Below are 42,361 nucleotides of genomic sequence, written 5' to 3' on the forward strand. Positions count from 1 at the left end.
ATCGAACGCATGACATATTGCGCGCTGTCTTCCACCCCGCTCGCAGCGACAGGCACGATCTGGACGCCTCGGCTGCGCAGCACCTGCGTCGCATCCAGCGTGGCGCCGATCGCATCCTCGTGCGGCGGGGCATCGGTCACGAGCAGCACGGCCTTTGCTGCGTCCGGGCGCCACTGCAGGCGGCCTGCTTCTGCCACAGCGCGGTCCATCGCCTCGGGCGCATCGCCGCCGCCATTGGCATCCTGCCGCGCAAGCAGCGTGCGGATCGATCCGATGTTTTCGGTCAGCGGTGTGGACTGGACCACATAGTCATCGCCCTGATCGCGGTAGAGCACCACGCCGATGCGCAGATCGAGCTGGCCAGCATTGCGCTTGAGCCGCGCGACAATCGTGTCGAGCTCGGCCTGGATATACTCCATCTCGTCGCCCATGCTGCCGGTGGTGTCGATCACCAAGGCCAGATCCATCGCGCGCGGCGCAGCGGCAAGGCCAGGTAGCGTGACGTTGACCAGCCGGCCGGCGGACAGCGCGAAGGGCTTGCGCGCAAAGCCGGCGCTGCCGTTGACGCTTACCGTGGTCTGCTGCGGGATGCGGTCCGCGCGCGGATAGAACGAGGCCGTCCCGTCCGCTGCCGTGACAAGGCGGAGCGGCGCGCCGGGGCGGCCGACCTCGGTTGTTGCAAACGGCACTGGCCGTCCCCGCGCATCGACCACGCGGATCACGACCCGGCTGCGCGTATCGTAGAATGGCAGCGACTGACCGCTCGCTTGCAGGAAGCGTCCGGCATAGGCGGCATACTGCACAGGGTTGAGCAAATCATCCACGTCACCGGCAGTGAGCAGGCCCGATTGCGGCTGGACGGAACTGCGCGGCATGGCAGGCGGCTCGGTCACCACTGGCGGCGGGGCGACCGGTTCGGTCAACGTCGTCTCGGTCTTGCCGCTGACGACTCCGGCGACATTCCATTCCGATTTCTTAGTGACCGCGCGGACTGCCGCAGGAGACGGCGCATCTTCCGCGGCGATATCTGGCAAGGGAACCGAATGCGAAGCACCGGACGCTTCCGGCGCCTTCTCGCTGCAAGCGGCAAGCGCCAGCAAGCTGCCCCCCAGGATGAACGTGGAAACGCTGCGAGCAACGACACGACGACGCATGGGCAGACCTCCCTATGGGGTCCGTTAAATCTCTACTTATTTACTTTGGATTGCAAGGCGGATTTTGCACGCGCCGCCGACCATCACGTCCGAAGCGGTTGCTGCAGCAGCTCACATGACCCGAAAAGTACTTTCATCTCTATGCCTTGCAATGCCTACTGCCCCGCCGGTGCGGTCCCATCAGCGGGGAAGCGGAACAGGTAGTACGGCGCCTTTTCGCGCATGTGCGCCTTCGATTGCATCATCACGTCGGGGATGTCGCTGTCAGCCACGTAGATCATGTTGTTCGGGCCGAAGCTCAGTCCATCGGGCCAGCGCATCCTCGGATGGCCGGCGAGTGCAGTGAGCTTCCGGTCCGGCCCGAGCTTCCACACGATCCCATCCTCGATGCCCGTAAGGTAGATGCTGCCTTCGTTATCGATGGTGAGGCCATCGGCCTGCGGGCGCTCGGCATAAGGCTCGACACGGGCGGCGAGTTCTGACGGCGAGAGGCTCTCGTTATTGAGGTCCGCCACCCGCACGCGCGAAAGCATCCTGCCGGACATCGGCCCGATATAGAGCCAAGTCCCCTGCCGATCGACCGCGATGGGATCGAAGCCCGGGTGGAACCAGAACAGGCTGCTGCCGAGTGGCTGCATCAACCGCCCCTGCGCCCGCACGGCATAAGGTCCGGGCATGATCGCGGGGTGGCGATCGAGCACGCGGCGCGCCTTGCCCGTCTCGCTATCCAGCACGATCAGGCCCGGATGCCCGCTGAACACGCCGATATCGGCAATATAGATCATCCGCCCCGCCGCATCGATCTGCATGTCCTGTACATAGGAGCCAATGCCGGCGACCGAGCGCGGGAGCCAGATCTGCTTGATCGGCTTGTTGGTGCCCAGATCGACCGCCACCAACCGCGCGCCGAACAGGCCATGTTCGCCGTGGTCGATGCTCCAGAGACGGTTCCGGCTGTCGATGCGAATGTTGAACACCGCACCGTAGGAAGGCTTGCTGCGGTCTCCGCGTTGCATCTCCAGGTTCGGATAAGGAACGGGCCTGCCGTTCACCAGTTCGAGCACTTTGATCGCGGGGTGCCCCTCGGCGTGGTAGGTGAAGAACACGCGGCCCGTGGCCGAGACGGCGATGTTGCCGGGCGGTTCGGGCAGGGTTGCGATAAGTTCAGCCTTCAGGCGCGGCTTGGGATCGCCGATGCGCGGGAACGGCTGACCGGTGCCGCCATAATTCGCAAAGAACCAAGCGACGAATGCGGCGAGCAGAACGCCGACCACGACAGCGATGCGAAGGAGGTTTCGAACCATCGGGCGGTCATCCGGTTTGCAGGAGAACGATTCTTACGATATGAACGTTGTTATGCTTATTCGTTCAGTTATGCAAGGAGCGCTCAGCCCGGTCCGCGCGGCGCGCCGCGAGCGGTTGCTTGATGCCGCAGAAACACTGTTTGTCTGGCAAGGCTTCCGCGCCACCTCCATCGAGGGCATCGCCGAAGCGGCAGGCATGTCGAAAGTGACGCTCTACGGCTATTTCCGCGACAAGGAGGCGGTGTTCATCGCGGTGGCAGAACGGATCGCGGACACAATGGCAAGCGCGGTCGAGGCCGCGCTGGAGGGCGAAACCCCCTTCCCCGCACCATTGGCCGCCGCGCTGATTGCCAAGCACCGCATCGTGCTGGACCGCGTGCAGCGCTCCGCCTTCGCCAGTGAACTGTTCGAAGCTAAGGCGGCGCATGTCACGCGCCGCTTCAAGGCTCTTGATGAGGCCATCCTGCGCGGGCTGGCACAGGCCTTGGTACGCGAGGGGACGCCCCACGCCGACGCGGAGGAATCCGCGCAGCTGTTGTTCTGCGCCGCAAACGGCATCGCCAATCGCGCCGCCGATGCCGATGTGCTCGCCGCACGGATCGAGCGGCTGGTGCACGCGGTCGTGGCCACCTAGCCCCCTTCTATCCCGCCGCGATTTGGCGTAAGCGCCCGCGATGACCGCGACCCCGCCCCGCACTTTCCAAGTCAAGAGCTTCGGCTGCCAGATGAACGTCTATGACGGCGAGCGCATGGCCGAGCTGCTCGCCGCCGAAGGCATGCGCGCGGCAGACGAAGGCGCTGCGGCCGATCTCGTCGTGCTCAACACCTGCCACATCCGCGAGAAGGCGACCGAGAAGGTCTACTCGGACATCGGCCGCATCGTGAAGGACGGGCGCGCGCAAGGGACGGTGCCGTTGATCGCGGTCGCCGGCTGCGTGGCGCAGGCGGAGGGCGAGGAAATCATGGCGCGGGCCCCTTCGGTGCGCGTCGTCGTCGGCCCGCAGGCCTATCACCGCCTGCCCGCGATGGTCGCCGAAGCCGCTGCCGGTGGACGCGCGACAGAAACCGACATGCCGGCGGAAGCCAAATTCGCCGCGCTCCCCAAACGCCGCAAGGTGGGGGCATCCGCCTTCCTCACCGTGCAGGAAGGTTGCGACAAGTTCTGCACCTATTGCGTGGTGCCCTACACACGCGGAGCGGAGCTTTCGCGCCCTTATGCCGATCTCGTAAGCGAGGCCCGCGCTCTGGTTGAAGGCGGCGCGCGCGAGATCACGCTGCTGGGGCAGAACGTGAATGCGTGGGCGGGCGAGGACGAACGCGGTCGCCGCGTCGGCTTGGCGGGGCTCGCCGAGGAACTCGCGAAGATCGAGGAACTGGCGCGCATCCGCTACACGACCAGCCACCCCACCGACATGGACGATGCGCTGATCGAAGCGCATGGCAGCAATGCCAAACTCATGCCGTTCCTCCACCTGCCGGTGCAATCGGGCAGCGACCGTGTGCTGAAAGCCATGAACCGCAGCCACACCGCCGCGAGCTATCTGCGCATTCTGGAACGCGTGCGCGCCGCGCGGCCGGACATCGCGCTCTCGGGCGATTTCATCGTCGGCTTTCCGGGCGAGACCGAGGCCGAGTTCGAGGAAACGCTGCAGATCATCGCCGAAGCCCGCTATGCGCAGGCCTTCAGCTTCAAGTATTCGCCCCGCCCCGGCACGCCGGCCGCCACGATGGACGGCCAGATCGCGCCGGAGGTCATGGACGAACGCCTGCAGCGCCTGATTGCGGCGCTCCAGCGTGATAGCCTTGCGTTCAACAAGGCCAGCGTCGGCAAGCGCTGCGAAGTGCTGGTCGAGCGCAAGGGCCGCCATGCCGGGCAGTGGCTCGGCAAATCGCCCTGGCTGCAATCGGTGCACTTCACCGGAGACGTGGCGATGGGTGATCTCGTCGAGGTGGACCTTGTCGAGGCCGGCCCCAACTCTCTCGGCGGCCAGTTGGTGGCGCGCGCCGCCGCCTGAGCAGCGGCGCGGCCTCACAGATCAACCGTGGTGGTGGCGATGCCAAGCCCGGGCGCGTGCGACGCGGGCACGGTGGAGCTGGCGCTGATCGCGGTGCAGTTCGCGGCGGTCATGGCGAAGCTCGCGGCGGTCTTCGCGCACTTCATGGCGCTCACGCACCACTTCGCGGTGAATGGCATGGGGCCCGGCGTGGCCGACAGCTGGGCCGATCTGCGCCTGAGCCAGAGCCGGAGTCAGCGCGAGGAACGCGGCAGCGAGCAGGAACTTGCGCATGGGATTCTCCTTCAAACGGGATCGCTTGCCTGCGACCACGGGTAAACAATGCCTTGTGCAGCCTGAACCGGCAGAGAACAGCGCCGTAAGGCAGGTGTTATCTTGGTCGCAATTTGTCGCAAGGATCGCCCCGACCGCCACAAGGCGGTGCAAATCATGCAATTTCCACCCCGCCTGTCTTGCGCCTGTCGCATGGGTGCCTAATCTGGGGGCAGCTATCCTGAAAGGAGCGCATGGCCCGCAAGTTTTCCCGCTCGCATGAAGAAGGTCCCCGCAGCGAATGGCAGGGCACCTTCCGCAACGATCCGCATAAAGGCGATGCCGCCCGCAGCGACCAGCGGCGACGCGCCCGGATAGAGATCGCCTTCGAAGAGCAGACCGTGCTCGGCGCACTGTTTGGCCAGTTCGACCAGAATCTGGTGCAGATCGAAAACCGCATGGGCGTGTATATTTCGGCGCGCGGCAACAAGGCGGTGATCGAGGGACCGGACGATGCAGTGGCCCGCGCGCGCGATGTGCTGAAAGGCATGCACCAGCGCCTGCTGGCCGGGCACGAAGTCGATGCCGGCGCGGTCGAATCGCTCATCATGATGTCGAACGAGCCGACGCTGGAGGGCATCCTCTCCGGCGCTCCGGACGGCGCGCCGCCGATCATGATCCGCACGCGCAAGAAAACCATTGTCCCGCGCTCGGCCAAGCAGATCGAATACATGCGGGCATTGGTGCGTGATGACGTGATCTTCGCGCTCGGCCCGGCCGGCACGGGCAAAACCTACCTCGCCGTGGCGCAAGCCGTCGCGCAGCTCATCAGCGGCAGCGTACAGCGTCTGATCCTCTCGCGCCCGGCAGTGGAAGCGGGCGAGCGGCTCGGCTTCCTTCCCGGCGACATGAAGGAGAAGGTCGATCCCTATCTCCGCCCGCTCTACGATGCGCTGTATGATTGCATGCCGCCCGAGCAGGTCGAACGGAGGCTGGCCTCGGGCGAGATCGAGATCGCCCCGATTGCCTTCATGCGCGGGCGCACGCTGGCGGATGCGTTCGTCATCCTCGACGAGGCGCAGAACACCACGCCGATGCAGATGAAGATGTTCCTCACCCGTTTCGGCCAGAACAGCCGCATGGTGATCTGCGGCGATCCCAAGCAGACCGACCTGCCCGGCGGAACGGCTGCGAGCGGACTGAACGACGCGGTAAACCGGCTCTCGGGTGTCGAGGGCATCGGCATGGTGAAGTTTGGCGTGGCAGACGTGGTGCGCCACCCGATCGTCGGCCGGATCGTCGAGGCTTACGAGGGCAAGGACGGGTGAGCACAAAGCCTGCCCACGCGCCAATATCCTTCGACAAGCTCAGGATGAGCGGAGTCTAGTTTGTACAAATTGCAAAAAGAACCGCTCGTGCTGAGCTTGTCGAAGCACCTCACGCAGTGCCCGCCACGATGAGCGCGCCCACCCTCGAGCTCGATATCGATCCTGTCTGGCCTTCCTCCACAGACTGGGAAGATCTCGCCGCGCGCGCGGCGGAGGCAGCCGGTGCCGTTGCGCCCGAACTCGCGCACGAACACCTGCTCGTCAGCCTTGTCATGGCCGATGACGAGGAAGTCCACGCGCTCAACAAGCAGTGGCGCGCCAAGGACAAGCCGACCAATGTGCTGTCCTTCCCGATGCTGTCCCGCGAGGAAGTGCTGGCCGCCGCCGCCGCGCCTGATGCGCCGGGTATGCTGGGCGATCTGATCCTCGCTCACGGTGTCTGCACGCGCGAGGCGGCGGAAAAGGGCATCGCGGTAGAGGCCCATGCTTCCCATCTCATCGTCCATGGACTGCTCCATCTCGCCGGCTACGATCACGAGACCGGCGAGGATGACGCTGCGGAAATGGAGGCTCTGGAGACAAAGGCGCTTGCGCTGATAGGCCTCGCAGACCCATATGCGGCGCATTAGCAGCGCAGGAGTTGGGACAAGTGCCTGAAGTGGGCGGGTCTGGCGGCGAGAGCCGATCGGGCGACGGGGACAGTAGCGGCGCGCTGTGGCGCGCGCTCAAGGGGTTCTTTCGGGGGCCGGATAACGACCAGTCGCTGCGTGCGCAGATCGAGGAAGCGATCGAAGAGCACGAAGGCGACGCAGGCGGCAGCAACGGCGCAGACGGCGATCTCCTGCCGCTTGAGCGCCAGATGCTCAAGAACCTGCTCCATTTCAGCGAGAACGACGCTGACGACGTGGCCATTCCGCGCGGCGAGATTGTGGCGATCCCGGCTGCCGCGACCTTCGAGGAAGTGGTGAGCGCCTTTGCCGAGCATGGCCACAGCCGCCTGCCGGTCTATGGCGACTCGCTCGATGAAGTCGTCGGCATGCTTCACGTGAAGGACCTGTTTCCGATCGTCGCGGGCATGGCGCTGTCCGGCAAGGGGCCGCCGAAGGACTGGACCGGCCTGATGCGCCAGCCGCTGTTCGTGCCGCAGGCGCGCGGCGCATTGGATGTGCTGGTCGACATGCGCTCCAGCCGTACGCATCTGGCTATCGTGATCGATGAATATTCGGGCACCGACGGCATCATCACCATCGAGGACCTCGTCGAGGAGATCGTCGGCGAGATCGAGGACGAGCACGACGACGCGCCGCAGGACCTGATGCGCCAGATCGACGAACTGACCTGGGAAGCGGACGCCCGCGTCGAGCTTGACGATGTGGGTGAACGCATCGATCCCCGGCTTGCGCTGGTGGACGAGGACGTGGATACTCTGGGCGGGCTCGCGGTCGTGCTGGCGGGGGAAGTCCCGCCAGTAGGCCGCGTGCTGGAACATGACAGCGGGTGGCGGATCGAGGTGACGGCAGGGGATGAGCGCAGGCTCACCCGGCTGCGGCTCCACGCACCCGTGCCCGAGAGTGCCGAGGAAGACTGAGTTTCAATGATTCGCCGCCTGCCCCCGCTGCGCTCGCTCGAAGCGTTCATCCGCGTCGTGCGGACAGGCTCGGCCAAGACGGCGGCGGCGGAACTGGCGCTGAGCCCGTCCGCCCTCTCGCGCCGATTGGGCGCGCTGGAGGAATTCATCGGCAAGCCGGTGTTCGAGCGCAAGCACCAGTTGCTCAAGCTGACCGAGGAAGGCCAGCAACTCTACGATGCCGTCGCGCCCTTGATCGACGAGATGGCCGACCGCATCGACCGCCTTATCGATACCGGTCAGGTCCTGCGCCTGCGGCTCGGGGTGCTGCCCTTGTTCGGCAGCCAGCGCCTGTTCCCGCGCCTTGGCGAACTGAGGAAGCTGCACCCGCAGCTGCACATCGACATCGACAGCTCGACTGCCGCCGAGACCAAGCTGGGCGACACGATCGACGCGGCAATCATCCTGTCTGAAGGCCCGGACGGCACGCTCCATTCGGTGCGGCTGGATCACAACCGCGTCTATGCCATCGCCACGCCCGAAATTGTGGCGGAAGTCGGCCCACGGCCGGACCTTGCGAAGCTCAACAAGCAGACCTTCCTCGTTCACAACGACCTGCCGATGAGCTTCGAGGCGTGGAAGCGCACGCTCCATCTGGAAGCGCTCCAGCCCGCCGCCATCGACCATTTCGATTCCGGCCAGCTGATTCTCGAGGCCGCCGCGCAGGGCCTTGGCATCGCGATCATGCACGATGACCACTACAAGCGCAGCCACGATCCGCGCGTGGCCCGGCTCTACGACATCGAAGTCGACAGCCCCTATTCCTACTGGTTCGTATGCCGCCCCCGCGCGCTGCAATCGCGCCCGGTGCGGCTGTTCCACGACTGGATGATCAAGGCAGGGCTGTAGCGCCCGTCAAAGCACGACGCGGTACTGCACGAAGCCCGAGCGCTCGGCGACCTTGTCGTAGAGCTTCATCGCGTCGGTGTTGGTTTCGTGTGTCAGCCAATAGAGCCGTGAGGCGCCCGCCGCTTCGGCCTCGCTACGGACGTGGGCAATAAGGGCCCGGCCAACGCCGACGCCGCGCACGTCAGGTTCGGCGAAAAGATCCTGCAGGTAGCAGTACGGGCCATCGGTCCAGGTCGAGCGGTGGAAGATCCAATGGACCAGCCCGACGGCGCGGTCGCCCTGCCAGGCCAGCATCGCGTGCATCGGCTCGGCGGGGTCGTGGAGCCGCGCCCAGGTGATATCTGTCACCCGGGCGGGAATCTCCGCTTTGTAGAAGCGCTGGTAGCCTTGCCAGAGGTGCTCCCAAGCGGCGCGATCAGCCGCGCCGGGGACCCTGAGTTCCAGCGCCATGCCGTCAGCCCGCGACGATCGCAGCCTTGTGGATCACACCCGGCTTTGCCGGCGGCTCGCCCTTGGGCAGCGCGTCGACGTGTTCCATGCCGCTCTCGACTTCGCCCCACACGGTGTACTGCTTGTCGAGGAAGCGCGCATCGTCGAAGCAGATGAAGAACTGGCTGTTGGCCGAGTGCGGATAGCTGGTGCGGGCCATCGAGCAGACGCCGCGCACGTGGGGGGCATCGTTGAATTCGGCCTTGAGGTCGGGCTTCGAGGAGCCGCCCATGCCGGTGCCCTGCGGACAGCCACCCTGAGCCATGAAGCCCGGGATCACGCGGTGGAACTTCACGCCGTCGTAGAAACCTTCGCCGACCAGTTCCTTGATGCGTTCCACATGGCCCGGCGCGAGGTCGGGCCGCAGGTTGATCACAACATCACCGCCATCGAGCGTGAGAACCAGTTTTTCGTTCGCCATGGTCATCAAATCCCTTCTGTGTGGCGCCAGCCTATAATCTCTTGCCCGCTAATGTATACCTCTAGAGGTTGCTTTTGCGCGCCCCTTGCGTATCGCCTCACGCCATGGCGCGCGATGAAGACCTGCACGACTCCGCCCTGTCGGATGGCGGCTCCGTGATGACGGAGACGGCGAGCGTGCACGAGCAGCCCGAGCCCCCGCACGTTGAATTGGCGCGCAACGCCGAGAGCCTCGACGACGAGGACAACACGCTGCGCCCCTCGTTCATCCGCCGCGTGACCGAAGCGCTCGACGCGGACGATCAGGAGACCGTCTACAACCTCGTCGAACCGCTCCACCCGGCCGACGTGGCCGACTTGTTCGAGCTGATCGGACCGGACTACCGCGTCGATCTTGCCCGCGCGATCAACGACCTGCTCGGCTCCGAAGTCATTGCCGAGCTCAACGACTATGTCCGCGACGATCTCGTCGAGGAGCTCGATCCCGATGAAGTCGCCGAACTCGCCGGCGACATGGAAACCGACGACGCCGTCGCGCTGATCCAGGACCTCGACGAGGAGGACCAGCAGGCCGTCCTCGCCGAGATGGAGCCGGAAGACCGCGCCGCCATCGAAAGCGCGCTGGCCTATCCGGAGGACTCCGCCGGCCGCATCATGAGCCGCGACGTGATCGCGGTGCCGGAACACATGACGGTCGGCGATCTCATCGACTACATGCGCGAGGAGCAGGACCTCGCGACCGAGTTCTGGGAAGTGTTCATCGTCGATCCCAAGCATCGGCCGATCGGCACCTGCGCGCTCTCGTGGATCCTGCGGACCCCGCGTTCCATCGCGCTGACCGATGTGATGAAGCGGGACCAGACGCTGATCCCGGTGACGATGGATCAGGAAGAAGTCGCGCTGCGCTTCCAGAAGTACGCGCTGATTTCCGCCGCCGTGGTCGACGAAAGCGGCCGGCTCGTTGGCCAGATCACCGTCGACGACGTGGTCCACATCATTCAGGAAGAGGCGAGCGAGGACATCCTGCGCCTGTCCGGTGCGGGCGACGGCGACATCAACGAGCCGATCCACCTGACCGTGCGCACGCGGCTTTCGTGGCTGGTGGTGAACCTTGGCACCGCGATCATCGCCTCCTCGGTGGTCGGCATGTTCCAAGGCGCGATTGCCAGGCTGGCGCTGCTCGCGGTGCTGATGCCGATCGTTTCGGGCATGGGCGGCAATGCGGGGACGCAGACGCTGGCAGTGGTTGTGCGCGCCATCGCGACCAACCAGCTGACCAGTTCCAATACCATCCGCATGATCCTGCGCGAGTTTCGCATCGCGCTCGCCAATGGGCTCTCGCTCGGCGTGCTGATCGGCACCGGCACTGCGCTGCTGTTCCAGAACCCGCTGCTGGGCGGCGTGATCGGCGCGGCGATGGTGATCAACAACCTCGTGGCGGGGCTGGCCGGGATCATGGTTCCCGTCACGCTCGACCGGCTGAAAGTCGATCCGGCGGTATCCTCCGCCGTCTTCGTGACCATGGCGACCGACGTGATGGGCTTCTTCTCCTTCCTCGGCCTCGCCGTGCTCAGCGGGCTGGCCTGACAGACCCCTATGCCTCTCCACATGACCAAGGTCGCCTACGGGGCGACATCGTTCGAAGACCTCCACAGCTGGTTCAAGACGCGCGGCGACAAGGCGCGGCTGACGACGCGGTATCTGCCCAAACGCCATGAAGAGATGATCGGCGGCTCGCTCTACTGGATCTTCAAGCACCAGTTGGTGGCGCGCAGCGAGATCCTCGGCTTCGAGGAAGCTGAAGGCGGGCGGACCCATATCGTGATCTCGACCAAGCTGATCGACGTCCACCCCAAGCCCAAGCGCGCGCATCAGGGCTGGCGGTATCTGGAGGCCGATGATGCCCCCGCCGATCTGGCGGATGGCGAGAGCGCCGAGGTGCTGCCGCCGAGCCTTGCGGGCGAACTGGCGAAGCTGGGGCTGGCCTGACGATCTGGTGGCGCAGGCCTCAAGAGGCTGCAAGTTGACACGGTTGACACGGTCCTGAGCGAAAACTCCAAGGCCCGGGCGCGCCCGGTTGGGACACCCGGCAAGGGCCCGAAGCGGCGCATTTGTGGGGATTCGGAATGCCATCCCCAGCTTATGCCGAAACGGAGCGGCTGTAGGACAGCGCTTAATAAATAACAGACGCGTCTGTTATTTATTGCAGAGCAACGGACGCGCTTGATCTCCGCCTTCGCGGGGATGACGAAAATGTCCGGGGCTGAAAAGCCCAAAGCCCGGACCTCTCCATTTGGTTATCGATAATAAGTCTGATAAATCAGGTTTCGAACTCTGGCCCGCGCTCGCGCGCAATCGACAAAGGACCTGCCCGATGACCTTCGACCGCCGCACCGCAATGGGGATCGGGGCTGCAAGCCTTGCCGCGCTGGCCGTGCCCGGCCTTGCAGCGCCTGCGGGTTCGCGGTTTCAGGTGAAGGGGAATGACTTCCTGCTGGATGGCAAGCCGTTCCAGATCCTTGCCGGCGAGATGCACTACCCGCGCATTCCGCGCGCGCTGTGGCGCGACCGGCTGCGCAAGATGCGCGCGCTCGGGTTCAACACGCTGAGCGCCTATGTGTTCTGGAACATCCACGAGCAGGCGCCCGGCACTTTTGATTTCAGCGATAACCTCGATGTCGCCGCGTGGGTGCGCATGGCGCAGGAGGAAGGGCTGTTCGTGCTGCTGCGCCCGGGCCCCTATGTCTGCGCGGAATGGGATGGCGGCGGCCTGCCGGCGTGGCTGCTTGCTGACAGCACTGCGCCGGTGCGCAGCTTCGATCCCCGGTTCATGAAGCCATCGGCCCGCTGGCTGAAACGGCTTGGCGCGGAACTGGCGGCGCTCGAGATCGACCGCGGTGGGCCGATCATCATGACGCAGATCGAAAACGAATACGGGGCTTTTGGCAGCGATCAGAAGTATCTCGCCGCGCTGCGCGATGCGACCCGCGCCGCCGGTTTTACGGGCCAGCTCTACACGGTCGACGGCGCATCGGTGCTTGAGAAGAGCGTGATACCGGGCATTCCTTCGGGCATCAACTTCGGCACGTTTACCGCCAATGAGGCCGAACGCGCGTTCAAGGAGCGCGCCGACAAGGGCTTTACCGGCCCCGATTTCTGCTCCGAATTCTGGGCGGGCTGGTTCAATCACTGGCACGAGACACAGGCCGCAACGACGACCGAAAATCTCATCGCCAACCTCAAGTGGATGCTCGACCGCAAGATGTCGGTGAGCTTCTACATGTTTCACGGCGGCACCTCGTTCGGGACCTGGGCGGGCGCCAACCTCGACGTTGAGAAGAACGTCTACGAGCCCGATATCTCAAGCTACGATTACGATGCGCTGCTCGATGAGGCTGGGCGGCCGACCGCCAAGTATGCGGCGGTGCGCAAGCTGCTGGCGGACTATCTTCCGGCAGACCGCTTCGGCGAATTGCCCGCCCCCGAAAAAGCGCTGACGGTCGCCCCCTTTGCGCTTGGCGAGGTGGCACCGGTTTCGCAACTGCTGGGCGAGGCGCGGCTGGCTGATGACCCGCTGACGCTGGAAGGCTGCGGACGCATGGCGGGGATGATGCTCTATCGGCATCGTCTGCGCAAAGCGACAGCGGGGCAGCTCAGCCTGACCGAAGTGCGGGATCTGGCGCTGGTGAGCATCGACGGCAAGCCCGCCGCGACCCTCGACCGCCGCCGAGGCGACAAGGGCTTCATGATCGACGCGCCGGCAGGGGCGACGATCGAAGTGCTGGTCGATGCGATGGGCCATTCCAACTATGGCAAGGGCCTCGGCAAGGATCAGAAGGGGCTGATCGGCCCGGTCGCCGTGAACGGAGCGCCGCTGAAGGGGTGGGAACACCGCCCGGTGCTGCTGGAGGACGTGGCAAAGCTGCGGTTTGCGGCGCGACGCGGCGGGGAAACGGGACCGGCGTTCTATCGCGGCTCCTTCACCATGGCGGAAGCGGGCTTCACCTTCCTCGACCTGCGCGGCTGGGGCAAAGGCTATGTCTGGGTGAACGGGCGCAATCTGGGGCGCTATTGGAGCGCGGGACCGCAGCGGGGGGTGTTTGTGCCCGCGCCGTGGCTGAAGGTGGGCGCGAACGAGGTGGTGGTGCTGGACTTGTTCGGGCCGACCGAGACGGTGCTTTCGGGGCGGGGGGAAATGATTTGGGACCGGGCGGCGACTGCTTAGTTGGGATGTCTTCGCGGTAACGCGGGACAGAAGCTCGCTACCCTCGTCGCCCCGTGCTTGACACGGGGCTTGGCTCTCCTTTGCCGCCAAGAAGAGCCGAGGCCCGTGTCAAGCACGGGCTGACGAGAGCTTTGGAACCAATGAACCGGCCGATATGTGCCGGTTAACCCGCCGCCAGCGCCGCTTCCTTCGCCACCACCCGTCGCAGCATGTTGGCGTAAGTTGCCGGGTCCTGCGCGCCGGGGATCATGTATTTGCCGTTGACGATCATCGCGGGGACTCCGCTGATGTTCCAGTCCCATGCCTGCTGTTCGCCGGCTTCGACGATGGCGTCGATTTCGGGATCGTTGAGTGCGGCGGCGGCTTGGGTGCGGTCGATGCCGACGGAGGCGGCGATGTCGGTGAGGACGGCGGGGTCGTTCATGCGGCGGCGCTGCTGGAAGTGGGCGTCGAACAGGGCGCGCTTGAGTTTGACCTGAAGTTCTGCGCCGTGTTCGCGCAGGGTGTGGACGAGGAGACGGTGCGCGAGGCGGGTGTTCCACATCATCGCCGGGGGCGGATCGCCTTCTCCGGTGTAGCGGAAGGAATAGCCTGCGGCTTCGGCGGCCTGCGCCATGTGGCCGCGTGCATCGGCGGCCTGATCGGGGGTGCGGCCATATTTGCGCTGGATGTGCGCGGCGCTTTCCTCGCCCTGTTCGGGCATGTCAGGATTGAGCTCGAAGGGGTGGAAGCGGATGGTGGCGGAGACTTCGCCTTCCATGCCCTTCAGCGCGGTTTCGAGCTGGTTGTGGCCGATGACGCACCATGGGCACATGACATCGGACCAGATATCGACGGTGACGGGAACTGGCCGGGAAGCTGCTTCGCTCATTGCTCGATCCACCATTTGAGGAGGTGATGGGCCACCGCGAAAGGCGGCGGGGCGATGAAGGCGCCATCCTCGGCGCCAGTCTTCAGGGCTTCCATCGCGTAGACCACTTCATCGCGCGTGAACCAGCGCGCGTCTTCGAGTTCGGTCTTGTCGATGGTGATCGCGGGATCATCGGCATAGGCGTGGCAGCCGATCATCAGCGAGGACGGGAACGGCCAGGGCTGGCAGGCGACATAGCGCACATCGCGCACGCGCACGCCGGCTTCCTCGTGGACTTCGCGGGCGACGGCTTCCTCGATCGATTCGCCCGGTTCGACGAAGCCTGCGAGCGCGGAGTAGCGCTTGGCCGGAAAGCGCGGCTGGCGGCCCAGTAGCAGGTTGCCTTCCCATTCGACCGACATGATCGTGACCGGATCGACGCGCGGGAAGTGCTCTGCCTTGCAGTCCATGTTGACGCACTTGCGCTGCCAGCCGCCCTTGCCGAGCTTGGTGGTATAGCCGCAGCGCGCGCAGAAGCGGTGGCGGGCGTGCCAATCGACGAGCGCGCGGGCGCCGCCATAAGTTGCGAGATCGCCTGCCGGGAGCGAGGCCATGGCGCCCCAGAGGCGCGGGTTGGCGGGGCCGGGATTGCCCTTGTTGGCGGGTGAGACGGGGGCGAAGCAGGCGCGGCCGCTCTCGTCGAGACCGAGGAAGACCAGTTCGTCGTGCTCTCCGGCGTCGGCCAGCGTGCCCCAGACGAGCGCGCCATCATCGCCGATCACCGGATCGAGCCCATCGAGCCGCAGCAGGCGCGCGCGCCAGTTCATCAGTTCGGCCAGCTTGTCGGCATCGGCGCGGATATGATCGGCGCGGTCGAGCACGGCGCCGGTGAAGGAGATCGGAGGATTGGGACGATAGAGCATGAGGGTCAGGCTGCTTTCTTCATGGCCGAAATATCGGTGAGCACCGACTTGGGGAATTCTTCGCCGAGGGGCAGGCCATACGAGGGCATGTATTGCACGAAGAGGCCCGCACGCAGGCCGATCCGCGTGTTGACGAAGCCGACCGTGCCCGCCGCGCCCGACCAGCCGTAAGTGCCTGCATCAGCGCCAAGCCCGACGCGCCCGCCCGCGCCGAAGCCGGAATCCGCGATCCACGTGCCGGTGCGGTCAACGGTCGCGGGGAGGAGATTGCTGGTGCCGAGGCGGACCGCGGCTTCGCTCATCACGCGGGTGCCGCCGATCATGCCGCCGCCCGCGAGCATCATCAGGAAGCGGTCGTAATCGCGCGGGCTGCTGACAAGGCCAGCGCCGCCGAAGGGAAATGCCGGCGGATCGAGATAGGCCGAGGTGGCAGCGGGATCGAGCGGATCGGCCTTGCCATCGTGGAGGTAGTAGTTGGTGGTGAGGCGCGACACTTGCGCGGGGCTGACCTGCCAGCCGGTGCTCGCCATGCCGCTGGGGCCGAAAATGCGCTCGGCAAGGAAGGCGTCGAAGCTCTTGCCCGAGATAACCTCGATCAGCCGGCCGACGAGATCGAGGCTGACCGAATAGCTGAACTTCGTGCCCGGTTCGTAGACCAGCGGCATTTCGGCGAGCTTGTCGGCAAATTCGGCGAGAGTGGGCACGGTGTTGACCTTGCCCAGCACCGGGATCGGCAGGCGGCTGACGCGCGCGGGGACGAGGCCTGCCGCCTCGTAGGCATCCTTGATCGGGCCCTTCTGGATGATCGTGTAGCCAAGCCCTGCGGTGTGGGTGAGGAGATGGCGCAGCGTGATCGCGGTTTGCGCCGGCTTCAGTTCGCTGATCGAGCCATCCGGCGTCACCTGCACCTGCATCTGCGCAAACTTGGGCAGGAAATCGCTGATCGGCTGATCGAGCCCGATCTTGCCTTCGTCCACCAGGATCATCGCCGCCATGCCGGTCACGGGCTTGGTCATCGAATAGATGCGGTAGAGGCTATCGAGATCGACCGGCACATCGGAATCGAACGCCAGCGTGCCGCGCGCGATCTGGGCCGGGGCTTCGCTGCCCCAGCCGAGCGCGGCGACAGCTCCGGCGAGTTTGCCGGACGCGACGTATTCGTAAACGAGGTTGGTGACGGTGGGGTAGATCTGCTCGGCGGCAGGTTGGGCCAGCAGCCGCCCCGGCAGGAGCGACGATCCGGCGAGGCTCGCACCGAGCCAGCCCGCAGACCGCAGCAAGGAGCGCCGGGAAAGCAGAAGTGTCTGATCTTGCATGATCTACCTGTGAGCAAGCGCCAGGCGCGCGGCCTTGGCAAAAACAGTGGGCAGCCCCGCCGCCTCGATTGCGTCGACCGGCCAGAACTCTCCCACAGGCAGAGTAGCGCAATCGGCGCCGGGGCAAAGCATCAATTGCAATTCGAGATCGAAATGCGTGAAACCATGCCGGACAACCCCGGCGCTGCGCCATTCACCCGTGACGGGGGGAGTGCGGTGGCCGTCTGCACGCGCCGACCAGCCATCATCCGGCAGCGCCCGCATCCCGCCGAGCATGCCCTTGCCCTCACGCTGGACGAGGAGCACCGCGCCGTCCTGCTCGATCCAGAAGGCAGTGCCGGAGCGGGTCGGCTTGGCCTTTTTCGCGGCCTTGACCGGATAGGCCTCTGCCGTGCCCGCCACGCGGGCAGCGCAAGCATCGGCGAGCGGGCAGAGCAGGCAGCGCGGGGACTTCACCGTGCAGATCGACGAACCGAGGTCCATCATCGCCTGTGCGAAATCACCGGCGCGGGCATCCGGGGTGATGGTGTCCGTCTCCGCGCGGATGGCGGTGCGTCCGCCCGGCAGCGGTTCGCCGATGGCGAAGAGGCGGGATACCACGCGCTCGACATTGGCATCGACGACGACGGCGCGCTGCCCGAAGGCGATCGCGGCGACGGCGGCAGCGGTGTAGGCGCCCAGCCCCGGCAGTTCGCGCAGAGCCGCTTCGGTCTGCGGAAAACCGCCCCGCCGCGCCACTTCGCGGGCGCAGGCAAGGAGGTTTCGCGCGCGGGCATAGTAGCCGAGCCCGGCCCACGCCGCCATGACATCGGCGTCTGCCGCGGCGGCCAGCGCATCCACCGTCGGCCAAAGCTCGAGAAACTTGGCGTAGTAGGCGCGCACCGCTGCAACGGTGGTCTGCTGGAGCATGACTTCCGAGAGCCACACGCGGTAAGGATCGGGCGCAGGCTCACCCGGCAAGGCGCGCCACGGCAGGCGCCGTGCATTGACATCGTACCAGGCCAAAAGCGCTTCTGGCAAAGCGGCTGCGACGCCGCCGCCATCCCCGATCTGAACCTTCTCGCCACTGGCTTGCATGGCGCGGCTATGGCATGGCGGCGCAGACAATGGAACGTGAACCACCCGCCCCTCCCAAAAGCACCAAGCCGGCAGCCGGAGCGCGCACGTACGAGCGCCCGCGCGGCGGTGAGGCGCGCGCGATCGCCGATCTGATGCCCGCCATCGGGCGCACCGCGTTTCGCCGTTTCGGCTTTGTGCAGAGCTCGGTCGTCTCCCGCTGGGGCGAGATCGTTGGCGCTGCCCATGCCCGCCACTGCGCGCCCGAATCGATCCGGTTTGCTCCCGGTGAGAAATCGGAGGGCATTCTCCAGTTGGTCGTCACCCCGGCCCACGCCCCGCTGATCCAGCATGTGATCCCGGAAATCATCGACCGGGTGAACCAGTTCTTCGGCTACCGCGCCGTCGCGCGGGTGAAGCTGCGGCAAGGCGCCGTTCAGCCGCCCGCCTCCAGTGATACGCAGCGTCCGCTCCGCACGGCACCGCCCTCGCTCAAGCCGATTCCGATGGAACTTGGCGAAAGCCTGCGCGATATCGGCGATCCGGAGCTGCGCACGGTGCTGGAATCGCTGGCGCGCAGCCTTGGTGATGCGAATGGGGCGAAGTGAACAGGAAGCAAGACTGACGATGCGCAAGATGATGAAGATTGTGGGCCTGTTTCTCGCGGCCTTCTGCGGCGCGGCGCTGCTGACCGCGGCCAGCAAGCCCGCTCCGAAGCCTGCGCTGCCGCCTGCGGCCAAGGTCAACTGGAACAATGTCGTTTCGCGCACCCCGCTCGACAGTCACCTGCTCGGCAATCCCGATGCGCCGGTGAAGCTGGTCGAATACATCAGCTACACCTGCCCGCATTGCGCGCATTTCGAGCAGGAATCCGATGTTCAGTTGCGCGTCGGCTTCATCTCCTCGGGCAAGGGCTCGATCGAAGTACGCAGCTATGTGCGCGACGGGATCGACCTGACCGTGGCGCTGCTCACCCACTGCGGCCCGCCGTCCAAGTTCTTTGCCAACCACAGCACCTTCCTGCGCCACCAGACGACGTGGATGGCCCCGCTTGCCAGCCTGACCGACGGCCAGAAGGCGCGCTGGTCGAACCCCGATTTTGCCTCACGCACCCGCGCAATCGCCGCTGACCTCGGGCTCTATTCGCTGATGGAAGCGCGCGGCTATGATCGGCCGCAGGTTGATCGCTGCCTTGCGGACAAGCCCCTGGCCGAACGCCTCGCCCAGCACACCAAGGACGCGACCGAGAAGGACTTCGTGAACGGCACGCCGAGCTTCCTGCTCAATGGCGTTCCGCTGAGCGGAACCTATTCGTGGGCCGCGCTCAAGCCGCAGATCGAGGCGCGGCTGCGCTGAGGCCCCGATAAACCGGCCAATAATCCCCGGGCCGCTTGATCGCGGCCCTTCATTCCCGCCAGCCAATCGGCTAGCACTTGCCTGCCTTTTGTCTTTCATGAGCGAAGCGAATCCAGATCCCATGCAGACCAAGCTTTTCACGCCCGGCCGCCTTCTCCTCGCGCTGATCGCGCTGCCGATGGCCCTCGGCCTCGCCGCCTGCGGCAAGAAGGACGATGCCGGTGCCGGCGCTGCCGCCGTAGCGGGCGCGCCGCTCAATGCCGTGCCGCCGCCAGCGGGCAAGGCGTGGAGCGATGTCGTATCGGTTACGCCCGAGGGCGGCTTCGTGATGGGCAACCCCAATGCGCCGATCAAGGTGATCGAGTTTGCCTCGCTCACCTGCCCGCACTGCGCAGAGTTCGAGGAAAAGGGATTCCCGCACCTGCGCGACGATTATGTCGCCAAGGGCACGGTCAGCCTCGAATTCCGCAACTTCGTGCGCGATCCCTATGACACCACCATGGCGATGCTGACCCGGTGCGGTACGCCGGACAGCTTCTTCGCGCTGACCGAGCAGGTCTACTCGAACCAGAAGGCGATCTTCGACCAGCTCCAGCCGATCGGTGCACAACTGCAGGCCGCGAACCTGCCGCCGGACCAGATTTTCAAGGCCATCGGCGAGCGCGGCGGGCTGATCGATTTCTTCGCCGCGCGCGGCATTGCCAAGGATCAGGCGGCACAGTGCCTCGCCAAGTCCGAAACCGCGACCAAGCTGGCCAACGATACGCAGAAGGCCACCGACACCTACAACGTGACCGGCACGCCGACCTTCATCATCAACGGCAAGAATGTCGAGGTTGCCACGTGGGACGCGCTCGAACCGATCCTGAAGCAGGCCGGCGCGCGTTGATCGGGGCACGCTGACCAGAGCCATGCGACGCGGGGGCGGATAGCATGGCCGAACGGGTGCCGATGCAGTTCACGCGGCTGAAGCTCTCCGGATTCAAGAGCTTCGTCGAACCCGCCGAATTGCGCATCGAGCCGGGACTGACCGGCGTGGTCGGCCCCAACGGTTGCGGCAAGTCCAACCTGCTTGAAGCCATCCGCTGGGTCATGGGCGAAGGCTCGGCCCGAAGCATGCGCGGCGGCGGCATGGAAGACGTGATCTTCGCCGGCACCGCAAGCCGCCCCGCGCGCGACTTTGCCGAAGTGATGCTCTCCGCCGAGACGGACCCGAGCGGCCCGTTCGGAGGCGAGCTCGAAGTTGTCCGCCGGATCGAGCGCGGCGCGGGCAGCGCCTACCGCGTCAACGGGCGTGACGTGCGCGCGAAGGACGTCGCGCTGGTCTTCGCCGATGCCGCCACCGGCGCCCACAGCCCCGCGCTGGTCAGCCAGGGGCGCATTGCCGCAGTGATCGCTGCCCGCCCGGCGGAGCGCCGCGCGATGCTGGAGGAAGCGGCCGGGATCGCCGGGCTCCACGTGCGCCGCAAGGACGCCGAGACCAAGCTGCGCGCGACCGAGACCAACCTTTCCCGGCTCGACGACCTCATCGTCACGCTTGAAGCGCAAGTCGGCACCTTGCGGCGGCAGGCCCGTGCGGCGGAACGCTACAAGCAGCTGAGCGAGCGCATTCGCGTGGCCGAGGCACGGCTGATCTTCGCGCGCTGGCGCGATGCCGCCGCCGCCGCCGAAGCCGCCCGCGCCGCGGCAGCTCGCGCCGAAGAAGCCGTTGCCGCCGCACAAGGCTCTGCCCGCACCGCGCAGGAAACGCAGCACTCCGCCGCCGCCGCGCAAAGCGCCGCGCGCGATGCGCTGTTTGATCGCCGGCAGGACGCCGCCGCGCAGGGCCAGCGCATCGCCGCGCTCACCGCGCAGGCTGAGGCGGCAGCCCAGCGCCTTGCAGATATCGATCGCCAGATCCGCCGGATCGAGGACGAGCGCCGCGAGGCCGACCGGCTGACCACGGACGCCGCGACCGCGCTGACCCGGCTTGAGGCTGATCTGGCCACTGCCGAAGCTGCACTTGCCGCGCAGACGGCGGAGGGGCCCGCGCTCAAGTCCGCCGAAGCTGCCGCAGAGCAGGCTGCGCGCGCCGCCGAACTGGCGCTCGCCGCGATGGTGGCCGAACAGGCCGGGATCGAGGCGGAATGGCGCGTCGCGGAGGCGGCATTGACCGCTGCCCGCCAGCGGCTGTCGCGGCTTGATGGCGAGGATGCGCGGCTGACGGCCACCCGGCGTGCGCTGGAGGCCGAACCTGACCCGGCGCTCGCCATGGCCGCTGCCGAGGCGCGCCGCGCCGAAGCCGCTGCAACACTCGCCGAAGTGGGCGCGGCGCGCGAACGCCTGACTGCCGAGCGCGAGCGCCTGACTGCGGCGCGCGAAAGCCTTGCCGACGCGCGCGAAGCCGCATCCTCCGAACTTGCCGCAGCACGCGCCGATCTCGTCGGGATTGAACGCGAATGTTCGGCGCTTGCCCGCGACAAGGCCGCGCGCGAAGCGGCTGCGGCGCGCACCGGCAAGGGCCCCAGCGCGCTGGGCGCCGCCCGTGCCGCACCGGGTTATGAGCGCGCGCTGGCCGCCGTACTCGGCCGCGATGCCGCAGCCCCGCTGGGCGCAGCGCCTGCCGGAGACGGCCGCTTCTGGACCGGCGCCGAAGCGCCTGCCGCCCGTGCGGACGCGCTGCTCCACCATGTAACCCGCTGCCCGCCGGAGCTCGCCGCCCGCCTCGCACTCGTGCGCGTTGCGGATGAAGACCGGGGCGAAGCGCTGGCTCCGGGCGAGTGGCTGGTCACCCGAGAAGGGCACCTCCGCCGCTGGGACGGCTTCATCGCGCGCGGCGAGGGCGGCGCAGAGGCAGCCATCCTCGCCGCCGAGAACCGCCTGTCCGAACTGGAAGCCGCGCTGCCCGAACGCCGCAAGGCTGCCGAAGCCGCCGAGGCCGCGAGCAGCGCCGCACAAGCCGAACTGGCGCAGGCTCAGGCCGGAATCGCGCGGGTTCAGGGCGAGCTTGCCGCCAGCGAGCGCGCTCTTGCCGCTGCTGCTGATGCGGAACGCAGTGCGCTCCGCGCGCTCGATCAGGCCGAAGCGGCGCGCGCCCGGATCGCCGCACGCCGCGCCGAGATCGACCGCACGGCTGCGGATCTGGCAAGCCAGCGCCAGTCTGCCGAAGCCGATCTTGCCGAGGCCGAGACCCGCCGCGCCGCGCTGCCCGATCCCGCTGCCGGACGCACCGCGGTCGAGGCTGAGCGCCAGAAGAACGACCGCGCCCGTTCCGCCTACCAATCCGCGATGGCTGCCGTCGCCTCGCACGGGCAGGCGCTTGCGGTGGGCAAGGAGCGGCTCGTGGCCCTGCGCGGCGATATTCGCGGCTGGCAGGCCCGCGCCGGGGATGCTGCCCGCCGGCTTGCCGCCATGGCCGGGCAGGCCGAAGACCTTGCTGAAGAGCGCAATGTGGTCGCCGCCAAGCCCCCTGCCCTCGCCCGCGATCTCGAAGAGGCCGAGGCCCTGCGCACGCGCTATGCCGCCGCGCTGGCGGAGGCCGAGGCGACGCTGGCCCGCACCGAAAGCGAGGCGCGCAGCGCCGAAACCGCGCTTGCGGCGGCCAACGAAGCGCTCGCCAGCGCCCGCGAGGCCCGCGCCGCTCTGGGCGCCAAAGCGGAGAACGAAGACCAGCGCCGTCAGGAAATGGCCGGGATTGCGGGCGAGCGCTTCCAGTGCCCGCCGCCGCTGCTGCCCGAGCGGATCGGCTTTCCCGGCAGCGACGTTTCCGCCGCGCCCGAGGAATCCGCGGCACATGACCGCCTGATCGCCGAGCGCGAGCGCCTTGGCCCGGTGAACCTCGTTGCCGCGACCGAACTGACGGAAGCCGAAGCCCAGCACACCGCCGTCGTCACCGAGCAGGCTGAACTGACCGAAGCGGTCAACCGCCTGCGCGGCTCGATCGGTGCGCTCAACCGCGAAGGGCGCGAACGCCTGCGCGCGGCCTTCGAGGCAGTCGATGCGCACTTCCGCCGCCTGTTCGCGCGGCTGTTCGGCGGCGGCGAGGCGCATCTGGCGCTGGTCGACAGCGACGATCCGCTGGAGGCAGGCCTTGAAATCTTTGCCCAGCCGCCGGGCAAGCGACTGCAGTCGCTCACGCTGCTATCCGGCGGCGAGCAGGCGCTGACCGCCGTCGCGCTGATCTTCGCGCTGTTCCTCACCAACCCCGCGCCGATCTGCGTGCTCGACGAAGTCGACGCGCCGCTGGATGACGCGAATATCGAACGCTTCTGCGACCTGCTCGATGCCATGGCCGCAGAAACCACCACGCGCTACCTGATCGTGACCCACAACGCCGTGACGATGAGCCGGATGCACCGCCTGTTCGGTGTGACGATGGTGGAGCGCGGCATCTCGCGCCTCGTCAGCGTCGATCTTGGCGGAGCGGAAAGCCTGCTGGCGAGTGCCGGGACTTAATCCAGCACGAAGCGCGGTCCCGGCCCTGCCGCGCTGGCGCGGTCTTCCTTGTTGTAGAGCTGGCAGCGATCAAGGCTGAGGCAGCCGCAGCCGATGCATTCGTCGAGCTTGTTGCGCGTGCGGGTGAGGAGCTGGATGCGGCTATCGATCTCGCTGCGCAGCGACCGGCTGATGCGCTGCCAATCCAGCACTGTCGGCGTGCGGCCGTGTGGCAGCGAAGCCATCTCGCGCTCGATCTCGGTGAGCCCGAGGCCAAGCCGCTGCGCAATCAGGATGAAGCTGAGGCGGCGGATGTCAGAGCGCAGGAAGCGGCGCTGGTTGCCGCCGGTGCGGATCGAGGCAATCAGGCCGCGCTCCTCGTAGTAGCGGATGGCGGAGACGGCGAGCCCGGTGCGCTGCGCGAGCACCCCGATAGGCACCAGATCGTTGCGGCCCTTGGCCGGTTTGGCAAGCATCGCGAATCCTTGAAAGAATCCCTTGACCTCAAGTCAGCTTGAGGTTGCATAAGGCATAGCGCGTCAACATTCCAGAACGGAGTCATCCAGAATGACCAAGCCCACTGCGCGTCTCGAACACGTCAACATCCGCGTCAGCGATCCCGACCGGACCGCCGCCTTCCTTGCCCGCCTGTGCGGCTGGCACGAGCGTTGGCGGGGGCCTTCGGCGCTGGGCGGGTGGACCATCCACCTCGGCGCGGAGACCGATTATATCGCGCTTTATCAGGGGGATGAGCCGCTTTCTGGTCCATTTTCCAAGGGCCAGCCGCTGCAGCATATCGGCCTGCTTGTGGACGATCTCGATGCCGCCGAACGCGTGGCGATCGAGGCTGGGCTGGTGCCGTTCAACCACGCGGACTATGAACCGGGGCGCCGGTTCTACGTCTTCGATTGGGACGGTATCGAGTGGGAACTGGTCAGTTACAGCTGACCGGCCGCCCCCACGACGAAACAGGCGGCGGCCATCAGCCCGCCCGCGAATCGGTTTGAACGGAACCGCGCGAGCGCACTGAGGCCGTCCGCCGTATCGAGCGTGATCGCCTGCCAAGCGAAGTGCAGCGCCACCGGCAGCAGCGCGAGAAGCGCCACCGGATCGGGCCGCACCAGCCAGACTGCAGCCGCCCAGCAGGCGATGGCCATGGCGTAGAGCGCAGTCACCCCGGCGCGAACATGTTGCCCGAACGAAAGCGCGGAGGAGCCGATGCCGACCATCGCGTCGTCCTCGCGGTCCTGCAGCGCGTAGATCGTGTCATAGGCCATGCACCAGGCCCAGCACCCGGCGTAGAGCAGGCCGAGCGGCGCGAGCCGGTCAAACCCGTGCACTTCGATCCAACCCACCGGCGCGCCCCAGGTAAAGACGAGGCCGAGCCAAGCCTGCGGCCAGCCGGTGATGCGCTTCATGAAGGGGTAGGCAGCGACAAGCCCGAGGCTGCCGAGCGCCACGACTTGCGCTTCCCAGCGCAGTTGCAGGAGCACGATCAGCCCCACGCCGCACAGCGCAAAGAGCCAGATCCACGCCACCTTCTTGGAGATCGCGCCACTGGCGACAGGCCGCGCCGCCGTCCGCGCAACGCGTGCATCGAGATCGGCATCGACGATATCGTTGTAGACGCAGCCTGCCCCGCGCATCGCGATGGAGCCGAGCAGCAGCCACAGGATCATGCCCCAGCGACTTGTCCCGCCCGCGAGGAACAGTCCCCACGCACAGGGCCAGAACAGCAGCCACCAGCCGATCGGCCGATCGAACCGCGCGATCAGCGCAAGATCGCGCAATGTTGGCGGGAGCACGGTGAGCACGCCGCGATACTGGGTGTCGGGTACGATTTCCGGTGCGGCGGTCATGTCCGCTGCATAGCCCCGGCGCCCGCAATCGGCTAGAGCCCGAGATATGCCCGCAACCCCCGCCTGGCCGCCCAAGTCTGCGCCCCGCCTGTTTGTCCCCGGTCCGCTCGAGGAAGGGGCGCATGTGCCGCTCGAGGGCGGGCAGGCGCATTACCTTGGCAAAGTGATGCGCAGCGCACCGGGCGATGCGGTGGTGCTGTGCGATGACCTCACCGGCGAGTGGCTCGCCGAAGTGAGCGGCGTGGGCAAGCGCGACGTGACGCTGGCGGTGGTGCGGCGGCTGCGCGAGCGGGAAGCCGTGCCCGATTTCTGGCTCTGCGCCGCGCTCATCAAGAAGGATCGGTTCGATCTCGTACTGGAGAAGGCCACCGAGCTTGGCGTCGCGGCGGTCCGCCCGGTGGTGACGCGGCGCTGCGTGGCGGACAAGCTCAACCCGGAGCGGGCGCGCACCATCGTCACCGAGGCGGCGGAGCAATGCGCGCGCACCGCGCTGCCCGCGCTGGCGGAACCGGTGAAGCTGGATGCGCTGTTGCGGGATTGGCCGGCGGGGCGGCGGCTCTACTTTGCGGACGAGGAAGGCGGCGCGCCTGCTGCCGAAGCCTTTGCTGCGCATGAGGGGCCTGCCGCATTGCTGGTCGGGCCGGAAGGCGGCTTCGATGACGCCGAACGCGCGGCGATCCGCGCTCATCCTGCCGCACAGGCGATTACGCTCGGGCCGCGCATCCTGCGCGCCGAAACCGCCGCGATTGCGGGAACGGCACTGTGGATGGGGACGCGCGGGGACTGGGAAGCCGCTGCATCCGGATTGATTTCGGCTGGCGCGTAGGCGCGCGGCGCACTAACGCATGCGCCATGAGCACGAGACAAGTTTCGAATCGCAACGATCCCGTCATCGAGAGCCGCGACCAGCTCATCGAGCCGATGGCCAAGGGCGAAAAGCCGCGTGAAGCCTGGCGGATTGGCACCGAACACGAGAAGTTCGTCTACCGCACCAAGGACCGCGCCGCGCCATCCTACAGCGAGCCGGGCGGGATTCGCGATCTGCTGCTGGCGCTGCGCGACTATGGCTGGGAAACGATCGAGGAGGACAGCGACACCGGCCCCAACGTGATCGCGATGAGCGGCACCGACGGCGCGGTGAGCCTCGAGCCGGCGGGGCAGCTGGAGCTTTCGGGCGCGCCGCTCGAAAACCTGCACCAGACCTGCGCCGAAACCGGCCGCCACCTCGCGCAGGTCAAGACGATCGGCGACAAGCTCGGTCTGGCCTACCTCGGCATGGGCCTCTGGCCGGACAAGACGCGCGAAGAGCTGCCGATCATGCCCAAGGGCCGGTATGACATCATGCTGCGCCACATGCCGCGCGTGGGCACGATGGGCCTCGACATGATGCTGCGCACCTGCACCATCCAGACCAACCTCGATTATTCGAGCGAGGCGGACATGGTGCAGAAGTTCCGCGTTTCGCTGGCGCTCCAGCCGCTCGCCACCGCGCTGTTCGCCAATTCGCCGTTCCTTGAAGGCAAGCCCAACGGCTACCTTTCCTATCGCAGCCACATCTGGACCGATACCGATCCGGCGCGCACCGGCATGCTCTCGTTCGTGTTCGACGAGGGCTTCGGCTACGAGCGCTATGTCGACTACATGCTCGACGTGCCGATGTACTTCGTGTTCCGCGATGGGCGTTATATCGACGCGGCGGGCCAGTCGTTCCGCGATTTCCTCGAAGGCAAGCTGCCCGCGCTGCCGGGTGAGAAGCCGACGCGTTCGGACTGGATCGACCACCTTTCGACCGCCTTCCCCGAAGTGCGCCTCAAGAGCTTCCTCGAAATGCGCGGGGCCGATGGCGGGCCGTGGAGCCGTATTTGCGCGCTGCCGGCGCTGTGGGTGGGTCTGCTCTATGACCAGACCGCGCTCGATGCAGCGTGGGATCTCGTGAAGGGCTGGGACATGGACGGGCGCGAAAAGCTGCGCGCCAGCGTTCCCAAGCTGGGGCTAGATGCGCCGCTTCCGGGTGGCGGCAAGCTGCGCGATATTGCGGCTGAGGTTCTCGCCATCGCGCGCGGCGGCTTGGCGGCGCGCGGCAAGCTCAACGAGGCGGGCGACAACGAGACCGGATACCTGCATCCGCTCGACGAGATCGTCAGCACCGGGAAAACCCCGGCCGAGCGGTTGCTGGAGCTTTATCACGGCCCATGGGGCGGCAAGGTCGATCCGATCTACGAGGCAAAAAGCTTCTGACGGACTGAGGGAGAGGGGAACGACAATGATCATCGTGATGGGCAAGCTGCGCATTGACGCTGCAGCCATCGAGGCTGCCCTGCCGGCAGCGCGCAAGGTCGTCGAGGCGACGCAGCAGGAAGACGGCTGCATCCAGTACGATTATTCGCGCGATATCAGCGATCCGGAGGTGTTCCACATCACCGAGCGCTGGACGAGCCGCGAGGCGCTGGGCGCGCACCTCAAGACGCCGCATGTGGCGGAATGGATCGGCGTGCTCCAGACGCTGACGATGAAGGAACGCCACATCAAGCTCTACGACACCGACGAAGGCGAGGACCTATAGGGCGATGATCGTGGTGATGGGGACGTTCCGGGTTGCGCCGGAGCATATCGACACGCTGCTTCCCCTTGCGCGCAAGGTGGCCGAAGCGACGCGCGCGGAAGAGGGCTGCATCCAGTACGGCTATGCGCAGGACATCGATGATCCGGCGCTGTTCCACGTTGCCGAACGCTGGACCGACCGTGCCGCGTTGATGTCGCATGCAAAGTCCGCGCATATGGCCGAATGGGTGGCGGCGCGCTCAGGGCTCGGCTTTCATGACCGCATGATCCGGCTCTATGAGACGGACGAAGGCGTGGCGATTTAGGGCGCCTGCCACACTTTCGTCATTGCGAGTGTAGCGAAGCAATCCAGAGCGTCATGCACTGCCGCTCTGGATTGCTTCGTCGCTGCGCTCCTCGCAATGACGAAGGAGGGAGTGCTTACTCCGCCGGATGTACCGCGCCGATTGCGGGCGGTTCGGTCCGGGGGCGACCGCGCGTCAGCATGCGGCCGATTTTCGTCAGCGTTCCCGTGACGAGGCCGTGCTCGGCCATCCAGGCGTGGTATTCGCGGTACTTCGCGTCCTCGGCGAGGAGGTGCGCTTCCTCAGTCTTCGCGCGCCAGAAGTAGACCGCACTGACGAGGCCGAGGATCACGGTGTTGCGGATCGCATCGACCATCGAATGCGTGGTGGTCAGCCAGGGCAGCGTCGAAATCCACCAGAAGGCGTTCTTGGAAAGATAGGCCGGGTGCCGGGTGAAGGCATAGGGGCCGTTCGTCAGCACGCCGCGATAGGTGAGGTTCGAAAAGCGCAAGCCGAAGGCGACCGTGGCCCAGGCGTAGATGCCTGTCAGCACCACCATCGCCACCACCCAGATCCATTCGAGCACCGGCATGCCTTGCAGCCAGAACGTCCACTCCGCGCCGTTGGTGCGGTAATCGAGCACGCCGCCGCTGCCCATCAGGATGAACGGCGGATAGCAGATCAGCGCCGCCACCCAGCCGCCGAGATAGGGATTGGCGCTGCGGATCTGCGCATCAAGCGGCTTCATCGTGAGGAGATAGCCGACCATGGCGATCTGCACATCGACGAGGAACATCGTCTCGATCAGCGCATTGCCGAGCGCGAGCGGATCGCCCAGCACAGCGGCGTAGTTCATCTGCACTACCCCGCCGAAGCCGCCGGGGATGATCGAGAACATGAAGGCGCAGAAGAAGCCCTTGACCGCCCACGCGCGCAGATGGTGCGCGACTTCCGCCTTGTCGTATGCCTCGCGTCCGATGAGCATCGCGCCGAAGTGCCATGATGCATCGCGCGGATTGACCAGTACGCGGTCGAGCCAGAGGACGTAGGGGATCGTGCCAATGAACAGCAGCGGGGCGAGGCCCGAGATCACGTCCATCGCGAAGAGGTACTGCCCGCGCCAGTACCAGCGGCACAGGCAATAGACGAAGCCGAGCAGCGACCATGTCGCCCACAGCCCGGCGACCTTGGTGATCGAAATATCGACCACATCGCGCAACGGGCGCGGATTGGCCCAGTCAATTCCGGTCGAGGCGCGCAAGTGGACCTTGTCGACGAGGAGCGACCACGCAACCATCGGCAGGCCGGAAAACAGCATCGCCGCAAGCGCCGCGCTTGGGCCGGCCAGCGGCTCGTGCGGCCCCGGCAGCGCGAAAGCATCCGCGATCCCTGCCCAGTTGCGACAGACGATCACCCACAGCGCAAGGCCGACGAGCCCGGACAAGCCGACTCCGGCCGAAACATCACTGGCAGGCCTAGAATGGGGTGCACTCATGGGTTGCGGATCTAACCCACAAGGGTGCAGAAAAGGTGAAGGCGTGGACCTTGCTCAGACTGGAGCGCGCCCCGAGCCTACCCGAGAAGCGCAGGGAGGAAGCGGCGGACATGACCGCCGGCGACCTGATCGCGCTGGCGGCCTTCCTTGCCGCCCGAACCGTTACTTGAACGCGGAAATGTGTCCGCTGTCGTCGAGCACGTAGATCACCCCGCCCGCAACGACCGGAGCCAACGTGACCGGAGCGCCGAGCTTCGCGTGGCGCTTTACCGCACCGTCGGTCACCGTCGCGGCAAGGAGTTCGCCTTCCGAGTTCGCCATCCACAGGTGGTCGCCCGCGAGCACCGGGCCGGTCCAGAAGATCTTGCCCTTCTTCTTCTTGACGCTGCGGTAGGGCTTCATCTGCGCGATCCAGCGTACCTTGCCGGTCGCCTTGGCGATGCAGAGCAGCTTTGCCTCGTCGGTCAGCGTGAAGATCCAGTCCCCCGCGACGGCAGGAGTCGAGATGCCCGCGAGGTTGAGTTCCCACACGCGCTGGCCGGTGACGAGTTCGTAAGCGGCCATGCGCCCGCCCTGGCCGAGCGCATAGACACGGCCACGCTCGATGATCGGGTCGGCGTCGATGTCGGTCAGTGTCGAAACCGAGGTCGCGATGCTGGTGCGCGCCAGTGCGTCAGACCAGAGCTGACGGCCGTTTTCGTAGCGGTAGGCGACGAGTTCGCCCGAGCTGTAGCCCGCGACGATGGTGCCCTGCCCGGCGGCGGCTGCTGCCACGCCGAACACGCCGGTCTGCGCGACCGAGCCGGATTCGCTCCACAGCTGTGATCCATCGCTGACGTTGAGCGCGATGATCTGGTTGTCCTGCGTCATCACGTAGACCCCGCCGAACGCAATCGTCGGGCTGCCGCGCAGCGGGCCTGCCGGCTTCACGCGCCACAGCACCTTGCCGCTGGCCGCATCGACCGCAGCGACTTCGCCAAGACCGGTGGTGATGAACACCTTGCCATCATTGAAGGCCGCGCCGCCGCCGAATACCGATGCCGTAGCCTCGGGCAGACGGAAGGCCGCCTTCCATTCCTCGCGCCCGGTCGCGGCATCGAATGCGCGGACCATGCCTTCGGTGTCCATCACGTAGAGCCTGCCGCCGCCGATCACGGGCGCGGCGGCGAGCCGCTGCTTGGGGCTCGATCCGGCGATCCGCGCGAGCCAGATCCGCTTGGGCGATTCCGCAAGCGCGAGGTGGCCATAGGACTTGGATGCCGTGCCGCCTGCCTGTTCCCAATCGGGATTGGCCTCTGCCACCGGCAGCACCACGTCGAGCACCGACATGCCCTCATCCACCTTGGTGCCCGATTCGATCTTCGAAAGGATCGGAATGCGCACGCCCACGGTGGGGGTCGACTTGGTCTTGCTCTTGGTGATCCCGCAGCCGCCAAGCGCCAGCGCGACAACAACCATGGCGGAAACGGCAGCGTGCCGGATCAATCTGGCTCCGGTCATATCCTCAAATCCCATCCCGCAAATCTCTTTACTGTGCTTCGCTGCCGCTGATGGCGGCGGCCGGGTTGTCCACGGCATCGACGCCGAGTTGCCCGGCAAGCTGGCGGGTGCGCCGGCGCAGCGTATCGGGAACGGCCTTGTCCTTGGCGATCGCGGCCAGCAATGCGCCCGCCGCTTCGGTCTTGTTCTGCTTGAGGTAGGCGAGCGCGACGAGTTCGCCTGCGCTGCCGAACCAGGGCTTGCCCGGCACCGCGAGCGGCTTGAGCCGATCGATCACGGTCTGCGGCGCCAGCTTGTCGAAATTGGTCGCGACCTCGCGGATGGTGGCCAGATCGCGGTAGGGGCCGGGCAGCGCGCCATCGGCGGAAACCGCAGCAAACAGCTTCGCCGCCTCTTCCGCCTTGCCCGCCTGTTCGGCAATGCCGGCATCGGTGATCTGCACTGCAGCGCGGTAGCCGGGGTTGCCGGTCTTCACGAGCGGGTCCATCCCCGCCTTCGCGGTCTGGTTGCGGCCTGCCTGAAGCGCATCGAGCGCGGTCACGAAAGTCTCGCTCTGCTGATCGCGCAGGCTGCTTTGGTGATCGTTGTACCACAGCCAGCCGGCAAGACCGACGAGGCCGCCGATCACCACCGCCAGAACTGGCCGCCCGCGCGTGCGCAGCAGGGTACGCAGTTGATCCTCGCGCAGAGCATCGTCCACCTCGCGCAGGAAGGTTTCCTGCGCGGCCGCATCCTTGCTGCTAGATGGGGAGGTACCGGACGGGCTATTCGGAGTGAGAGCCAAGACTGCGCTTTCAGGTCGCTGGTTAACGAATGCGGCTGTTTAGCAGGGGGGCCTGCCAATTCAACCGGTTTGACACAGCGAAACTGTCCAGCAGCTTTATGGAAACGACGGGAGCCCCAGCGCTGCCGCATAAATCGCCCCATGATGGCGAACCATGACCGCTTCGTCGAACTCTTCACGCGCCCGCAGCTGGTTCGCCGCACCGATGCGGCGGCGCAGGGCCTCATCGCTCGCAAGTTGCAGCAGGGCTGCTCCCAGCGCCGCCTCATCGCCCGGCGGCGTGATGAACGGGGCATTCTCCGCCGCGACGATATCCGCCACGTCGCCGACAGCCGGGCTCGCCACCGCAAGGCCCGAAGCCATGGCCTCGACCACCGACAGCGGGAACTGCTCGCTATCGGAGGAAAGCGCGAAGAGATCGAACAGCGCGGTGGCATCTGCCGGTTTCGCAACGAAGCCGGGGAGGTGGACCCGGTGCCCGATCTCGAGCTTCATCGCCTCGGCCATGATCGCCTCGCGCTCAGGCCCTTCGCCCACGATCACCAGCTGCCAGTCGTCCGGCAGGCTGCGGAACGCCCGCACCAGCCGGGGCAGCGCCTTGACCGGGCGCAGGCCGGCGAGCGTGCCGAGCCACTTCTCACCCGGGCGCTTGACCACGCGGGGCAGCGCATCGGGCCGAACGCGCTTTGCCTTGGCGGGTTCGTAATCCTTCACCGGAATGCCGTTGCCGATGCGGTGGACCCGCCCGGCGGGCTGATGCCACACATCGAGCGCGACGCGCTCCAGTTGACGCGAAGGCACGATCAGCGCGCTCGCCCGCGCCAGCGCCACGCGGCGATACCAGTTGCGCGATGTCTTGAGCTTCTTCGCCTCATCCGCGTTGAAGCCGTCCTCGTGGTGGATCAGCGGGGCAAGGCCGAGCGTGGGGCCGAACATCGCATGGGCCATCGCCGCATCCATCGCGCCCCAATTATAGGTGAGGATGAGATCGAAGCCCTGCATCGCGCGGGCCAGTGTCTGCAGGCGGCGCACCCCGAAGCGGCCTTGCAGCGAAGGGAAACCGAACGGGAAATGGACCGAAAGCCCCGCATCGATCTGCGCCCGTGCGCCAAGGGCACCGGGCTGCGCGGATACGATGCTGTGGTCTACCGCCTTGCCGAAACGATTGATGAGGGAGGTGGAGCGCCGCTCCTTGCCGCCCGCATCGAACGTCGAATGAAGATGCAGCAGGTGGAGCCGCTTGCCGGACGCAGACTTGCTCATGTCGGCACGATCACTCCGCCCGCCCAAGCAGCCGGGTCACGGCGGCGACAGCTTCGGCCTCGTCGAGCGTCGGCGCGTGGCCCACTCCGGGCACGGTGACGAGTTCTGCGCCAGCGGCGCGCATTTTCATCCGGCCTGCCACTTCGGTGGAAAGCATGTCCGAATGCTCCCCGCGCAGCAGCAGCAGCGGCCGGCGCGCCACCGCTTCATACATCCCCCACATCACCGCCGGAGCGAGCGCTGGCCCCTGCTCCGCTTCGAACGGCTCGGCAATGTTCATGTCATAATCGAACACGATGCGCCCGCCGGTCCCGATCACCATGGTGCGCTTGGCCATGCGCAGCCAGTCCGGCAGTTCCCAGCCGGGATAGGTATCGCGGTTGGTTTCCTGCAGCGCACGCGCGGCATGGACCCAGGTTTCGTAGCTGCGCCCCTGCCCGACATATTCGCGAATTCGCGCCAGTCCGACAGGCTCGATTTCCGGGCCGACGTCGTTGATGACCGCCGCCGCGATGCGATCCGGATTCACCGCGGCAAGCATCATCGTCATCAGCCCGCCCAGCGACGTTCCGATCGAGACAAACCGATCGATGCCTTCCGCCGCCAGCAGCGCCTCGACATCGGCGACATAGTGCGCCGGGGTGTAGGTCATCGGATCGCGCGCATAATCGCTATCACCGCGCCCGCGCATATCCGGGCAGATTACGCGCCATTCGCCCGCCAGCCGTTCAGCCAGCGCCTCGAAATCACGGGCATTGCGGGTGAGGCCCGGCAGGCACAGCACCGGCGGCTTGCCGCTGCTCCCCGCCCCCGCTGCCGGATAGTCGCGGAAATGCAGCTTGAGCCCGTCACTGCTTGTCCAGCTGCGGTCTTCCCAGCGCTTTTCGCCGCCTTTCAGCGCCTCTGCCATCGTCTTTACCGCCCGAGCCCCGCGCATAAACAAAAGGGGCGCGCTTGCACGCCGCCCGCTTCGCCCCCACTATCGCGCGATGCAGCCTGCCCCGCAAGACGCGATCTACCGTCCCGCCCCGCGTATCCTCGATCTGGCGAACTGGATCGGCGATCCGGTCTCCCCGGCCGATTTCCCCGAAACGAAGCTGCGCTTCCGCAACCAGCGCGCCGCTGCCGAAGTGGGCCTCGCCGGGCTGAGCGATGCGGAGTGGGTCAGCCACATGGGCCGCTTCACGCCGCTGGCGGGCAATCTCCCGCAGCCGCTGGCGCTGCGCTATCATGGCCACCAGTTTCAGGTGTACAACCCGGACCTCGGCGACGGGCGCGGATTCCTCTACGCGCAGATGCTTGATGGCAATGGCCGCCTGATGGACCTTGGCACCAAGGGTTCCGGGCAGACCCCGTGGAGCCGGCAGGGCGACGGACGCCTCACCCTGAAAGGCGCGATGCGCGAGATTCTGGCGACCGAAATGCTCGGCGCGCTGGGGGTCAATACCAGCCGCACGTTCTCGGTAATCGAGACGGGCGAGGCGCTGTGGCGCGGCGACGAGCCCTCCCCCACCCGCTCTGCGGTGATGGTGCGGCTGAGCCACGGCCATATCCGCATGGGCACCTTCCAGCGGCTCGCCACGCTGGGTGAGGCGGACCACATGGCGCAGCTTGTCGGCTATTGCCTCGGCAATTTCCCGGGGCCAGTCGGACCTGAGGACGCCAGCCCCGCCGCGCGGCTGCTCCATCAGGTCGTCGAACGCATGGCCGACATGGCGGCGAGCTACATCGTGGCGGGCTTCGTCCACGGCGTGCTCAACACCGACAACATGAACGTGACCGGCGAGAGCTTCGATTATGGCCCGTGGCGCTGGCTGCCGCGCTGGGATCCCGCCTTCACCGCCGCCTATTTCGACAGCAGCGGGCTCTATGCCTTCGGCCGGCAGGTGCAGGCGATCCACTGGAACTGCGGCCAGCTTGCCGTGGCGCTGCGCACGCTGGAGGAAGCGCCGCCGCTGATCGCCGCGCTCAACACCTTCGAGGACCACTACCGCGCCGCGATGGCCCGTCGCTGGTGCTGGCGGCTGGGCGTGCAGCCGCGCGGGATCGAGGCGGACACCGCTCTCATTGGCCTGTGCGAGGCAGCGATGGCAGACAGCGGCGAAGGGCCGGACGCCTTCTTCTTCCGCCACCGCGGCGGCCGGGGCAAGGCACCCGGCGCGCTCGGCGAGGCGCTGGCGGCCCATGAACCGGTGGCAGACACGCACGCGTACTGGGCCGATCCCGCACCGCAATCGCTGCTGATCGACGAGGTAGAGGCGATCTGGGCGCAGATTGCCGAGAACGACGACTGGTCACTGATGGAAGCCAAGGTCGAGGCGCTGCGCCGCATGGGCGAAGCGCATGGCGCACCTCCGCGCCCGGCCGGACACACCTGAGCGCCACGCATTTCACGCGGCGGGGTTTCTTGTTTGGTTACCACTCGCGTGCCATAGGCCGCACACGCAAGCGGCCCCGAGCCGTTATCGAGGCAAGGCAGAGGAAGGCCCCGCGCACCCGTGTCCACCGGCGAAATCGTCTCTTTCGAACCCGCAACGGGATCGGAACTGTGGCGCGGCCGGATTGGCGACGCCGAGGACGTGGTCGCCCGCGCGCGCCGCGCCTGGCCGCTCTGGGCAGCCCAGCCGCTTTCCACCCGCATCGAACTCCTGCGCCGTTTCGCCAATGAAGTGCGCAAGGAATCGGACAAGCTCGCGGACCTGATCGCCCGCGAAACCGGCAAACCGTTGTGGGAAGCGCGCAGCGAAGTCGATAGCGTGGTCGACAAGGTTGAGGTTTCGGTGCGCGCCTATGCCGAGCGCACCGCGCAGCGCAAGCTCGACAGCGCGCTCAACGGCACTTCCGCCGTGCGCCACAAGCCGCACGGCGTGCTGGCAGTCATCAGTCCTTACAACATGCCCGCGCTGCTGCCTTCCGCGCAGATCATCCCCGCGCTGATTGCCGGCAATGTCGTGGTGTTCAAGCCTTCTGAAAAGGCGCCCGCGACCGGCGATCTCCTGATCCGCTGCTTCCACCGCGCGGGCATTTCGGCGGCGGTGGTGCAAGTGCTGCAGGGCGGGCCGGAACAGGGCCAGACGCTTGCCATGCACGACGGAGTGGACGGCGTGCTGTTCACCGGATCGGCCCATGCGGGCGTCTCGATCAACCGCAAACTCGCCTCCAATCCGGGCAAGCTCGTGGCGCTGGAACTGGGCGGCAACAATCCGATCGTGGTGTGGGATACGCCCAAGATCATCGATGCCGCCACGATCGTCGTGCAATCGGCTTTCACCAGCGCCGGGCAGCGCTGCTCATCGGCGCGGCGGCTCATCATCAAATCGACGATGTACGATGCGCTGATAACCGAAGTGCGCCGCCTTACCGAACGCCTCATCGTCGCCGCGCCGTTCGATACGCCAACGCCGTTCATGGGCCCGGTGATCGACAACGCCGCAGCCGATGGCCTGACCGAAAGTTTCGTCTACCTGCTTTCAAACGGCGGCCGGGCGATCAAGCACATGGCCCGTATCCGCGAAGACCTGCCCTTCGTCAGCCCGGCGATCATCGATGTGACCAAGATCGAAGAGCGGCCCGATGTCGAACTGTTCGGCCCGCTGCTGCAGGTCGTCGCGGTCGACGATTTCGACGAGGCCATCGCCGAGGCCAACAACACGCGCTTCGGCCTTGTCGCTTCGCTGCTGGGCGGCACGCCGCAAGACTACAACCGCTTCTGGGCCAATGTCCGCGCCGGGGTGGTCAACTGGAACCGCCCGACCATCGGCGAAGCGGCCGGCGCGCCGTTCGGCGGCACCGGCCTTTCCGGCAACAGTCGCCCGGGCGGCTACTACATGGCCGATTCGTGCGCCTATCCGGTCGCTTCGGCGGAAATGGAACAGCCGCGCGCGACGATTGGCGTGGGGCTGCGGGATACCTGAGCGCTGCGGGCTGCACGGGCGCTTGCGGTGATGGGGTGAATGGCTGGGGTCGGGTGGGAAGAGGACGTATCGCGAACTACTGATTGCCTGCCCGCTGATCATCACCCGGCCATTTGCGTTGCAGACGAGCCACAGAGCTTAAGTATGCGAACGCGCCGAATGATAGAACGGCGCCACCACTGCTAGGTTCGCCGGTCAATCCAAAACCGCTGATGAAAGTGACGGCAAAGGCACAAAATGCCATTGCCGAGAGTCGCCAGTTCATACCGCTCGTGGAGCTCGCGTAAACAAATGCGTCACGCGTTCGCTTGAACCCAAGCTCTTGAGAAGACTTCATTTCCTTTGTCAGCATTGCATAGCTGTTGACCAGAACAGCTATTCCAAAGAGAGTCAGGCCTACTACCGTCATTGGGATTCCAAGCGGCAGTTGCGCAAAAGAGGATACGAGAGAGATCGACACGGAAGCGAATCCTATAGGCAGCGCCGATCGCTCCAATCTTGACGCAAATGTCAGCCGCGTTGAATGATCTGTCGATCCCATTTCGATATTGTTTCGCATTCGCTCTTACTGTCCGCAAGTGGGCGAAATCGGCCCATCGATTCCGCTGCGCCCTAGCTCTTAGGATCGGGCAGCGGCAGCGAGGGGTCAGCTGGGCCCGCCGGGACAATCGCCAGATTGCGGCTGTTGGCCTGCGAAAGATCGGGATCGACCATCAGCTGGCCCTCGATGGCCGCCTGCATCACCGGATCGTGCGCTGGGCCTTCCTCGCCGCCGCGGGTGCGCGGCGCGTCGGCCGAACAGGCGGCCAGCGCGGCGAGGAGGAACAGGGGCAAGGCGCGGGCAAAGGGCATCCGTGTATCCTTTGCACCCGGCATGGTTAAATCCGCGTCACCAGTGTTACTATGGGCCATGCCATTTTGATGCTTGGTCCTGCGCGCCCATCCTGCCATGGGCCGCGCCATGTCCGCTGCAACCTCCCGCCAGAACGGTGCCATGGCCGCCATCGCGACCTATGCCTTCTGGGGCGTCATGCCGATCTACTTCAAGCTGCTGGGCGACGTCCCCGCGCCTGAGCTGCTGGCCTGGCGGATCGTGTGCAGCATGCCGATCTGCCTCGTGATCATCGCGCTGCAGCGGCAGGGGCCGTCGCTGCTGGCCTCACTCCGCAACCGGACTGTGGTACTGCGGCTGGCCACCAGCGCGGCGCTGACGGCAACCAATTCGCTGATCTTCTTCATCGCTGTCGTGACCGGCCATGTGCTGGCGACCAGCCTCGGCTACTACATCATGCCGCTGATCAACGTGCTGATCGGCACGGTGTTCCTGCACGAAAAGCTGAGCCGCGTGCAGTGGGCCGCGGTGGTGATCGCCGCCATTGGCATTGCCCTCCTAGCGTTCGGCGAGCTCGACATGCTGTTCGTCTCGCTGGCTTTGGGTGTGAGCTATGCGCTCTACGGATTCGTCCGCAAGGTCGTGCCGGCGGGCGCGCTCGAGGCGGTGACGATCGAGACGGGCGCGAGCCTCTTTCCCGCGCTGGCCGTGGTCGGCTGGTATGCGTGGACCGGCAGCGGCGTAGGCGGCGGATCGAGCATGCTGGCGAGCGGGCAGATGGCCGGGCTGCTGATGATCGGCGGCCTGTTCACAGCGATCCCGCTGCTGCTGTTCGGCTATGCCGCGCGCCGCCTGACGCTGTCAGCGATGGGGTTTGCCCAGTTCATCACGCCCAGCATCGGCTTCCTGCTCGGCCACTTCGTCTACGGCGAGCCACTGGATCAAGATCGGACGGTCTGCTTCCTGCTGATCTGGACTGCGGTTGCCCTGTTCAGCTGGGACATGTTCCGTCAGTCCAGACTGAATGCACACACGAAAGTCGCAAGCTAGGGGCGAAAGCGCCAGCCCAGCGTTTCCCCGGCGTGGAAGGGGACGACCATCGTCTCGCCCACATCGATCTCGTCCGGCACGGTGACGGGTGCGCGCTCCAGCGTCACGGTGCCTTCGTTCAGCGGCAGGCGGTAGAAGCGCGGGCCGTGTTCGCTGGCAAAGCCTTCGAACTTGTCCAGCGCGCCTTCTTCCTCGAACACGCGGATATAGCTTTCGAGCGCGAAAGGCGCGTTGAAGATGCCCGCGCAGCCGCAGGCCGCTTCCTTGAGGTGCTTGGCATGCGGCGCACTGTCGGTGCCGAGGAAGAACTGCGCGCTGCCGGAGGTGGCCGCCTTGCGCAGCGCCAGCCGGTGATGCTCGCGCTTGGCGACCGGCAGGCAATAGGCATGCGGGCGGATGCCGCCGACCAGCATGGCATTGCGGTTGATATGGAGGTGCTGCGGCGTGATCGTCGCGGCAAGGTTTGCGCCCGCGCTTTCGACGAACTGGACCGCCTCGCTGGTGGTGACATGCTCGAACACCACGCGCAGGCCCGGCAGCGCCTTGACCAGCGGGATCAGCGTGCGTTCGATGAACACGGCCTCGCGGTCGAAGATATCGACGTGGTTGTCGGTCACCTCGCCGTGGATGAGGAGCGGCATGCCGATCTTTTCCATCCGCGCGAGGACGGGCATGATGTTGGCCACATCGGTGACACCGTGCGCCGAGCCCGTAGTGGCATGCGCAGGATAGAGCTTCGCGGCGACGAACACGCCGGCGGAATGGCCGCGCTCCACCTCATCCGGATCGGTATGATCGGTGAGGTACAAGGTCATCAGCGGGGTGAAATCGGTGCCTGCGGGAAGCGCCGCCATGATGCGTTCGCGATAGGCCGAAACGCCCGCCACATCGGTCATCGGCGGTGAGAGATTCGGCATCACGATCGCCCGTGCGAACTGGCGCGCGGTGTGCGGGGCGACGCCCGCCAGCAGCGCGCCATCGCGCAAGTGAACGTGCCAATCATCGGGGCGGCGGATCGTGATCGAGTCTGGGGTCGTCATGCCCTTCCCCTTAAGCCCCGCGATGCCTATCTGTCACGCATGAGCGCACCCCGTTTGACCAATCGCACTTTGGTGCGGCTTTCCCCCCTCGACGACAGCGAGGACGTAGCGGCCTTCCTGCAGGGCCTTGTCACGAGTGATGTGAAGGGGCCTTTGCCAGTATGGACGGGATTGCTGAGCCCGCAGGGGAAGGCGCTTTTCGACTTCATCGTGTGGCAGGACGGAACGGACCTGCTGCTCGATTGCGAGTCTGCCGCCGCGCCTGCGCTCGCCAAGCGCCTCTCGCTCTATCGCTTGCGCCGCCGCATCGCGATTGCCGTGGACCCGGCGCTCGGCGTCTACTGGCAGGCCGAGGGGGAACCGACCGACCCGCGCCTGCCCGCGCTAGGCCACCGCTGGATCGCGCCCGTCAGCGCGGACGATACTGCGGTCGATGCTGCATGGCTGGCACATCGGCTGGCCCATGGTGTGCCCGAGGGCCTTGCCGAACTCGGCAGCGAGCAGACGCTCTGGCTGGAAACCAATGCGGTTGAGCTCAATGGCGTGAGCTTCACCAAGGGCTGCTATGTGGGTCAGGAAAACACTGCCCGGATGAACTGGCGGCAGAAGGTCAACCGGCGGTTGGTGGTGGTGCCGCTGGACAAGTCGGACGCTGCGCGCCAGCGCACGGCCTATCCGGAGCTGCGGCTGGCCGTGGATCACCGCCGCGTGGAGGATATTCCGGCCGACCTCGTGCCCGCGTGGATGGAACTCAGCCCGCCTGCATGAGCTTGGCGGCTTCGGTCGCCGCATCGAGCATCCGTGCCGCATAATCGCGCGCTGCGTTGCGCGGCAGTTCGAGCGCCTGGCTGAGCGGCCCGCCCATCTGCGCATCGCCGAGCGCCATCAGCACCAGCGTCAACGTGGTCCCGCGCATCTCGTCCGAATGGAAATCGCCGACTTCGATCACGAGATCGTGGATCACATCGACGATCGGATCGAGCGCGTCCTCGTTGCCCGTCAGCAGCATCCACGAAGCGAGTGCACCGGCGCCCTCGCGGTCGAACGCATCGAAGGTCAGGTCCACCACGTCGCGCGGGGAACCGATGCCCGAACGGCTGGCGATCACCGCCTCGCGGATCACCGCGCAGATCGTTTCCGCCAGATGACGCGCGAGTTCCTTCTGCAGGCCAGAGGCCGAGCCGAAGTGGTGCAGCAAATTGGCATGGGTGCGCCCGATCCGCCCCGCGACGGCCTTGAGCGTTACCGCCTGCGGACCGGCTTCGATCAGCAGGGCGCGCGCGGCTTCGAGGGCGGCAATACGGCTTTCTTCAGGACTGAGACGCTTGCGAACTGACATTGTGCGAGCCGATTTCCCCCTTGCGGCGCGCACCTACCCCCGCGCACCGGAGCCCTCACGCCTAGAACTCCGGCGCCTCGGGAGCAAGAGGGACGCGACTTTCAGGCCGCGTGTCGCATCGGCTCCTGATCGTCGCCGCCGCCATCGCCATTGCCCGCTTCGCCGAGGTGGATCTGGTAGACCACGCTCGTTACGACAGTACCGCGGCCTTCGCTGCGACGCGGGCGATGCTCGCCGGTGGGCGTGAAGCCCAGCTTGCGCAACACGCGGCCTGAGGCGGGATTGTCGAGGAAATGGCTCGCTTCGATGCGCTGGTGCCCCAGCGCCCGCGCGATGCAGAGCACGGCGCGCGCGGCTTCGGTGGCATAGCCGCGGCCCCAGTGATCGCGCGCGATCCAGTAGCCGAGTTCGACCCCGCCCTGCTCGCCGGGTGCGATTCCTGCGCAGCCAATGATGCGGGTGCCCTCCGCACCGGGCAAGGTCACCAGGAAGTCCGGATGGCGCGGATCGGCCTCGCGGCTGACGAACCAGCGCGCATCATCGGCCCGGTAGGGCCACGGCGCACGGGCGAGGTTCCGCACCACCGCCGCATCATCGATCGCGGTGTGCAGTTCGGCCCAGTCTTCGGGCCATGCAGGGCGCAGGAACAGCCTTTCACTGCGAATGAACATCAGTCGTCTCCTCATCCGCCCCTCGTTTGCCCCGGCTGCTAACCAAAGGAAATGACAGGCATATTGCGGTCCGCCAGGTCTTGCGCGGTTAATGCGCCAAGGCGTGGCAAGGGTGAGGGAGACAATAAAAAAGGGAGACGGGCTGGCCCCTCTCCCTCGTCAAGCCGGCTCGTTGGAGCCGGCGGGGGGGG

43 protein-coding genes (1 of these 43 only partly in view) are annotated in these 42,361 nt (G+C 66.4%); 22 read left to right on the top strand and 21 right to left on the bottom strand.

The genetic code is table 11. The features are described from left to right. Window positions 1-1,154 carry the 5' portion of a vWA domain-containing protein gene (locus tag NSE01_RS05720; protein WP_147158665.1) on the bottom strand. 259 nt of this gene lie to the left of the window's left edge, so the window shows 1,154 of its 1,413 coding nt (coding positions 1-1,154); its start codon is at window positions 1,152-1,154; the stop codon falls past the left edge of the window. A gap of 155 nt (window positions 1,155-1,309) precedes the next feature. Continuing rightward, on the bottom strand, window positions 1,310-2,458 hold the full coding sequence (locus NSE01_RS05725) for an L-dopachrome tautomerase-related protein (RefSeq protein WP_147158666.1): 1,149 nt from the start codon (window positions 2,456-2,458) through the stop codon (window positions 1,310-1,312). Between the two features lie 52 nt (window positions 2,459-2,510). On the opposite strand from NSE01_RS05725, the gene NSE01_RS05730 reads away from it, so the two are divergent. Both NSE01_RS05730 and miaB read left to right on the top strand, forming a co-directional pair. Beyond that, on the top strand, window positions 2,511-3,092 hold the full coding sequence (locus tag NSE01_RS05730; protein WP_170233769.1) for a TetR/AcrR family transcriptional regulator: 582 nt from the start codon (window positions 2,511-2,513) through the stop codon (window positions 3,090-3,092). Window positions 3,093-3,132: 40 nt separating this feature from the next. Next, window positions 3,133-4,473: a tRNA (N6-isopentenyl adenosine(37)-C2)-methylthiotransferase MiaB gene (gene miaB, locus NSE01_RS05735; RefSeq protein WP_147158668.1), complete on the top strand. Its 1,341-nt coding sequence runs from the start codon at window positions 3,133-3,135 to the stop codon at window positions 4,471-4,473. A gap of 21 nt (window positions 4,474-4,494) precedes the next feature. Here the strand turns inward: miaB and NSE01_RS05740 are convergent, their stop codons facing one another. Next, entirely contained in the window at window positions 4,495-4,746 is a 252-nt protein-coding gene (locus tag NSE01_RS05740; RefSeq protein WP_147158669.1) for a hypothetical protein, read from the bottom strand. 233 nt (window positions 4,747-4,979) lie between these two features. On the opposite strand from NSE01_RS05740, the gene NSE01_RS05745 reads away from it, so the two are divergent. From NSE01_RS05745 to NSE01_RS05760, 4 genes are all read left to right on the top strand, one after another. Continuing rightward, window positions 4,980-6,053, top strand: a complete 1,074-nt coding sequence (locus NSE01_RS05745; protein WP_147158670.1) for a PhoH family protein — start codon at window positions 4,980-4,982, stop codon at window positions 6,051-6,053. Window positions 6,054-6,181: 128 nt separating this feature from the next. Continuing rightward, window positions 6,182-6,682, top strand: coding sequence for an rRNA maturation RNase YbeY (ybeY, locus tag NSE01_RS05750; RefSeq protein ID WP_147158671.1), 501 nt, complete (start codon window positions 6,182-6,184; stop codon window positions 6,680-6,682). A gap of 20 nt (window positions 6,683-6,702) precedes the next feature. Further along, a complete protein-coding gene (locus tag NSE01_RS05755; RefSeq protein ID WP_147158672.1) occupies window positions 6,703-7,641 on the top strand; it encodes a hemolysin family protein in 939 nt (312 codons plus the stop codon). 6 nt (window positions 7,642-7,647) lie between these two features. Next, the gene (locus NSE01_RS05760; protein ID WP_147158673.1) at window positions 7,648-8,529 is read left to right on the top strand and encodes a LysR substrate-binding domain-containing protein; all 882 of its coding nucleotides are present in this window, start codon (window positions 7,648-7,650) and stop codon (window positions 8,527-8,529) included. 6 nt (window positions 8,530-8,535) lie between these two features. On the opposite strand, the gene NSE01_RS05765 is transcribed toward NSE01_RS05760, so the two are convergent. Together NSE01_RS05765 and NSE01_RS05770 are read right to left on the bottom strand one after the other, a co-directional pair. Further along, entirely contained in the window at window positions 8,536-8,979 is a 444-nt protein-coding gene (locus NSE01_RS05765; protein ID WP_147158674.1) for a GNAT family N-acetyltransferase, read from the bottom strand. Between the two features lie 4 nt (window positions 8,980-8,983). Beyond that, a complete protein-coding gene (locus NSE01_RS05770) occupies window positions 8,984-9,439 on the bottom strand; it encodes a peptidylprolyl isomerase (protein ID WP_147158727.1) in 456 nt (151 codons plus the stop codon). A 158-nt stretch (window positions 9,440-9,597) separates the two neighbouring features. Here NSE01_RS05770 and mgtE point away from each other — a divergent pair, with 158 nt between their 5' ends. From mgtE to NSE01_RS05785, 3 genes are all read left to right on the top strand, one after another. Continuing rightward, window positions 9,598-11,025 (top strand): magnesium transporter, encoded by a 1,428-nt coding sequence (mgtE, locus tag NSE01_RS05775; RefSeq protein ID WP_147158728.1) that lies wholly within the window; start codon window positions 9,598-9,600, stop codon window positions 11,023-11,025. A 9-nt stretch (window positions 11,026-11,034) separates the two neighbouring features. Continuing rightward, window positions 11,035-11,427 (top strand): DUF1489 family protein, encoded by a 393-nt coding sequence (locus NSE01_RS05780; protein ID WP_147158675.1) that lies wholly within the window; start codon window positions 11,035-11,037, stop codon window positions 11,425-11,427. Window positions 11,428-11,812: 385 nt separating this feature from the next. After that, window positions 11,813-13,663 carry a glycoside hydrolase family 35 protein gene (locus NSE01_RS05785; protein ID WP_147158676.1) on the top strand — a complete coding sequence of 617 codons (1,851 nt, stop codon included), beginning with the start codon at window positions 11,813-11,815 and terminating at the stop codon, window positions 13,661-13,663. Between the two features lie 163 nt (window positions 13,664-13,826). Here NSE01_RS05785 and NSE01_RS05790 read toward each other — a convergent pair whose 3' ends face one another. The 4 genes from NSE01_RS05790 to NSE01_RS05805 are packed head-to-tail and all read right to left on the bottom strand — an operon-like array spanning window position 13,827 to window position 17,829. Beyond that, the gene (locus tag NSE01_RS05790; RefSeq protein WP_174812000.1) at window positions 13,827-14,534 is read right to left on the bottom strand and encodes a DsbA family oxidoreductase; all 708 of its coding nucleotides are present in this window, start codon (window positions 14,532-14,534) and stop codon (window positions 13,827-13,829) included. Further along, window positions 14,531-15,436: an NAD(+) diphosphatase gene (nudC, locus tag NSE01_RS05795; protein ID WP_147158677.1), complete on the bottom strand. Its 906-nt coding sequence runs from the start codon at window positions 15,434-15,436 to the stop codon at window positions 14,531-14,533. The genes NSE01_RS05790 and nudC overlap by 4 nt, the downstream gene beginning before the upstream one ends. Window positions 15,437-15,441: 5 nt before the next feature. Beyond that, window positions 15,442-16,752, bottom strand: coding sequence for a serine hydrolase domain-containing protein (locus tag NSE01_RS05800; RefSeq protein ID WP_147158678.1), 1,311 nt, complete (start codon window positions 16,750-16,752; stop codon window positions 15,442-15,444). Between the two features lie 3 nt (window positions 16,753-16,755). Then, window positions 16,756-17,829: an A/G-specific adenine glycosylase gene (locus NSE01_RS05805; RefSeq protein ID WP_147158679.1), complete on the bottom strand. Its 1,074-nt coding sequence runs from the start codon at window positions 17,827-17,829 to the stop codon at window positions 16,756-16,758. A 29-nt stretch (window positions 17,830-17,858) separates the two neighbouring features. Between NSE01_RS05805 and NSE01_RS05810 the strand changes: the two genes are divergently transcribed. The 4 genes from NSE01_RS05810 to NSE01_RS05825 all read left to right on the top strand — a co-directional run bounded on the left by NSE01_RS05810 (window position 17,859) and on the right by NSE01_RS05825 (window position 23,598). Then, the gene (locus NSE01_RS05810; RefSeq protein WP_147158680.1) at window positions 17,859-18,416 is read left to right on the top strand and encodes a DUF721 domain-containing protein; all 558 of its coding nucleotides are present in this window, start codon (window positions 17,859-17,861) and stop codon (window positions 18,414-18,416) included. A 19-nt stretch (window positions 18,417-18,435) separates the two neighbouring features. After that, on the top strand, window positions 18,436-19,164 hold the full coding sequence (locus NSE01_RS05815; RefSeq protein WP_147158681.1) for a thioredoxin domain-containing protein: 729 nt from the start codon (window positions 18,436-18,438) through the stop codon (window positions 19,162-19,164). A gap of 121 nt (window positions 19,165-19,285) precedes the next feature. Further along, the gene (locus tag NSE01_RS05820; protein WP_147158682.1) at window positions 19,286-20,053 is read left to right on the top strand and encodes a DsbA family protein; all 768 of its coding nucleotides are present in this window, start codon (window positions 19,286-19,288) and stop codon (window positions 20,051-20,053) included. 62 nt (window positions 20,054-20,115) lie between these two features. After that, window positions 20,116-23,598 carry a chromosome segregation SMC family protein gene (locus NSE01_RS05825; RefSeq protein ID WP_147158730.1) on the top strand — a complete coding sequence of 1,161 codons (3,483 nt, stop codon included), beginning with the start codon at window positions 20,116-20,118 and terminating at the stop codon, window positions 23,596-23,598. On the opposite strand, the gene soxR is transcribed toward NSE01_RS05825, so the two are convergent. Next, window positions 23,595-24,053: a redox-sensitive transcriptional activator SoxR gene (gene soxR / locus NSE01_RS05830; protein ID WP_147158683.1), complete on the bottom strand. Its 459-nt coding sequence runs from the start codon at window positions 24,051-24,053 to the stop codon at window positions 23,595-23,597. The two genes, NSE01_RS05825 and soxR, sit on opposite strands and share 4 nt — an antisense overlap. 91 nt (window positions 24,054-24,144) lie before the next feature. Between soxR and NSE01_RS05835 the strand changes: the two genes are divergently transcribed. Beyond that, the gene (locus NSE01_RS05835; protein ID WP_147158684.1) at window positions 24,145-24,525 is read left to right on the top strand and encodes a VOC family protein; all 381 of its coding nucleotides are present in this window, start codon (window positions 24,145-24,147) and stop codon (window positions 24,523-24,525) included. Here the strand turns inward: NSE01_RS05835 and ubiA are convergent. Beyond that, window positions 24,516-25,436 (bottom strand): 4-hydroxybenzoate octaprenyltransferase, encoded by a 921-nt coding sequence (gene ubiA, locus NSE01_RS05840; protein WP_147158685.1) that lies wholly within the window; start codon window positions 25,434-25,436, stop codon window positions 24,516-24,518. The genes NSE01_RS05835 and ubiA overlap by 10 nt on opposite strands. Before the next feature lie 46 nt (window positions 25,437-25,482). Between ubiA and NSE01_RS05845 the strand changes: the two genes are divergently transcribed. The 4 genes from NSE01_RS05845 to NSE01_RS05860 are packed head-to-tail and all read left to right on the top strand — an operon-like array spanning window position 25,483 to window position 28,303. Further along, window positions 25,483-26,262, top strand: a complete 780-nt coding sequence (locus NSE01_RS05845) for a 16S rRNA (uracil(1498)-N(3))-methyltransferase (RefSeq protein WP_147158686.1) — start codon at window positions 25,483-25,485, stop codon at window positions 26,260-26,262. 26 nt (window positions 26,263-26,288) lie between these two features. Further along, on the top strand, window positions 26,289-27,674 hold the full coding sequence (locus tag NSE01_RS05850; protein ID WP_147158687.1) for a glutamate--cysteine ligase: 1,386 nt from the start codon (window positions 26,289-26,291) through the stop codon (window positions 27,672-27,674). Between the two features lie 25 nt (window positions 27,675-27,699). Then, on the top strand, window positions 27,700-27,999 hold the full coding sequence (locus NSE01_RS05855; RefSeq protein ID WP_147158688.1) for a putative quinol monooxygenase: 300 nt from the start codon (window positions 27,700-27,702) through the stop codon (window positions 27,997-27,999). Between the two features lie 4 nt (window positions 28,000-28,003). Then, on the top strand, window positions 28,004-28,303 hold the full coding sequence (locus tag NSE01_RS05860; RefSeq protein WP_147158689.1) for a putative quinol monooxygenase: 300 nt from the start codon (window positions 28,004-28,006) through the stop codon (window positions 28,301-28,303). 115 nt (window positions 28,304-28,418) lie between these two features. Here NSE01_RS05860 and NSE01_RS05870 read toward each other — a convergent pair whose 3' ends face one another. The 5 genes from NSE01_RS05870 to NSE01_RS05890 form a co-directional block, all read right to left on the bottom strand. Continuing rightward, window positions 28,419-29,777 (bottom strand): methyltransferase family protein, encoded by a 1,359-nt coding sequence (locus NSE01_RS05870; protein ID WP_147158690.1) that lies wholly within the window; start codon window positions 29,775-29,777, stop codon window positions 28,419-28,421. A gap of 162 nt (window positions 29,778-29,939) precedes the next feature. Beyond that, on the bottom strand, window positions 29,940-31,277 hold the full coding sequence (locus tag NSE01_RS05875; RefSeq protein WP_246135050.1) for an outer membrane protein assembly factor BamB family protein: 1,338 nt from the start codon (window positions 31,275-31,277) through the stop codon (window positions 29,940-29,942). 28 nt (window positions 31,278-31,305) lie between these two features. Continuing rightward, entirely contained in the window at window positions 31,306-31,977 is a 672-nt protein-coding gene (locus NSE01_RS05880) for a tetratricopeptide repeat protein (protein WP_246135051.1), read from the bottom strand. Window positions 31,978-32,157: 180 nt separating this feature from the next. Next, a complete protein-coding gene (locus tag NSE01_RS05885) occupies window positions 32,158-33,324 on the bottom strand; it encodes a glycosyltransferase family 4 protein (protein ID WP_147158693.1) in 1,167 nt (388 codons plus the stop codon). A gap of 10 nt (window positions 33,325-33,334) precedes the next feature. After that, window positions 33,335-34,234 (bottom strand): alpha/beta fold hydrolase, encoded by a 900-nt coding sequence (locus tag NSE01_RS05890; RefSeq protein ID WP_147158694.1) that lies wholly within the window; start codon window positions 34,232-34,234, stop codon window positions 33,335-33,337. 79 nt (window positions 34,235-34,313) lie between these two features. Here NSE01_RS05890 and NSE01_RS05895 point away from each other — a divergent pair, with 79 nt between their 5' ends. Both NSE01_RS05895 and NSE01_RS05900 read left to right on the top strand, forming a co-directional pair. Continuing rightward, complete coding sequence (locus tag NSE01_RS05895; protein ID WP_147158695.1) at window positions 34,314-35,702, top strand: protein adenylyltransferase SelO family protein; 1,389 nt, start codon at window positions 34,314-34,316, stop codon at window positions 35,700-35,702. A gap of 120 nt (window positions 35,703-35,822) precedes the next feature. Next, on the top strand, window positions 35,823-37,238 hold the full coding sequence (locus NSE01_RS05900; protein ID WP_147158696.1) for a succinylglutamate-semialdehyde dehydrogenase: 1,416 nt from the start codon (window positions 35,823-35,825) through the stop codon (window positions 37,236-37,238). 76 nt (window positions 37,239-37,314) lie between these two features. On the opposite strand, the gene NSE01_RS05905 is transcribed toward NSE01_RS05900, so the two are convergent. Together NSE01_RS05905 and NSE01_RS05910 are read right to left on the bottom strand one after the other, a co-directional pair. Then, window positions 37,315-37,698, bottom strand: a complete 384-nt coding sequence (locus tag NSE01_RS05905) for a hypothetical protein (protein WP_147158697.1) — start codon at window positions 37,696-37,698, stop codon at window positions 37,315-37,317. Window positions 37,699-37,850: 152 nt separating this feature from the next. Continuing rightward, window positions 37,851-38,090 carry a hypothetical protein gene (locus NSE01_RS05910; RefSeq protein ID WP_147158698.1) on the bottom strand — a complete coding sequence of 80 codons (240 nt, stop codon included), beginning with the start codon at window positions 38,088-38,090 and terminating at the stop codon, window positions 37,851-37,853. Between the two features lie 109 nt (window positions 38,091-38,199). On the opposite strand from NSE01_RS05910, the gene rarD reads away from it, so the two are divergent. After that, window positions 38,200-39,120, top strand: a complete 921-nt coding sequence (rarD, locus tag NSE01_RS05915) for an EamA family transporter RarD (RefSeq protein WP_147158699.1) — start codon at window positions 38,200-38,202, stop codon at window positions 39,118-39,120. On the opposite strand, the gene pyrC is transcribed toward rarD, so the two are convergent. Further along, window positions 39,117-40,160 carry a dihydroorotase gene (pyrC, locus tag NSE01_RS05920; RefSeq protein ID WP_147158700.1) on the bottom strand — a complete coding sequence of 348 codons (1,044 nt, stop codon included), beginning with the start codon at window positions 40,158-40,160 and terminating at the stop codon, window positions 39,117-39,119. The genes rarD and pyrC overlap by 4 nt on opposite strands. 39 nt (window positions 40,161-40,199) lie before the next feature. Here pyrC and ygfZ point away from each other — a divergent pair, with 39 nt between their 5' ends. Continuing rightward, window positions 40,200-40,928 carry a CAF17-like 4Fe-4S cluster assembly/insertion protein YgfZ gene (ygfZ, locus tag NSE01_RS05925; protein WP_147158701.1) on the top strand — a complete coding sequence of 243 codons (729 nt, stop codon included), beginning with the start codon at window positions 40,200-40,202 and terminating at the stop codon, window positions 40,926-40,928. Here ygfZ and NSE01_RS05930 read toward each other — a convergent pair. Both NSE01_RS05930 and NSE01_RS05935 read right to left on the bottom strand, forming a co-directional pair. After that, window positions 40,912-41,499, bottom strand: a complete 588-nt coding sequence (locus NSE01_RS05930) for a TetR family transcriptional regulator (protein WP_147158702.1) — start codon at window positions 41,497-41,499, stop codon at window positions 40,912-40,914. The genes ygfZ and NSE01_RS05930 overlap by 17 nt on opposite strands. Window positions 41,500-41,600: 101 nt before the next feature. Continuing rightward, window positions 41,601-42,170: a GNAT family N-acetyltransferase gene (locus tag NSE01_RS05935; RefSeq protein ID WP_147158703.1), complete on the bottom strand. Its 570-nt coding sequence runs from the start codon at window positions 42,168-42,170 to the stop codon at window positions 41,601-41,603. Between the last annotated feature and the right edge of the window lie 191 nt (window positions 42,171-42,361).

Origin of the sequence: Novosphingobium sediminis (assembly GCF_007991615.1) — a bacterium.
Taxonomy (GTDB): domain Bacteria; phylum Pseudomonadota; class Alphaproteobacteria; order Sphingomonadales; family Sphingomonadaceae; genus Novosphingobium; species Novosphingobium sediminis.

Excerpts from the sequence above, each read along its gene's own strand:
- NSE01_RS05785 (WP_147158676.1), top strand. The coding sequence starts at position 11,813 with ATGACCTTCGACCGCCGCACCGCAATGGGGATCGGGGCTGCAAGCCTT.
- NSE01_RS05885 (WP_147158693.1), bottom strand. The coding sequence starts at position 33,324 with ATGAGCAAGTCTGCGTCCGGCAAGCGGCTCCACCTGCTGCATCTTCAT.
- NSE01_RS05745 (WP_147158670.1), top strand. The coding sequence starts at position 4,980 with ATGGCCCGCAAGTTTTCCCGCTCGCATGAAGAAGGTCCCCGCAGCGAA.
- rarD (WP_147158699.1), top strand. The coding sequence starts at position 38,200 with ATGTCCGCTGCAACCTCCCGCCAGAACGGTGCCATGGCCGCCATCGCG.
- NSE01_RS05790 (WP_174812000.1), bottom strand. The coding sequence starts at position 14,534 with ATGAGCGAAGCAGCTTCCCGGCCAGTTCCCGTCACCGTCGATATCTGG.
- NSE01_RS05725 (WP_147158666.1), bottom strand. The coding sequence starts at position 2,458 with ATGGTTCGAAACCTCCTTCGCATCGCTGTCGTGGTCGGCGTTCTGCTC.
- NSE01_RS05730 (WP_170233769.1), top strand. The coding sequence starts at position 2,511 with ATGCTTATTCGTTCAGTTATGCAAGGAGCGCTCAGCCCGGTCCGCGCG.
- NSE01_RS05935 (WP_147158703.1), bottom strand. The coding sequence starts at position 42,170 with ATGTTCATTCGCAGTGAAAGGCTGTTCCTGCGCCCTGCATGGCCCGAA.
- NSE01_RS05890 (WP_147158694.1), bottom strand. The coding sequence starts at position 34,234 with ATGGCAGAGGCGCTGAAAGGCGGCGAAAAGCGCTGGGAAGACCGCAGC.
- NSE01_RS05825 (WP_147158730.1), top strand. The coding sequence starts at position 20,116 with ATGCAGTTCACGCGGCTGAAGCTCTCCGGATTCAAGAGCTTCGTCGAA.
- NSE01_RS05855 (WP_147158688.1), top strand. The coding sequence starts at position 27,700 with ATGATCATCGTGATGGGCAAGCTGCGCATTGACGCTGCAGCCATCGAG.
- NSE01_RS05760 (WP_147158673.1), top strand. The coding sequence starts at position 7,648 with ATGATTCGCCGCCTGCCCCCGCTGCGCTCGCTCGAAGCGTTCATCCGC.
- ubiA (WP_147158685.1), bottom strand. The coding sequence starts at position 25,436 with ATGACCGCCGCACCGGAAATCGTACCCGACACCCAGTATCGCGGCGTG.
- NSE01_RS05810 (WP_147158680.1), top strand. The coding sequence starts at position 17,859 with ATGGAACGTGAACCACCCGCCCCTCCCAAAAGCACCAAGCCGGCAGCC.
- NSE01_RS05910 (WP_147158698.1), bottom strand. The coding sequence starts at position 38,090 with ATGCCCTTTGCCCGCGCCTTGCCCCTGTTCCTCCTCGCCGCGCTGGCC.
- mgtE (WP_147158728.1), top strand. The coding sequence starts at position 9,598 with ATGACGGAGACGGCGAGCGTGCACGAGCAGCCCGAGCCCCCGCACGTT.
- NSE01_RS05740 (WP_147158669.1), bottom strand. The coding sequence starts at position 4,746 with ATGCGCAAGTTCCTGCTCGCTGCCGCGTTCCTCGCGCTGACTCCGGCT.
- NSE01_RS05860 (WP_147158689.1), top strand. The coding sequence starts at position 28,004 with ATGATCGTGGTGATGGGGACGTTCCGGGTTGCGCCGGAGCATATCGAC.
- nudC (WP_147158677.1), bottom strand. The coding sequence starts at position 15,436 with ATGCTCTATCGTCCCAATCCTCCGATCTCCTTCACCGGCGCCGTGCTC.
- NSE01_RS05870 (WP_147158690.1), bottom strand. The coding sequence starts at position 29,777 with ATGAGTGCACCCCATTCTAGGCCTGCCAGTGATGTTTCGGCCGGAGTC.
- NSE01_RS05895 (WP_147158695.1), top strand. The coding sequence starts at position 34,314 with ATGCAGCCTGCCCCGCAAGACGCGATCTACCGTCCCGCCCCGCGTATC.
- NSE01_RS05835 (WP_147158684.1), top strand. The coding sequence starts at position 24,145 with ATGACCAAGCCCACTGCGCGTCTCGAACACGTCAACATCCGCGTCAGC.
- miaB (WP_147158668.1), top strand. The coding sequence starts at position 3,133 with ATGACCGCGACCCCGCCCCGCACTTTCCAAGTCAAGAGCTTCGGCTGC.
- NSE01_RS05780 (WP_147158675.1), top strand. The coding sequence starts at position 11,035 with ATGCCTCTCCACATGACCAAGGTCGCCTACGGGGCGACATCGTTCGAA.
- pyrC (WP_147158700.1), bottom strand. The coding sequence starts at position 40,160 with ATGACGACCCCAGACTCGATCACGATCCGCCGCCCCGATGATTGGCAC.
- NSE01_RS05820 (WP_147158682.1), top strand. The coding sequence starts at position 19,286 with ATGCAGACCAAGCTTTTCACGCCCGGCCGCCTTCTCCTCGCGCTGATC.
- NSE01_RS05850 (WP_147158687.1), top strand. The coding sequence starts at position 26,289 with ATGAGCACGAGACAAGTTTCGAATCGCAACGATCCCGTCATCGAGAGC.
- NSE01_RS05845 (WP_147158686.1), top strand. The coding sequence starts at position 25,483 with ATGCCCGCAACCCCCGCCTGGCCGCCCAAGTCTGCGCCCCGCCTGTTT.
- ygfZ (WP_147158701.1), top strand. The coding sequence starts at position 40,200 with ATGAGCGCACCCCGTTTGACCAATCGCACTTTGGTGCGGCTTTCCCCC.
- NSE01_RS05805 (WP_147158679.1), bottom strand. The coding sequence starts at position 17,829 with ATGCAAGCCAGTGGCGAGAAGGTTCAGATCGGGGATGGCGGCGGCGTC.
- NSE01_RS05765 (WP_147158674.1), bottom strand. The coding sequence starts at position 8,979 with ATGGCGCTGGAACTCAGGGTCCCCGGCGCGGCTGATCGCGCCGCTTGG.
- NSE01_RS05930 (WP_147158702.1), bottom strand. The coding sequence starts at position 41,499 with ATGTCAGTTCGCAAGCGTCTCAGTCCTGAAGAAAGCCGTATTGCCGCC.
- NSE01_RS05815 (WP_147158681.1), top strand. The coding sequence starts at position 18,436 with ATGCGCAAGATGATGAAGATTGTGGGCCTGTTTCTCGCGGCCTTCTGC.
- NSE01_RS05875 (WP_246135050.1), bottom strand. The coding sequence starts at position 31,277 with ATGACCGGAGCCAGATTGATCCGGCACGCTGCCGTTTCCGCCATGGTT.
- NSE01_RS05800 (WP_147158678.1), bottom strand. The coding sequence starts at position 16,752 with ATGCAAGATCAGACACTTCTGCTTTCCCGGCGCTCCTTGCTGCGGTCT.
- ybeY (WP_147158671.1), top strand. The coding sequence starts at position 6,182 with ATGAGCGCGCCCACCCTCGAGCTCGATATCGATCCTGTCTGGCCTTCC.
- NSE01_RS05770 (WP_147158727.1), bottom strand. The coding sequence starts at position 9,439 with ATGGCGAACGAAAAACTGGTTCTCACGCTCGATGGCGGTGATGTTGTG.
- soxR (WP_147158683.1), bottom strand. The coding sequence starts at position 24,053 with ATGCTTGCCAAACCGGCCAAGGGCCGCAACGATCTGGTGCCTATCGGG.